Consider the following 55,986-nt stretch of genomic DNA (forward strand, 5'->3'; position numbering starts at 1 on the left):
CCAGTGCTAGCTTTTCGTACCGTCACTTATTGCACTGAAAACGAGGAGACCCCACTTGGCAACGTCGTCGACCGGGTGCGCATCGGCGCCGTGGTCGACTACCTCGACCTGCATTGGCGCGGCATGCACTGGCCGGCGTTCAACCTGGCCGACATCTTCATCGTCGGCAGCGCGGCGCTGCTCGTGCTGGCCTCGTTCGGGCCGCGGGCCGATTCGCGCGGGGACGATCGAGGTGACGCAACGTGAGTCGGCAAGCACCTCCAACGGATCCCGGAGCGAGAATGTCGAGAATGAGCTTTCCTCTTCCGAATCGTTTGTTGTCCCGCTGCCTCGCTGCGCTGCTGGCTGTGGGTGCGGCGTCGGCGGTGCATGCGCAGGTGACCGTCGATGGCGCCTGGGCGCGCGCCACCGTGCCGAACCAATCGGCCACCGGCGCCTTCATGCGGCTGACATCCCAGAAGGACGTCGTGCTGACGGGCGCCAGTTCGCCGGTCGCCGACATCGTCGAAGTGCACGAGATGTGGCTGGACAAGGACATCATGCGGATGCGGCCCGCCGATCGCGTGCCCTTGAAGGCCGGCCAGACCATCGAGCTGAAGTCGGGCGGGCTGCACGTCATGATGATGGACCTGAAGAAGCAGCTCAAGGCAGGCGAGCGCGTGCCCCTGGCGCTCTCGTTCACGGCGGCCGACGGTAGCGTGTCGAAGGTCGAGGTGAACGCGACGGCTGGCTTCGCGCCACCGGCACGATGAGCGAAGAACCGCCGCTTGCCCCGCACGGCAACGGCCGGAACGCCACGTTCTGGACGCCGCTGTTCCTGGCCTGGCTGCTGGCGCTGCTGGCCACGGCCGGCGCGCTATTTTTGGGCGAGGTGATGGGCAAGACACCGTGCGTGCTGTGCTGGTACCAGCGCATCGCGATGTTCCCGCTGGTGCTGGTGCTCGGCATGGGCCTGTTCGCGTCGGACGCGCGCAGCGTTCGCTACGCGCTGCCGCTGGCCGGCGTGGGATGGGGTGTCGCCGCCTACCATCTGCTGGTCTTCTGGGGCGTGGTGTCCGAGGGGCTGGTGCCGTGCGGCAAGGGATCGTCCTGCGCCGACGCCGACGTCCAGGTGGCCGGCGTGGTGCCGATTCCTTTGCTGTCGCTGGCGGCGTTCACGGGCATCCTGGTTGCGTTGTGGGTGGCAAGAAAAAGGGCAAGAACATGAGCAGGAAGTGGATCGTGCTGGGCACCGTCGCGGCGGTGGTTCTGGCTTTCGTGGCCGGTGTCGTGGTCTTCACGAACCGCTCGAACCAGGAAGTGAAGCAGGCGGCGCAGGCGAACAGCGATGCGTTGGTCAGGCCGCATTCGCCCGTCTTCGGCAATCCAGCGGCCAAGGTGACGATCGTCGAGTTCTTCGACCCGTCCTGCGAGACCTGCCGGACCTTCTATCCGATCGTCAAGCAGATGGTCAACGCGAGCTTCGGCCAGGTCAGGCTGGTGGTGCGCTATGCACCGCTGCACCACGGGTCCGACACGGCGGTCAAGATCCTCGAGGCGGCGCGGCAGCAGGGCAAGTACTGGGGTAGTCGTACTTTTCGTGCAGATTGGTGCGCTTTCGCCTGAAACCCAGTATCCATGCGGGTTCCCGGCGGGCGCCACCCTCGCAAGATGAGCGCCCGACTGCCTTGGCGGCGGCCGTGGCGGTACATTGACCGCCCCCCTGCCGCTGACCACCGCCATGCCCGCCTTCGCCCTGCGCTTCGTCGGCCAGGAGGCCTTGCCGCCTCGCCTTAGTGAGTTCGACCGGGAGCAGTTCTTCACGCTCACATCAGCGGAGGTGGCGGCCGTCCGGGAGCAGTTCCGCAGCGACCACCGCCTGCCCGCGGCGCTGATGCTTATGTTCATGCGCGTGGCCGGCCGACCGCTTGACGGTTTCAACGTGCTCCCCCGAAACCTCCTGCGACACACCGCCCAGGTCCTGGCCGTGTCGCCGCCGTCCATCGCCAGCCTGCGGTCGATCTACAAGCGCCGGCAGACGCTCTCCAAGCACCAGCTATGGGCCAAGACTTACTTGGGCCTGCGCGAGCTTGAAGTCGACGACGAAGCGGCGCTCACAGCGGCCCTGCTGGCCCAAGCTGCCGACGTGTCCCACGCCGATGACCTGGTCCAGTCGGCCAGCCACTGGCTGTTCACGCGGCGCATCCTGATCCCAGGAGCGCGCCGCCTGCAGGACTGGGCTCGTGTCGCATTTGCAGCGGTAGAGTCGCAGATCCTCGGCGCGGTCAATGCCGCCGTGCCGCCGGCAGCGGCCCAGAAAGTTGTCGCCGCCGCATACAGCGCTCGGCCAGGCACCGACACGACGCACCTGGAGTGGCTGAAGACCCCGTCGAAGCGTCACGGCCCCGGCACTCTTACCGAAACCATCGACAAGGTCCGCTACCTGAAGGAGCTCGGTGCCCAGGACTGGAACCTGAGCGCCGTATCGTTGGCCAAGCAGCAGGCCTACGCCCGTCAGGTCCAGGCCAGGCGCCCCGTGAAGACGCGGGAGATCAAGCCAACGCGCCAACTGATCGAGTTGGTCTGCTTTCTGCGGGTGACCCTGCTCGAACTCACCGATGTCGCCCTCTTGCAGACCAGCCGGCGCAGCCAGCAACTGTTCCGCGAGGCGGCGGACAAGGCCCAGTCAAACCGTATCCGGGGCACGACAGGCCTGATCCAGCAGGCAGCCAAGGCACGTTCCGTCCTGCACGACGAATCCAAGACCTGGCAGGCGCGAGTCCTGGAAGCAAGAGATCTGCTCGCCGAGCTCGGCGAAGCTGCCAGCGGCAGCTTTGTGTCCCTGGTTCGCAAGGCTCTGGCGGAAGACAGCCAGCGCGTGCACGCCTGCCTGGCGGCATTGACGGACCTGGACTTCGGTGGCCGCTCTGGCGATCCGGGCTTCGAACAGTGGAAGTCTTGGACGGATCTGCAGCGCCAAGGTGTGACCGAGCTGAAGGAGGGCGTCCCGCTGCCAGATGTCGGCGCAGCCTGGCACGGCCTGGTCCGCGATCTGGACCCTCGCTCAGGATTTCGGGCGTTCGAGGCCTGCACGATGATGTCGCTGCGCAAGAGCCTGCGCCGAGGCAGTGTCTGGTTGGCCCACTCGCTGAGTTTTCGGGAGCGAGACCAGATGCTCATCCCGCCGGCGGATTGGGCCTTGCAACGGGACGAGCAGGTTGCGTTGCTGGGCATGCCGAAGTCCGCAGCCGACTTCCTGGAGCCCTTGCTGGCCAACTTGATGGCCGGTATGTCTGCGGTGGCAGAGGCCCAGCGGCGCGGCAAGGTCGAGATCGGCGCCGACGGCATGCTCCACCTGCCGGCGATCACGGCACTGCCGGATCAAGCCGAGCCGGTCCGCACGCGTGAAACCATCTACAACCTCATCGGCAGCGTGCAGTTCCCGGACATGCTTCTGGAGGTGGATGCCGCCACCGGGTTCAGCGAAGCGCTGCTCGGCCACCGCGCGCAGTCCACCGACGAGCTCGTTGCCCTCTACGGCGCGTTGCTGGCACACGGCACCGATGCAGATGCCAAGGGCGTGGCGTCAATGATCCCCGGCCTGGAACCCACTCAAGTCACTGTGGCCATGCGCGCCCTGGAAGGCAGCGGCCGACTGCGCCGCGCCAACGAGCGCGTGGCCGAGTTCCAGTGCCGGATCCCAATCGCGTCACTCTGGGGCGACGGCGACAAGGCATCGGCCGACATGATGTCGCTGGACGCGTCGCGCCACCTCTGGAACGCCCGCGTTGATCCGCGCCGTCGCACATACGCCGCTGGCCTGTACACCCACGTGCGCGACCGTTGGGGCATCGTCTACGACCAGCCCATCGTGCTCAATGAACGACAGGCCGGCGTCGCCATCGAGGGCATCGAGCAGCACAACAGCGCCGCAGACAGGGTTCGGATCTCGCTACTGGCGGTCGACACCCACGGCTACACGAATCCGGCGATGGCCATCGCCAAGCTGCTGGGCTTTGACCTGTGCCCGCGGCTGCGGGATCTGGCCGAACGAAAGCTCTACCTGCCGCGTGGTTTCATCGTTCCGGATGGCTTGGAAGCGGTCACCGTCCGGCGCGTGTCTTTGGCCGCCATCGAACGCGGCTGGGACGAGTTACTGCGCCTGGCGGCGTCGATCCGCTCGGGACGTGTATCCGCCACGCTGGCGTTGCAACGATTCGGATCGGCCGCTCAGGGGGATCCACTGCACCGGGCTGCGGAACATCTGGGCCGACTGCTGCGAACCGTGTTCCTGTGCGACTACATCGCCATCGATGACTTCCGCCGCGAGATCCACACTCTGCTGAACCGTGGCGAGTCGGTGCATCAGCTTCAGCGCGCCGTGTACTCGGGCAAGGTGGCGCCGGAGCGCGGCCGGCGCCGCGACGAGATGAAGGCGATTTCCGGCTCGCACGCCCTGCTGACGAACATCGTGCTGGCCTGGAACACCGCAAGGATGCACGAGGTTGTCGAGAGGCTCAAGCGAGACGGGATCCCAGTCGAAGACGAATGGCTGCGCCGTATCGGCCCGGCGCACTTCTCGCATGTCAACTTCCGCGGCACGATGAGATTCGGCGTCGAGAAGTTCGCGGCGGCGCTGATCCAACGCGTGCCGGGCCAGGCAGCGCGCTTGGTTTCGTGACGAGGCAAGCATTCCTTGAACTGGCAAGATGCCAGCCGGCGAGTTGACAACCGTTGTTAAACCGACCAAGATCCCTCCATGAGCCGCCAGACTATGAGTTTCGCTTTGCCCGAGTCGATGCGCGAGTACATCGACAACCGGGTCGCCGCCGGCAACTACGGCAACACCAGCGAGTACATCCGCGACTTGGTCAGGCGTGACCAGGAAGAGCAGGCCAAGAAGCGGCTTCGCGACCTCATCGAGGAAGGGCTGGCGTCCGGGCCCGGCCATCGTCGCACCAAGGCGGACGAGAAGGAACTGCTGGCGATCGCTCGCGGCGAGATCGATTGAAGGCGGCGGTTCTGCGCCCGCAGGCGCTGCGCGACCAGCAGGGCGAAGTCCGCTACTACCGCAACGAGGGTGGCACCCGCGTTGCGGTGAAGGTGGCCAAGGCCACAAACGCCGCGCTTGACCAGATCGAACTCGACCCTGGCATCGGCTCACCGACGCTCGGAAGGCTTCTTGGCATTCCAGGGCTTCGGACCTGGCGGGTCGCAAAGTTCCCGCTGCTGTGGTGCTACTTCGAACGCGGGGACCACCTTGATGTGGTCCGGCTTCTGGGCGAGCGCCAGGACGTCGCCGCGATCTTGGGCGATGAGTTCGTTTCGAACTGACGGTACTCACGCCGCGGCGGGCACAGGGCCGGAGCTCAATGACCGGTCTCCGGCAGCCTGTTCGCCGAGTTGGCTGGCCGAAATCGACCCAAACCTGCCAGCCGGCTTGCTCCGAAGCAGCCGGACGGCGAGCCATCGCTTTTCATGTTTCGCTTCTACGAAGCGGCCGTTCGTAATCTCACACACTCGGCCAGAAGCAGACATCATGCTTCCTGATGTTTATGGCTCGCACCCATGCGATCGTCGGCGTCAGAGGCTCTTTCCCCGTAAGTGCTTTGCCCTCAACGACTGCATGGGCCGGATGACGTCGCGCAGCGTTTGCATGAACACCTCGGTGCTGGGCGCAAGCGTGCGACCCCTCACGCGAAACATGCCGACGGGAATCCCCGACGGCAGATCGATCGGGAGAACGCGGAAGGACGCGGGAAAGTTGCCGAATCGCAGGATCGAGCCGTACATCACGGTGAGGAATGAATGGGTCGCAACCAACTCACTGCGGACCAGCATAGACATCGTTGTGACCGCAGGGTCTGGCAGGCTCAGGCCCTGCAGGCGGAACTGTGCCTCGAGTTGCGCAGTGACGGCCCCGTTCGCCGATGGCAGCACCCAGGGGTGGAGCCCAGTCTCCTCCAGACTGACAGACCTTCTACTGGCTAAGGGATGCTGCGCGCCCGCGACGATGAAAAGGTGATCATCGAACAGCCGCTCGAACGTCAGGTCGCCGCCGCTTCCCTCAACGTGCTCGCGTCCTATCCCGAAATCAACGGATCGACCCGCGACTTCGCTTGCCAACTTGCCTGAATCCAGTTCGGCGACATGAAAGCGGAATCCAGGGCGGTTACTCCGAACCGCACCTATCGCGTGCGGCAAGAGTCCAGCGCACACCGCCGGCGTGCCGCCTAGACGCAGTTCGCCGCGGGCTGCATCGGCCAGGGACTGCAGTTCGTCCACAGCTTGACGGAGTTCTTCGAAAACACCCGTGGCGCGTCGCAGCAGGATCTCGCCCTGCGGCGTCACGCTGACGCCGCGGTTGTTGCGATCGAATAGCCGGACCCCGAACGTAGCCTCGAGCTCCCGAATGGACTTCGACAGGGCAGGCTGCGTCAGGCCGATCTCGCTCGCGGCCTTCAGGATGCTGCCCGATCGCGCCACTGCCTGCAGCAGCCGCAACTCACGCAACGTCACTCGCCTGAGCACCAACTCTAAAGTGTCCATCGATATAACAGAATGTTGATACCAAGATCGACAAATGCGATACCGGAAGCATAGCAAAGTGCGTAATGTATGGCTCTTGCAGGCAGACCACCGCAAAGGAAGCGTGATGAACAAGTTGCTCACCCTATTTGCCGTCCTGATGGCGCCCACCGTGGTAGGTAGCCAATCCCTCGCCGGCGCGAACGGAGTGCGGTCCGGCATTACGGCGGCAGCGCGCCATGTGTTTGACGACGCGACCATGCCGGGAAAGGAGTTCCGTGTTCTACACACCACCTACGCGCCCGGTGGTCAGAACCCGAAGCATTACCATCCCTCGCACGTCGTGTTTTACGTGCTCGAGGGATCGGGCGTGTGGCAGGAGGAAGGAAAGGATCCGGTGACGCTCAAACCAGGCGAAAGCCTGCACGTGCGCCCGGGGATGGTTCACGCGCATCGCAATGCCAGCACGACGGAGCAGTTGGTGTTTCTGGAGTTCGTCATCGTGGACAAGGGGCAGCGCAGCACCGTCCCGATGCGATAGGCGCAGGTACAAGCCGCGCGGCGCTCGCGCGCGGCCAGCGCCGGTCGGATGCGCGATCTCACCGCCGGAAAGCTGACGCCCAAGTTGAGCGACCGGATAGCCGACGTCCGCGGTCGGCAGTGGCCGACCCGTATGCGACATTGACGAAGTGAAGAGCGGTCGCTCAACCGCCTAATGTGCTCGAGGCGCGGTTCGTATCAGGTTCACCTCGACACCTTGTGAGCGTCCCGCCTGGAAGCGGCGTCGCTTCGTCTGCCGCGGCCACTGAACCGCCACGCCGTCATCAACGCTGCAGGCGATGCGCCTGCCGAAATGCCTCGGGCGTCGTGCCTACGAGCCGCCGAAAGAACTTGACGAAGTTGGTCGGCTCGTCGAAGCCGAGAAGCTCGCCGATCGCGACCGACGTCGCGGTGGTGTGCACGAGGAGGCGCTGGGCTTCGAGGGCGACGCGCCGGTCCACCTCCTCCTTGGCCGAATGGCCCAACACGTCCTGGCAGGCGCGCGCCAAAGTGCTCGTCGACACCCCCACGCTGCGGGCCAGCAGTGCCACGGATGGACGAGCGTGGACCCGTTCTTCCAGCGCGCGCCGCAGACGCCGGATCAGCGTGGCCTGCGCCGTCGGCGCCGACGGATGACCTGCCGCCGATCGACTGATGCCGAGCATCAGGCACAGGATCAACTCGCGCGCCATCGCGGCCGACAGCTCGTCCAAGATGGGCTGATCGAGTTCGCGACGGAGCATCGCGGACAGCGATCTCCAGGCGGCCAGACCGTCGGCGCCCATCCTGAAGTGGACCGGCCACTCCTCCAGGCGCAGCAGCGACATGGTCGCCTGCCGGGAGGTCGACGCGGTCGGCTGCACAACGGCCGGATCGAGCAGCAGCACATCGGCTTCGAAGCCGTTCGCCGGCTGCCACTGCTGCACCTGGCCGGGCCTTACGAAGACGACGTGACCGGCGCGCAGCGAGAAGCGCTCGAAGTCGACCAGATGCCCTCCACGCCCTCCGGTCGCCACGAGAACCATGAAGAACTCGACGCGCTCGGTCTGGAGCAACTGCGTCGCGGGCACGCGGCCGCGGAGTTCCGCCAGGCTCATCAACTCCGCGCCGATGGGGTCAAGCCGCTCGTTCTTGAAGCGAGTCTGGCGCAGTGCCTTGCGGGGTGGGGACACGAAAACTCCTTTCGGCGCGCCTACGGCGCGTCTGCGCGATTTCTACCATCACTTGCCCGACGCTGACCTTGGCGTCAAGGCTGGGTGCCGGCAAAGTCCGTGCTGCAAACCAACCCAGAACCCCGCCCCAATGCTCTCCTTTCCCTCCCGCCCACGGCGTGCCTTCGCGCTGACCCTTCTCTCGGTCGTCGCTGGCTGCGCGTCGAACAGCTACTCGTCCAAAGGAACCCCCATGTCCTCCGATCCCAAGGCGCAGGTTGTCGCGCTGCTCAAGTCCATCGAAACGGGCGAAGCGGCCCCAGTGGCCGTGGTCAACCCGGCCAAGTACATCCAGCACAACCTCGCCGTAGGCGACGGCCTGGCTGGCTTCGGCGCAGTCCTGCAGGCGCTGCCGAAGGGTTCGGCCAAGGTGAACACGGTGCGGGTGTTCCAGGACGGCGAGTTCGTCTTCGCGCACACCGAGTACAACTTTTTCGGCCCGAAGATCGGCTTCGACATCTTCCGCTTCGAGGGCGGCAAGATCGTCGAACACTGGGACAACCTGCAGGAGACGCCGGCCAAGCCCAACCCGAGCGGTCGCACGATGATCGACGGGCCGGCTGTGGCGGCAGACTTGGACAAGACCGCGGCCAACAAGAAGCTGGTGGCGGCGTTTGTCGACGACATCCTGGTTAACGGTCGCCTGGACCGACTGGCGGGCTACTACGACGGCGACAACTACCACCAGCACAACCCGCAGATCGCCGATGGACTGTCCGGCCTCGGAGCGGCGCTGCAGGCGATGGCCAAGGCGGGCGTGACGATGAAGTACCACAAGGTCCACAAGGTCCTGGGCGAAGGCAACTTCGTGCTCGTCGCCAGCGAGGGTGAGTTCGCCGGCAAGCCGAGCGCGTTCTACGACCTGTTCAGGGTGGCCAACGGCAAGATTGCCGAGCACTGGGACACGATCGAGACCATCCCGCCACGCGCGGAATGGAAGAACGCGAACGGCAAGTTCTGAGGCGCGGAGGACTGTGAGCCCCTGGAAGTTCGTGCTCTACGGCGCCCTGCCGGCCACGGTCGCGGTCCAGACGGCCCTGGCCGGCCAGGTCGTCGAAGTCGTCACGCTCAAGCTCAGGGCCGGCGTCGCTGCGGCCGAGTTCGCTCCGATCGACAAGGCAGTGGAGCGTGAACACGTCGCCAAGCAGCCGGGCTTCGTTTCGCGCGAGAGCGCGCATGGCGCGGACGGCGAGCGGCAGGTGATCGTCCACTGGCGATCGGCGTTTTTCGCCGACGCATCGATGGCGAGCTTCCAGAAGGCGCCCGCCGCCGCGCAGTACATGTTGAGGATCGAGGCCTCGACGATGAGCATGAAGCGCGACCAAGGGTAGCGTTCGGGATGGCCGGCAACGAGGCCACGCTCAAGACCGGCGCGGACCTCCGTGCTCCGGCAGCAGGCCCATCTCCTTCGTGGCCGCGGCCCAGCGCGCACTCGCTGCGCAAGAAGCTGCCCGCCGCGCCGACGTCCCGGTTGACGCGGTCTCCCGCATGTGTCCGCTTTGAGGTGAGTCAGCAATAGACCGCTCCTGGCCGATGGCTGGTCTCCGCGAGCGGCGGCTTCCTGGAGCCTCAATTGGGGCTGCGGCCTGCCTCCCGGGCAGTGAACTTGAGGCCCATCCCGAACGCCTTGGCGTGCTACAGCCTCCCCGCGCCTAGTCTGCCGAGACTCTCACCGCGGTGAGAGTTCGCTGGCAACCAGGTTCAATCGCAGCGCCACCAAGATAAACAACATTAGCTTGGCATGCTTGCCACGGGTCTAAACTGGCATCCATGGAAAACGCGCTGCCAGCGCCACCCAACATCCCCTCAGACCCAACCTGGCCGGATGAGGCTGCGCTGGCCGCATTCCGCGCCTGGCTTCAAGGGGTGCCGAGCCGCGCCGCCGTGGACCGCTATCTGCCCGATCGCCGGACTGCCGGCGCATCGGCGCGCTCGGTGATCGGGCGAGTGAAACGCCAGCTGGTGGCCTTCGCGACGAGCCGCGCGCTGACGGACCTGGCCTCTACTTTGTCGGCGGCCAGTCCATCCGACCGGATACTCGCCAAGGCCGCCGCTGCCGCCATCGAGACGTTGCGCGGGATGCCGCCTCCGCAGCCTCTCATCGGCGACGCCGTCGAGCGCTGGCTACCCGTGCGGCTCGTGAGTGCACTGCACGCGGTGGGCATTCGCACGCTGGCCGACCTGACCCTTCGTGTGCCCAGGCGCCGGCGGTGGTGGGCAAGCCTCGCGGGGCTCGGGCCGGCGGGTGCCCGCCACATCGAGGCATTCTTTGCCCAACATCCTGCGCTGACCGAACGCGCTCGAGCGCTGATCACAGTGAACCAGGCGCAGGAACTGATCCCCTGGGAGCGACTGGTCGTCCCCGACGACGTCGATGGCTCACGGGGTACCTTTCGAGCGCCGCGGGCCAGCTGTGCACTCGACGCCAGCAACGACTACCAGGCCGTAAACGCATGGCTGTCGCTGCACGAGTCGGCGGCAACCCAGCGGGCCTATCGCAAGGAGGCCGAACGTCTGATCCTGTGGGCGATCGTCGAGCGTCGGCGGGCTTTGTCGTCGCTGACCACCGAGGACGCCATTGCCTACCGCGCCTTCCTGCGTCATCCGGGCCCACGCGCGCGCTGGGTCGGCGCACCACAGCCGCGGTCGTCGCCCGCGTGGCGCCCCTTCGCGGGCGACCTCTCGGCGCGCTCGGCAGCCTATGCGCTGTCGGTACTCAACGCCCTGTACCGCTGGCTCATCGAGCAGCGCTACGTGCTGGCCAACCCATTCGCCGGCGTCAAGTTGCGAGGCGGCCGGCCGGTGCAGCTCGACAGGTCTCACGCCTTTACCGAGCACGAGTGGAAGCTCGTCCGGGTCGTCGCCGAAGGCTTGGAGTGGTCCTACGGCTGGAGCGAGCCGGCCGCGCAGCGGCTGCGCTTCATGCTGGATTTCGCCTACGCCACGGGCCTTCGAATCAGCGAGCTCGTGGGCGCGCGACTGGGCGCGATCGACTCGGACGCGCGCGGCGACACGTGGATCCGGGTCGTCGGCAAGGGCCACAAGGCCGGCAAGGTCGTGCTGCCGCCGCTGGCCCGTGCCGCCCTCGATCGCTACCTTGCTCAACGGGGGCTGCCCGTGACACCCTCGAAGTGGCGTCCATCGACCACGCTGGTTGGCAGCCTTGGAGAGGATGGAAACGGGATTTCCTCGTGGCGGCTGTGGCGAGTGCTGAAACGGTTCTTCGCCACGGCGGCTGAAATCGTGGAGGAAGGCTCCCCGGCCCTTGCCGAGAAGTTGCGGCAGGCCACGCCGCACTGGACGAGGCACACGCATGCCACGCACCTGCTCGAAGGCGGCGCCGAGCTGACCACGGTGCGCGACAACCTGCGGCACGCCTCGCTCGCCACGACCTCGATGTACCTGCACACCGACGATGCCCGACGGGCCAAGCAGGTGGCCGATCGGTTCGCGGCGCCGCGTTCGTAGCCTACAGTCGTCTCGCCTACACGCACACCGCACCACCCATGCAGCCAATCACCTGCGACGCCTGCCGTCAGCCCACGCTCACCCACGATGTCGTGAACTACGGGTCGATGGAGGGTGGCTACCGGCAGCTCTGCGGCCGATGCTTCAACGAGGCCGCCGCCAGCCGCCTCGGGCTACAGGGGTTCGAGCACGTGGTGTTCGAACCTGTCCGCATGATCGACGGGCGCGGCACCGAGCACGAGTTCCGGTTTCGCACCCGGCTGTTCGGGCCCGGCATGGCAATCGACGCGTTCGAACTGCGCGATGGCAGCCCGGCCGGCTATGAGTTTCAGGTGATCGGCGAGCCTGACGACGACCCTCTGGAGTTGCTGGGCAAGCTCATTGGCAAGATGCGCCGGGCCTTGGCTCTCACCCACATCGAGGACTCTGACCACGGACCGCAGGTAAACGATCGCCTGATCCTGCGTGGCATTGTCAGCAGCGATCCCGACGAGGACCACCGAGTGCCGATGCTCGTCATCGATGGTCGCGAGATTTCCTGGGACGAACTCGGCCACATGGTGGCGACCTTCGAGGGCTGGCAGTTCAAGCTGGAGTTCCGCGACCGGAGCGAAGAGGTCTGACCCGGCAGATCGCGAGAAACCGCAGGGCGCGGTCCGCATGGGGCTGCCAGCGACGAAGCGCACCAATCTGCACGAAAAGTACGGAGCGTCCGCAAATGCTGGAAACGTAAGTGCTTGTCGTGCAACGGGTTTTCAGAGCAAAGCGCACCAATCTGCACGAAAAGTACGACTACCCCTCATCGAATCTCGCGCTTGGGCCGGCGGTCGTTGCACGACTTCTGTCAACCGCGCACAATGATTCCATCTCTGATGCGGTAGATCCTATGCACAGCATGACCTTGGAACAACTGCGCGCCACCGCGGCCGCCGGCGGCGTCGTCGGCGTCACGCTCAAGGGCCAAGGCGGCGCCTTCATGCTGCGCATCGCTACCCGCAGCGGCCAGGACGCCGTCCTGGCCAAGGCCCGCAGCACCGAGCCGCGCCGCTTCGGTAACCCTGCCTCGGCCATGATCCTGCTGCGCGAAGTTGGCATCGCCGTAGCGCAGCTCGACGCCACCGACTGGGACCCCGACGAGAAGGACATGAGCCGCAGCCGCTCCAGCCAGGCCGAGGCGATGCGCACGGCCCACCAAGCCGCGGCGCACAACCGGTGGCTCGCCGCCGAGATCCAGGAATCGCTCGACGATCCGCGCCCGAGCGTCCCGCACGACGAGGTCATGGCGGCTATGGACGCCGAGATCGATACGATCGAGCTTCAGCGTGCCAGCTTCGCGCGAAGGAAAGGCGCATGAGCACGACGCCGCGCCAACCCGATCAGGTCATTGCGCAGGCGATGCTGGCCGCCGCCGCTGAAGCGCCGCCCCCAGCGATCACTTCCGAGGAAGTGGCGGCGCTCAAGCGCCTGCTCGCGCATGCCAGGCGCGACTCCGGGCAGAGCCGGGTCGTTGCGGACTTTCTGCTGGCCTGGTGGAACACAGGCAGCTGCGGTGCCTTCGACCTGACCTCGCTGTGGGCACTGGACACCGACATCGTGGCCGACATGACGACCGTGTTCGGCCTGATCGGCCGCGTTCACCGCTACCCCGACAGCCTGGGCTACGAGGCCGAGTTCAAGGCCATCGTGCAGGCCTGGCGGCCGGAGCTCAGGGACTGATGCCGGGGGCCGACTACCGCATCGCCTGGCGCCCCAAGGCTCTGGAAGACCTGCGCAGCATCGTCCGCTACATCGCCCAGGACAGTCCGACCCGTGCACGCACCTTCGGCAAGAAGCTGCGCGAGAAGGTCCAGCCGCTGGCCCAGCACCCGAGGCTCGGCCATGAGGGCCGTCCCGGGCTGCCAGCCGACGTTCGCGAACTCGTGCTGCACGCCAACTACATCGCCTTCTATCGGGTGATCGACACCTCTCGCACCGTCGAGATCCTTCGCGTCAAGCACGTGGCGCAGCAAACGCCGTGAATCGCAGGGGCGCGTGCGCACAGGCCACGGAACGGCTGACCATCTGAAATCGACGGCCGATTTCGGCGGGGGGTTGGACCGGGGTTTCGAGTTGCGCGCCCCCCGCGGTCAGCCGCACGATGGGGCGCCCTGCACCTGCTTCGCCATGAACCCCCGGACATCACCGTTGCGAACCGCGCTCGCCGGCCTGTGTGGTCCTTCTGGACAACGGGATCGGCCCAGCGCCGACGGCCTGCTCGCGGTCGCCGGGCTTCAACTGCAGGCCTACGATCCGCCGGCAAGCTTTGCGGACCCGCGGCTCGATGCGCTCTGTCGGGAGGCGGCGCGAAGAGGCCTGGTGATCACCGACGCCCAAGGCCGACTGGTCGGCGATCTGCGCGCCGTGTCCGTCAACGAAGTGATGCCGGCTTTCAGAGGCTGTTGACGGACCCGTCCGCGACCGCGTCCCGCGCCGTGATGCAGCGCCGGCGCCGAGTCACGCTGTGTTCGATGCTCCGCTCGAGTTGCTCAGGGGAGCCGCATTGGCCGCGGTGGCGCGGTCTCGCTCCAAAGTCTGGATGATCGTGCTGACCATCTTGTCGGCCTTCGAGGGCTTGGCGACGTAGGCGTTGAAGAGATGGCCGTGCTCCTCGGCCAGTCCGAATGCGCTCATGGCGATCAGCCTCGTGTCGCATTCCGGGTAGCGAGACCTGAGCCGCCGCGCAAGTTCGTAGCCATCCGCGCCGGGCATCTGGATGTCGACCAGCGCCACCTCGAATGCCTTCGAACCGAGCTCTTGGAGCGCCTCGTCCGTACCAGGCGCCTCCACACACTCCGCGCCCTTGGCACGCAGGAGATCCGCCACGGCGCTGCGAACGGAGTCCTCGTCGTCGACGACGAGCACGTGCAGGCCCGACAGGCTGGCCGAGCCGGAAAGCGGACGGTGTGGCTGCTGGTCCAGCACCTTCATCGGGATGTGCACGGTGGCCCTGGTGCCGCGCCCCTTCTCCGACTTGATCTCCGCAGTGCCGCCGAGTTGCGCGACCAGGGATCGCACGATCGACAGTCCTAGCCCCAGGCCGCGCGCTTCGCGGGTGCCGCGAAACCATGGGTCGAAGACGTTCGGCAGGACCTCTTCGGCGATGCCGCTGCCGGTGTCGCTCACCCACAGGGTCATCAAGTGGGGCCCGTCGCCTTCCACGTCCGCGTGGATCTCGATGTGCCCATGGCTCGTGTACTTGACCGCGTTGCTCACCAGGTTCCCGATGATCTGCTGCAGGCGCATGTCGTCGGCATGCAGCGAGATGGCCGGCACGGTGACACGCACGTCGACGCCCTTGCGGTTGGCCAACTCGCGGAGTTCGGTGATGGACGCAGCCACCACTTCGTCCAGCCGCACCGGGCGTTCTCGGATCTCGTAGCCGGCGGCCTGATTGGCCCGCACGAAGGCGGCCAGGTCGTTGGCCTGGTGCATGAGCTGATCGGCCGCCCGTGACAGGCGCTGGACCGGCTCCTGCAGTCCTTTGGACCTCTCGTCAGCGGTCTTGAGCGCGAGAAGGTCGGCCAGGGCGACGATGGTCTGCAGGGGCGTGCGGAACTCGTGCGAGACCTTGGCAATGAACAGGTCCCGTGTGGCCGCTGCTTCATTGCGGGCCGACTCGGCCGCCAGTTTGGCTTCGGTGAGTTCTAGCTCCGCGAGACGCGCGTGGTCGGCGCGCAGGCGATCGCGTTCGAGGAGGGCTCTCGCGAGCCGTTCGCCCGCTGCCTTCGACAACTGCGCGGACCGGTGCATCGTGAAGCCAAACCCGGCCACGATGGCGGCGAGTCCAATCGAACGCAGGCCGTCGAAGGCCAGATGGGCGATGACCAGCGATGCGACCTGCGGCACGATCATGTACAGGTAGGCGCGCCCAGCCAGCGGGGCATACAGGGCCGCCACGCCGGCCGATCCAGCCAGCAGCATCGGGTAGGCGATTTGGGCAACCTCCTTCAGGTGAGGGTAGATCGCCAACGCACCGTAGCCCCACATGAGTCCGGACAGGCCCGCGTTCAGTTCGACCTCGCGTTGCGCTGCCCGCGCCATTGCCTCGTCGAAGGGTTCGCGCAAGCGGTAGCGTTTGCTCATCGACCAGCGCCAGCCCGACGCTGCGAGCCCGAGTGCGCCGAAGACCCTTCCCGGCACGCTCAGCCCGGCCTCGAACGCCATGTACACGACCAGGGCGACCGCGGCCAACAGCAGCGGCACGTTGGCCACAGCCGAAACGACGGCGTTGGCAGTCATCGCGCGCGCAGTCTCACCGGCGTCGGGCGAGTAGTCCCCGCCAGCAGCCTTGCCCGCGACTTCGACCTGCGGTCCCTCCGCGGCCCTGCCCTGCTCGCTCATGTCATTGTTCGTCCTGAGATTGGTCCGTCTGCCCGCTCCAACGGTTCGTCGACTGGTTCTGTTGTCCATGCCCCAAGGGTGCTCGGCGTCTGCGCGCCGTCAAGCCCGCCTGCAAGAGGTACGCAGACCCTCTCAACCTGCATCCAACCGCACTGAGGTGAACGCAGAGTTTCCACGTTCCTTCTGCAATGCGGCCCGACGGATCGAAACAGGCCCTGCAAATCGTCTGTAGCGCGGCGCGACCACGGGCGCGCTGCAGCCAATCTTCCCGCCGGTCGGCGAACTCACCGATCGCCCCAACGAGCGAGTTGATGGGTACCCACCATTGGGGGCCCACGGCGCGGTGCACCAGCAGGAGGGCCTGACGGGTGGTGCTCCGTCGCGTGCCCTGCCGGACACCGGGCGCCCAAATCCGAACCAACGGCGCCGCCGCTCGACCCCTCTCCTGGCTTGCGTCTTTGGGGCTGGCGAAGTGGCCAAGGCAGGGATGCTTGGGGAAGCAACGTCCCGCGCCGTTGGTTCGGTTTTATGATCCTTTCCCATGGCAACCCAGAACCTTGACCTGTTCGACGACGCCGACCCGGCTGACCAGGTGCGGGCGTACCAGGAGGCCTTCGATCAATGGCTCGATCACCAGCGCACGGCAGCCTCGCGCAAGATCACATTGACGTCCTCCATCCGTGCGTACACGGTGCTGTGGCAGGCTTTCGCCGAGTGGTGCCTGAGTCAGTCACCCGTGATCGGCCTGGATGGCATCTCCGAAGCGGACCTCGGCGCGTTCATCAACAGCCGGCTCGAACCCGCCAACGCGTCTCGTGCAAAGCCCAGCCGGCTCAAGGAGGCCGGGAAGTTCACGCCGCGGCACGCATGGCGCTTACTGAAGCTCATCGACAGCGTGCTGGAAGTCCGCGCACATGCCACCGGGTCCGCCGCCCCGAACCGAGCAGCGTCCACCCTGCTGCAATCCCGTGAGGATTGGCTCTATGCCAACGCCAATCGGCGCGACGCACTGCCCGACTACCTGGCCCCTGCCGAGGCCCGCATCCTCGTCAACTACCTCTCCGCTGGTCTGCCCCGTTCGGGCCGGCGAGGCGTCGACATCACGTGGCAGGAACTGCGCAATCGCACTGCCGTCGCGCTGCACCTGGGCTCCGGGCTGACCCCCGCGGACGTCCGCATGCTTCGCCTGACATCCCCCGTGCTGCGCACGGGCGAAGAGAAAGGCGTGCCGGGCACCGTCCACGTGCCCGCCTACGGCGACAGCCCAGAACGTGAAGCACCGGTGATCAAGTGGGCAGGCCGCGTGCTGGCCTACTGGCTGCAGGTGCGCAAGGAACAGAAGCTCGCCGGCGACTTCCTGTTTCCAGCGACGCGTACTGGCAAGCCATGGGGCAAGGTGACCCACTACGACGCGGTGAAGGCGGTCCTCGAAGCCTCTGGCATCGACAAGAGCCTGGTCGAAGGCGGTGCCTACCGCCTGCGCCACACCTTCGCGCTGCGCCAGCTGCGCCGCGGCAAGTCACCGGACCTGGTGGCCAAGTGGCTCGGGGTGGTCGAGATGCGGGTGATGGACCGCTACCGGCGCGTCGACTACTCGAGCGAACGCCCCGACTGACAGCGGCTGGCACTGGATCCTGCCGCACGAGCCCATGCCCGCCGACCTGATGGCCATCGCCCACGTCCGCAGGCTGCTGCTGGAACTCGGCATGGAGGAAGCGCCGGAGCAGATCGTCCCGGCTGCGCTCGGCTATTCGGTTTGGGTGTCGCTGCCCATCGCAGAGCTGGCAGGCAGAACTCCGAAGGAACTGGTGGCCGACGCGGAGGGCAGCGCCGCGCTTCGCCGCTGGATCGTCGGTCGGCTCGGCCTAGGCAGCTAAGCGCCAGCGGGCACGGACTCGGTCTCCTGACCCGCGGCTTCCGGGATCGAAGCTGCCGTCTGCTCACCCGAAACTGGAGGGGGTTCATCGACGCGCTGATCGGCTGCAGCTTCGCCCGCGAGGGGCCCGTCCTGGTCGGGGTTGGTCGAGGGCGCCGGTCGTGGGGCCGGCGGCCGCGGCTTGGCAGCTTCCGCTGCCAGCCTCGCGTCACGTTCGTTCATGCGGCGACGCACGCCCATCCAGAGGTTGCGCGCCTTGGTCGAGATGCTCAGCACGACCCGCTTGTACAGGGACCGGCGCGTCTCGAGCTCGCGTTCACTGATGATCTCCTCGATGGCCAGCGTCTCCATCATCGGCATGATGATGTCGAGCTTGTGCATCAGGTCGAAGTAGCGCCGGCCGAACGAGGAAGTGATGCCGATTTCTTCCCGCAGAGGCACCGTGTCGTAGGACGCCAGCGTCTCGATGTTGTGGTGCTTGAGCAGCGCCTCGGCCTGGTCGATGGCTCTGTTGATCTCATCCGTCGCCGCGTCCAGCGCCTCGCGGATGTTCTGCTCGATGCGTTCCACCACCTCGTGATCGAGCTTGGCACGGCCGAGCTGGCTGATGAAGTACATCGACGCCTGGAAGCTGTAGAAGCAGCGCGCGAACATGCGTTTGGCATGCGGGCTGGAGAGGTGCGTGGTCCGCTTCAGCGAGGCGCCTTCGACCTTGCGAAAGTCCGCCCGGTACTCGTCCTTGTTCAGAATGCGCTCGTTCACCTGGCCGGTGTCGATGACGGCGAGTCGGGTTGAGGTCATGGCACGCTCCGTTGTCCAAGTGAGGTTGGGCGGGTACCGCAATCATCCCGACCGTCGCCGGCGCGCGCCACCGGAAAGGCGGGTCGAACCCCCCCTCCAAATCGGCCGTCGCCTCGCCGTTGACAGGGCACGGCGCCGGGCGCTAAGGTTCGCGCCTGTGCAGTAGCTGGCCCTGCACCCCAAATCAGGCAAGCCCTCCAGAGCGTCGAATCGACGCACCGCCCGGCCCCTCCGGGCACATCCGCATCCGCCGATCGGCCTTTCGAGGCGCGACCCGTTTCGTCGCGCGCCGAAAGGTCTCTCCCGATCGGTAGCTGGCACACCGATCCAGCGGCTCTTGCCGCCCAAGCCAGCCCTATATGCCGGTTCATGACCGGCCACTCACTCAACCCCCGCGGGGCAACAGCTGCCCCTGCGGGGATGGGCGTTGCCTCGCGCATCCATGGAGGCAGCAATGCTCAACATGAGTGTCGCCAACGCTTGCATCCGAGGTTCGCTGTTTGACCTCGACGAACCCCCATCTATCCCCGGCCGTGCCGATGCCGTCCATACCCTGCAACTGCACCAGTTGCCGCTGCAGACCCAGGACGCGCTGCAGCAGTTGATCGCGATCGAGGACGCTCCCGAGTGGAGCGAGTCCGCCGTGGTGCAACTGCACTGGGTGCTGCTGCAGGAGCTGAGAAAGCTCACCGATCCCGAGACGCCGCTGGAGGAGAAGATCGAGACGCTGGACTGGGCCCTGACGAGTCCGTCGAACGATCACCTCCCCTTCTCGTTCGCCTCGTGCGTCCGCGTCGTCGGCACCAGCCCCATGTCGCCGACGGCCTACTTCGGCCTGCTCGATGTCGAGGAGTTGCGCCACTGGCTGCTCGTCAACGCGAGGCGCTGGCTTCGCGAATCCATCGCGCGCTACCCGCAGTGGGCCCAGGAGCTGTTCTACAGCGACCCCCACTTCGCCGCGGCCCAGCTGGAGGCGAATCCCCAGTGGCTCAACGAGCAGATCCGCCGGCACGAGGCATCCACGTCGTCCGACGCCAGCCAGCGGGACCTGTTCGCGCTGGCATCGCACCTCGGTGACGAGGCGCAGGAGGCCGCATGCCCGCTCAACTGATCCGTCCCGAGGTGCTGCTGCTTATCGTCTTCGTGCTCTGGGGCATCGCCGGGAAGCTGGACGAGCCTCTCGAGGGCTTCGACCCGGAGCCCGTGCAGGCCGAGGCCGCCGCAACCGAGGGCGACCCGGCCGCGCAGTCGCTGCACCTGCTGTGTGTCGTGGAGGAGGCCGGGCCGGGCTCGGTGCGCCAGGCCCCCACGCCCGTGCTCACGGCGTACTCGCCGACCCCACATGGGTCCGAAGGCCGCCACGCCGCAACAAGCCGCCGTCTGACGTGCGTCGTCACAGACGAACAGGAGACCCCGTGAACCACCTCAACCTGTCCATCCGCGCGCTGCCCATGCAGCGTCTGCTGCCGGTGCGGTCGCTCGACGAGCTCGAGCATCTCGTGAAGGAAAGCGAAGTCCTCACCGGCGCGCCCGGCCGCACGTTTGTGGTCGCCGGCGCCGATCGGCCCGCCTACCAGGTGCATGCCGATGTCGCTGGATTCCAGATCGCCCGGCTCGACGGCGCCATGCCGCACGAAGTCCTGGCCACGGCACGCGAGCTGGCCAGCCACCCCATTGGAAGCGCCATGGTGTGCGGCCTGCTCTACACGGAGCCGTTGCCGCAGTAGCGCAACTCGAACGACCGGCCTTCGCAGGTCGGTCCATTCAAGGAGAACACCATCATGTCGATGAACCTTCCCTCCATCGGCTCCGCACAGACCCCCTACGGCCTGGCCAGCATCCATGTGGGCCGCTATCCCGTCGGCGGCGCCCTGTTCGTCGAGCTCTACACGGCCGACGACGAGATGCCGGAGCCGCTGGCCATGCTGAGCTGCAACCTGGCGGCTTCGGGTGTCAGGTTGGCCGACGACGAGTTCTGCGTGAAGTCGTGGTCCGAGAACGAGCCGCTGATCGAGCCCCTGCTCGCCACCGGCCTCTTCGAGGACACCGGCCGGCGCACGCCGACCGGCTACGCGGTCTCGCCGACCTGGCGCATCAAGAACCCGCAGTTCGTGCCACCGCGGCGCGGACGCTGAAGATCCTGGGCACCACCGTGGTCAGTCGTATCGCCTTCCCGGCGGCGCGGCTGAGCCTGGTGGCCCGCTCTCGCCAAAGCTCGCGACCGGCTGGAACGCCGTCCGCGGTGGCGGCGAGAGGTGCTGGCGGTTCTTTCCCGAGGGAGTGCACCCCTTCGGAAAGCATCGCTTCCCCAGCAGGCAGCTGACAGGCCTGGCGCTCTCCGGCGCGAAGTCAGCCCTTCAATCGCGGCCCCTGCCCTGCAGCGGCCACACACCGGACCAGATCTCGTCTTGTCCGGGCCATCCCCCGTCGGGCGGCACACCGATCGGCCTGCAAAGGCCATCTGCCGCCCTCCCGCCCACAAAGCGCATCCGAGCGTTGCCGGTTGCCTCGCAACACCGCGAGCAGCCTGGCAGCGCCTTGCCGCGTGGGTACCCCGTTCCCGAGGAGTTTTCATGAACCTCAGAGACCTTGTCCCCGCCGCCGCGGCCCTGGAGCCGCAAACGATCAGCCTCGATGTCCTGCGCGAGAAGTACTGCAAGGACAACGAGACGTCGATCGAGGACGTCAACGCGCGCGTCGCCAACGCGCTCGCGGACGTCGAGCCCGAACGTCGAGACCAGCACCGTGAAGCTTTCTTGTGGGCACTGCAGCAGGGCTTCCTGCCGGCCGGTCGCATCCAGTCCGCCGCAGGCACGCCCCTCGCGGCGACGCTCATCAACTGCTTCGTGCAGCCGGTGGGCGACTCCATCGCGCAAGTCGACGATGGCTATCCCGGCATCTACACCGCGCTGACCGAAGCCGCCGAAACCATGCGGCGCGGCGGCGGCGTGGGCTACGACTTCTCGCGCATCCGCCCGCGCGGCGCGTGGGTCGGCAGCACACGCAGCCACGCTTCGGGCCCGGTGAGCTACATGCAGATCTTCGACCGCTCCTGCGAAACCGTGGAAAGCGCCGGCGCGCGGCGCGGCGCCCAGATGGGCGTCCTGCGCTGCGATCACCCGGACATCGAGGAGTTCATCCACGCCAAGGACGACGGTGGCCTGAAGAACTTCAACCTCTCCATCGCCGTGACCGATGCGTTCATGCAGGCCGTCCTCGCCGATGGCGAGGTGGACCTGGTTCACCGAGCCGAGCCGGGCGCAGCACAAAAGGCCACTGGCGCGCGCCGGCGCGAAGGCAGCGAGCGCGCCTGGATCTACCGCACCGTGAAGGCCCGCGACCTGTGGGACCAGATCATGCGGTCCACCTACGACCACGCCGAACCCGGCGTGCTCTTCATCGACACGATCAACCGCGACAACAACCTGTCGTACTGCGAGACGATCGAGAGCTGCAATCCCTGCAGCGAGCAGTCGCTGCCGGCCTATGGCTGCTGCTGCCTGGGCTCCATCGACCTGACCCGATTCGTGCTCGATCCGTTCGAGCCGGCGGCGCGCTTCGACGACCAACGGTTCACGCAAGTGGCCGGCGTCGCGGTGCGCATGCTGGACAACGTGCTCGACACGACGGTGTGGCCGTTGGCGCAACAGCAGCGACAGGCGATCGACAAGCGCAGGGTGGGTCTGGGCTTCACCGGCCTGGGCGATGCCCTCGTGATGCTGGGCCTTGCCTACGGCACGCCCGAAGCGCGCTCGGAGGCCCGGCGCATGGCCGAGTTGATGCGCGACGCGGCCTATGCGGCGTCGGTGGAACTTGCGCGCGAGCGCGGGGCCTTCCCGGCGTTCGATGCCGAGCGCTACCTGTCGCGTGGCACTTTCGCCTCGCGTCTGCCTGCGCACCTGCGCGAGCAGATCCGGCAGCACGGCATCCGCAACTCGCACCTGCTGTCGATCGCGCCCACGGGCACGATCAGCCTGGCCTTCGCGGACAACGCCAGTAATGGCATCGAGCCCGCCTTCAGCTGGAGCTACCAGCGCAAGAAGCGCATGCCAGACGGCAGCACGAAGGAGTACGCCGTCGAGGATCATGCGTGGCGGCTGTATCGGCATCTGAAGGGCGAGCAGGCGACGCTGACACCGGCGTTCATCACCGCGCTGGAGCTCAGCGCGAACGACCACGTGGCCATGGTGGCCGCCGTGGCGCCGTGCATCGACACCGCCATCTCCAAGACGGTGAACGTTCCAGCGGACTATCCCTACGCGGACTTCAAGGACCTGTACCTGCAGGCCTGGCAGGCCGGTATCAAGGGACTGGCGACCTTCCGGCCCAACCCCGTGACCGGGGCGGTGCTGAGCGTCGAAAGCGCCTCCGCGGCCACGTTGCCCACATCGGACGGTGATGACCCACTGCGCCGGCAGTTCGACAGCCGGCCGCCGGGCGATCTCGAAGGGGTCACCTCGAAGGTCGAGTACTGCACGAGCGAAGGCAAGAAGTCGGTCTACCTGACCATCAACTTCATGCGCGTGGCGGGAACCGTCGACGGCCGCCAGGTCGTCATCGAACGGCCGGTCGAGTTCTTCATGCCGGCCGGGCAGCGCGACGAGGGCCAGCAATGGATCGCGTCGAACATGCGGATGCTCTCGATGGTCGGCCGCTCCGGCGGGTCGATCGAGAAGGCACTGCAGAACATGCGCGAGGTGGTCTGGGACAAGGGGCCCGTGCAATGTGGCGTCGTCTTGCGTGGCGATGGCCACACCGCGAGGCGCTGGCATGACTCCGAGGTCGCCGCGATCGGCTACTGGCTGCAGCAGATGCTGGCCAAGCGCGGGTTCCTGGATGCCGACGGCCACCAGGTGCCTGTGCTCGAGATGTCCGCAAGGCTGTCTCGCCAGCTCGAACTGCAGTTGGGCGGAGACGATGACTTGGTCCTTATCGACCGGCACGACACGCAGCCTGCGACAACGAGCTTCGTGACCCGCGGCCGCCAGTGCCCGGAGTGCGGGGCGCGCGCGCTGCGACGCGTGGATGGCTGCGAACGCTGCACCGAGTGCAACCACGTCGGCAACTGCGGCTGAATCTTCCATCGAGGACCTGGGACGTGCACGGAGTTCCGCCCTCGTGGCGGGGCTCCGGCCACCCGGCCTCAACACATTGGACAAGACCATGAACCATGACTTTGAAGCGCGCGTGAGCGACGTGAAGTCCCGCGCGCACGGGCATTGGACGGGCATCCTGCGGTCGCTGGGCGTCGACGAAGACATCCTCAAGGGCAAGAACCTGCCCTGTCCGATCGACGGCTGCGGCGGCACCGACCGCTTCCAGTACACCGACAAGTTCGGCGAAGGCAACTACCACTGCCGCTCGTGCGGTGCCGGGGGCGGACTGAAGCTCGCCCACGCGGTACGCGGCGGACGGTTCAGTGATCTGCTCGACGACATCGAGTCGCTCGTGGGATCGGTGCGGCCGGCGTCATCACCCGGCCTGGCCGGCCCGTCGCTGGAGCGCATGAAGCGGCTGTGCCACCAGACCTGGATCGAGGCCAAGCCGGTCACCATCGGCGACGAAGTCGACCGCTACCTGCGCGGCCGTTGCATCAACCAGGGCGCCTACCCCAGGACGCTGCGGTTTCATCCGGCGTTGGGCTACTACGAGAAGCAGCCCGGGCAGAAGCGCTCGAAGCTGATCGCCAGCTACGCCGCAATGGTCGCCTGTGTGCAGGGGCCGGACGGCCACGCCGTCACCCTGCACCGGACGTACCTCAAGGAGGGCCGCAAGGCACTCGGCGACCAGTCCAAGAAGCTGCTGTCCGCCGGCATCAACGGTGCGGCCGTGCGCCTCGACGAGGCCACGGAGGAACTGGCACTCACCGAAGGGATCGAGACCGCGCTGGCGGTGCGCCTGCGCACTGGCAAGCCGACCTGGGCGGCCATCAACTGCGGCAACCTCGAGAGGATCTGGATCCCCGAGCGGGTGCGGCGGGTGTGCATCTACGCGGACAACGACGCGGACGCCGAGTTCGCTGGCCAGGCCTCGGCCTACATCCTCGCCCAGCGACTCGTGCGCGAAGCGAAGAAGGCCGGCATCCATCGCACGGTCGAAGTCTTCGTGCCCCGCCAAGCGGGCACGGACTGGGCCGACATCTGGCTCGCCTCGCTTGCCAAGGACAAGCGCGCGGCGTAAGCTTTCAGGGGTGGCAGCAATGCCACCCCCTCTTTCCGTGTGCCCCGTGCGGGCACAGCGACAGAGGTTTCCCAAGTGGCAGCTGCCAGGCCACGCTGAACTCCAGCGAAGGTAGCCCTTCAATCCCAGTGCACGACGGTCGCCGTTCGTGCCGCATCGCCGCTCAGCCTCGCTGAGCCCTCACCCCCGCGGGGACGCGCTTCCCCGCTGCCGGGGTAGAGCCGTCCCCGTATTTCATTTGGAGATCTCCATGAAGTACGGACGTTCCCTCGTCGACCTCGCCACCGAACTCGAGCGGCAGCTCGCGACGAAACAGGACATGATCGTTCCGACCCCGCTGATGCACCACATCACCAGCGAGAACGGCACGTCGGTCCTCAACATCGAAACGCACGACGGCGTGCGCACCTTCAGGACCACCGAGAACTGCCGCCGGCAACTCGCCGACCGCCTGAAGATCCCGTTCGCCTACTTCGAGCGCATGCGCACCGACCAGCCCGCGCTGCTGGATCGCAACATCGACACGTGGCTCCACGCGCAGCCCGAGCAGCGCATGGTGCGCACGCTCGACGGCAACGCGCGGGCGTTCCTGTCGGACCGCTACCGCCGGCTGGACAACTACGACCTGCTGGCGCACGTCTACCCGATGCTGCGTGAACTGCCCGGCGCCCGCGTCGAATCCTGCGAGGTCACCGACAGCCGCATGTACCTGAAGGTCGTGACCTCCCGCGTCCAGTTCGAACTGGCGCCGGGCGACGTGGTGCACGCCGGCGTGGTGATCAGCAACTCCGAAACCGGCCAGGGCTCGCTCTCGGTGAGCCCACTGATCTTCCGGCTGCTGTGCCGCAATGGCCTCATCGCGGCCGACCAGTCCATGCGCAAGACCCACATCGGTCGCATGAGCGAGACCTCGCCCGACGAGGTCACCATCTTCAAGGACGACACGCTCGCCGCCGACGACGCCGCGTTCTTCCTGAAGGTCCGCGACACCGTGCAAGCGGCGGTGTCGCAGGCCACCTTCTCGCTGATCGCCGAGCGCATGCGCAAGACGATGGGCATCAAGCTGGTGGGCGACCCGGTCAAGAGCGTCGAGCGCCTGGCGGTGAAGTACCTGCTGCAGGAGCACGAGAAGGTCGGGGTGCTGCGCGCCCTCATCAAGGACGGCGACCTGACCGGCTTCGGCCTGGTCAATGCCGTCACCGGCTACGCGCAGGAACTCGACCTGTACGACCGCTCGACCGAGTTGGAGGCCATCGGCGGCCGCATGCTCGAGCAGGGCGCGAAGGAGTGGAGCGAACTGGCCGAAGCCGTCTGAGCTGAATCGAACGACCCTGGGCGGTCGTCATCACCCTGAAGGGGCGCCGCAACCGCGGCGCCCTTTTTTTCGCCTGCTTGCGACTTTCCCCCGTGCACAACCGCGCGCAGGGACATAAGCTTCCGAGTTCGGGGTAGGTTCGTCGGCATGCCGACCACCCACAGCATCGCTCCGTGTCCCGTGCTCGCCATAGGCGACGACCCCCGCGAAATCCAGTAGCATCCGACGGTTGCGGGGAGGGACAAGAACAAGGATCGGCGAATGCCAATTTATTTGGCCTTCGTTTGCACTTGGCGGCGATGAATGATGACTCCGCACGCAAGTTTCCCGCTCATCCCGTTGGGCTAGGTATGGCAGCCGAACACCCAGAAGAAGATCGGCACCGAGCCCTCGCTGCCTTCATCGAGACGATGCTGGACCGGCACGGAGTGCCCGAGCGCCAACGGTTTCGCGCCCTCGAAGCTGCCCTGGGCATGTCGTACACCCAGGTGCGCCGGCGCATGCTGGGCGAGGCCCCCTGGTCCATCGAGGAGATCAGGAAACTCGCCAGTCACTTCCACGAACCGCTGATCCCGATCATGTCGGCCCTGGCCGATGTACCCGGGATCCCGGCCACGCTGCCCTTCGCCGGCGCCGCCCTGCCCTGCACGATCTGGCCCGTCGGCGAGCCGCTTGCAGGACGCATCGGGCCGATGGTCGCGATGCACGACGAGACCACGGATCAATGGACCGTCGCGTCAGCGTCCGAGGTCGCCGACAGCCCCAGCTACGAACTCGCACGACTGCTGTTCGAGCGCTCGCCTCCCAGGCGGGTCGCCGTTCTCGATGACGACAGCGACTCGGCCCAGTCGATCGTCGACTTCCTCGGTGCCAAGGGGATGGACGCGCAGCCGTTCAACTGCGCCGGCGATTTGCTGGCCGCGATGGAGTCCGAGCCCTTCGAGGGCTTCGTCGTGGACTGGCTGCTGGGTGACACCACCGCCAAGGACCTGCTCTCGAAGATTCGCGCCCGCGTTCCGTCGGGGCCGGTGGTCATCCTCACCGGGCAGATCGCGACGGGCATTGCCACCGAGGAGGAACTCGCCATGGTCGGCGCCTCCTACCGTGCCTTGCTCTACGAGAAGCCCACACGCCCGCTGACGATCTTCAATGCCCTGCAGGTGGGGTTCACCCCCGAAGCGCCGGCCGCCTGAGGGCGCTGCAACTGGCATTCGTCAGACGCTGGGGACAAGCGGCCCGCACCGGCTTGCGGCGATTCCTGGCCCACCACTGAAGGACGATCCATTTGGCGAATTGCGCGCACTCACAAAATGATACTGACGCAATACGCACTAACTAATTTACTTCCAGCGCCGTCTAGTCTGTTCAGAAAGTACATGTAACGCTAATATGCGTTGACACCCTGCGCCAAGAATCGGTAATCTTTCGCTCAAGTCGCCGCGGCACCGCCGCCTCGACTTGACGCCGGGTCCGCATGCCGTCCCGCGTCGACCAGCCACAAGGCAGACCGGGACGTAACCATGGACCATGCAACTTCGCTCTCGCAGGTTCAGCGAGCGAACCTGAACCTTCTTCTGCTGATGCGCGATGCCGCGATGCGCGACATGGGCGACGCCGTCTGCAGCTTCGGGCTCGCGCGACAAGACTTCGCCGCCATCGTGAGCCGCGCGCCGGACGAGTTGCTCAGCTTCGTCTGCGGCATCGGCGACCAGGCGCTCTTCCTGCCTCGAAGCGACCTCTCCTCGCTGCTCGCACTCCCCCCTGCGATCGCCCCGGCCATCGCCTCGGCTCGTTCAGCCACCGCGCGGGCCACGCGAGTCGCCGACGCCTGAGTGCGTCACAGCGGTGACACGTGGGCAGCCCGTTTTCGTCGTACAGCCTGCGTGCGCTGGAGACGGCGCGCCAGTGCGTGATGCTGGGCGCGCGCCTGCGCACCATCGCCCACCTCACCGGTCTCACGCCGGGGTACATCGAACGAGCCGTCTATTGCGAGCGATATCCGGCGCCGATCGGCCGACCGCAGTATTCGGAGGACTTCTTCTTCAAGACCACCAGGCGCCTGCAGGCCGAGGCCTGCTTCCTCGCGACCCATTACCGCCGGCTGACCAGTGAAGGCTTCCTGCCGGCGGACGCGCTGATCGCCGCGTTCCGGCACCACCGCGCCACGCAGCCCGAGTCCATCCTTGGGTTCGACCAGGCCTTCTTCCTGATCTCCAGGCTCGACGGCATCTGGGCGGCGACGAAATGCGGGCTCTCGTTCGTCGAGTGCCTGAACTGCCGCAGCCCCTACCTCGCACCCCATGGGATGCCCCAGCGCGACAGTTGCCCGGTCTGTCGAACCGACTGGCGGCTGAAGTCGGGTGCTCGCGCTCGTGTCCGCAGGCCGCCCCCGCCTGGGCTGGCAGTTGCTCCATCGAAGCCGCACCGGCCCAGGCAGGACCCGCCATGGCAACTGGACCTGGACATCGCACATGTTCGCCTGCTGGACCGGCTGCACCAGTTGGGCGCTGGCGACAGGATCTGCGCGGTGCTGGCCGAAGAGCCGCGCGCGCGACTGTTCCGCGCTCCGCGTGGGCGGCGCACCGTCACGAGCGCCTTCATCACGCGACCTATGCCGCTGGCCTCCTGGTCCGCGAAGACCGAAGTCACCCACCGTGTGCAATACGCGGTCTTCGCGTTCCACTTCAGGCGGCTCGTTCGATTGGACGTCACGCCCACCGAAGCCATGTGCTCGGCCTTCGAGACCACGCGCCGCGCCTGCCGTGACTATCCGAAGCCCGTGACCTTCGACCGCTGCTTCGAAGTCGCCGCGCTGCTCGACGCCGTCTGGGGCGTGTCGGAGCAACAGCTCGAACTCCTGCAATGCGCATCCTGTGGCTCGCACTACCTGGTGAGCAAGGCCGAGCCGCACCCGATCGGCTGCCCCTTCTGCATGCTCATCCGGCGACACCGGACCCTGCTGCCTGCGATGGCCGCGTGACCTGAGGACCCGATCCGCGCGAGGCGCGGACCGACGGCGTGTTTCCGGGGGGAGTACGACCGGCCTTTCGAGTTGAAGCGCCCGCACCTTCCGCCACATGATCGTCGCCACTCATGACGTGGCGTGGACCATGGGCCTGCTCAATCTCTTTCAAAGCCGCCAGCGGCTTCGCGGCGACCCCTCACCGCGAACCGAACCCGGCGGTCTCGCCGCGCCGCTCGCAAGCGCGGGACATCCCTCCGTTGACCCCGGCATCGGCGCCTCGACAGTCGATGAGTTGATCGCGTCCGAAGCCGAGTTCCTCCAGCGCTTCAAGTACTGCTACGGATGCGACGCCGAGACCTTCGAACGCGACATCGTCGCGCCCATCCGGCGCTACGCCTCCTACGTCAACCTGCTGCCCGCGACAGCCGACAACTTCTTCTGCTCCGCAGGCGGGCTCTTTCGGCTTGGCCTGGAGGTGGCCTTCTACGCCCTGCAAGGCACCGACGCTCACATCGTCTCCGGCCGGGCCACCATCACCGTGCGCAAGGAACTCGAGCCGCGCTGGCGACAGGCGACTTTCCTTGCCGGCCTGTGCAGCGAATTGCACCGCACGCTCAGCCATGCCACGGTCACCGATGAGCAGGGCAACGAATGGCCCGCCTACCTGGTGCCCCTGACGGTTTGGCTCGAACGCCGCAAGGCGCGTCGCTTCTTCGTGCGCTGGATCGCCAATGCGCCGGATAGCCGCGGCCTGGGCCTGTTCGCACTCCCCTACATCGTGTCGCCGGAGGCGATGCAGCATCTCGCCGAAGCCAACCACGTCGTGGTGCCGCAAATGCTCGCCTCGATGACCGGCATTCCGCTGCTGCACGAGCAGAGCATCCTGATCGAACTCGTCAAGCGGTCGGCAGCACTCGTCATCGACCGCGACCTCGCGGCCAGTGCGCATCGATACGGCAGGCCGATCCTTGGCGCGCACATCGAGCGCTACCTGCTGGATGCGATGCGCCACCTCGTTGCGGCCCATCCAGCCTGGTCGCCCAACACCGAGCGCTCGCGCATCTGGCTCGGCGCTGAGGGGCTCTTCATCGTCTGGCCCAACGCTGCCGCCGAGATCCGCAAGGTGCTCGAAGACGACGAGCTTCGTGGCATTCCCAAGGCGCCGGAGACGATCGTCGAGATCCTCACCGCTGCCGGGGTGCTCATCGCACCGCCTGAAGGTCAGGCGTGCTGGAGCATCCTGCCCCCCGGGAGCACGGCGCCGCTCGAAGCGATCCGCCTGGCGTCGCCCGACATCCTCCTGACGGGGCAGACGAGGCCTGTCGATGCCCTGGCACAGCCGTTGATTGCGCGCGTGGCCACTGCCCCATCCCGCACCGCGGGCGCCACGAACGCCAACATCTCGGCTGTCCCGCCGCCAACGCCCCCCGCGTTGGCGACGCCACGGCCGGCGCCTGAGGACGTCGCCGGGCAGGCTGAACCACCCATGCCGCCACCGGACGCGCAAGGCGCACTCGACTTCGAGCCGTCGCCCGCGCCGCCGAGCGAAGCGGCCGCCCCGCCGGAGCCCATCCCGGCACAACCCGCGTCGGTCGCACCATCGCGGCGGTTCGCCCTGAAGGCACCGCTGCGCCTGGTCCCCCAGGTCCGCCAGGCGCTGCAGGACGCGATCGCGACGATGAACGCCGACGCGAGAACGGCGATCGCGGTCACCGTCGCTTCGGGCGTCTTCGTGCCGCTGTCGCACTTCAAGGCCAGCAGCATCGACGTGAGCGTTGCCCTGCGCGCCCTGGTCGACGTGGACATGCTCGTCGGCACCAAGGACCGTCGGCCCAGGACCTACCAGTACGACATCGGCGGCCAGGAGCAGGCGGGCGTGATCGTGAAGCCAGCTCACATCGAGGGCCTCAACCCGACCGACTTCCACACACCCACCTGAGGTGACGCCATGCTTGTCCGGCCCTATGAGATGCCGTGGCGGCCCGCCTACGAGGCCTGGGCTGCCGCGGCCTGGCTGCTCGGCCTTCTGTACTTCGTCTACATCACTGGCTCACGGGCGCTGTTCACACCGTTCGCTCTGACGCTCTCGGCCTTCGCGATGCTGATGATGATCGTGCGCGCCCGTCAGGCAACGCGGGTCCTGACGGTGCGGGCCTCGCTGTCCGGACGGGCGATGCAGGTCATCACCACACGACGCCTCGGCCAACTCACGCCCGATCCGGGCATGGTGTTTCTCGGCTTCGGCTTCGAGTGGCAGCCGCTGCACTCCCAGCGCCTCTACGAACTGGCCAAGATCGACTACAAGGAGTACACGCTGCCGCCCTCCCTGCTCTCGCTGCTGGGCTACACCGTCGATCCGCAGCCCGATGCGGAGATCGGTATGCCCTTCATCCACGGCGTCGAGCCCAAGGAACAGCCGCTGTACCGGCCGCTGCAGAACTTCGAAGGTGGCACCCTGCTGGTGGGCACCACCCAGGCGGGCAAGGGCGTCGCACTGGCCACTCTGCTGACCCAGGCCATCAAGCGCGGCGACGTCGTCGTGTTCATCGACCCCAAGAACAGCCGCCGCCTCAAGCGCGTCGTCCAGCGCGCGTGCGAGGACTACCGCCAGCCCGACACCTTCCTCGAGTTCCACCCGGCCTTCCCGGAAGTCGGTGTTCGCCTCGACTTCACCTTCAACTGGCAGAAGCCCACCGAGATCGCGAGCCGCCTTCAATCCATCATGCCGGCCGACAAGGACGGGACCTTCAGCGCCTTTGGGTGGGACGCCGTCAACGTCGTGGTTCAGGGGTTGGTCAGCCTGGAAGACCGGCCCAATCTGGTCAAGCTCATCAAGTACGTCGCTGGCGGCGTGGAGCCCGTGCTGGAGGCCTCCCTCACGCACTTCTTCGATCGCATCCTGCCGCGGGGCTGGCGCGACTCGGTCGAGATGCGAAAGCTGCTGCAGGAGGCGAGCCGCGGGCAGATCCGACGGCCCTCCGAGGTCACCAGCACCCAGCTGATCGCCTACGTCACCTACTACGAGCAGCAGGTCCCGCAGAACCAGCACGAGCGCGTGATCGACGACCAGATCCGCGTGTTCCGCCACAACCGCGAGCACTACCAGAAGATCACGGCCAGCCTGCTGCCCATCCTGTCCATGCTCACCTCGGGCGATCTCGGAAAGAGCCTGTCCCCGGATCCCTTCGACCTCGATGACACGCGGCCGATCATGAACTTCGAGAAGATCGAGCGCGGCCGCCATGTGCTGTACATGTGCCTAGATTCGCTGCCCGATCCGTCCGTGGCGTCCGCAATCGGCGCCCTGGCCCTGGCGGACATGGCCGCGCGGGCCGGCATGCGCTACAACCTGGACATCCAGGGCCGCATCACGCTGGTGGTCGACGAGGTCTCCAACGTCATCAACAAGCCCCTGATTGAGATCCTGAACAAGGGTGCCGAAGGCGGCATCCACTCGATCTGCGCGATGCAGACGCTGGCCGACCTGGCCAACCGCCTGGGCTCGGAGGATGCTGCCCGCATGGCGCTGGGCAACCTCAACAATCTCTTCGCCCTGCGCACGAAGGATCGGCCGACACAGGACTTCGTGGTCGAGACCTTCGGCAAGACCGGCATCCACACCATGCGCGTGGGCCGCAACCTCGGTGCCGACACGCACCTCGGTGACTGGAGCAGCGGTCGATCGGTCCAGATCACCGACGCGATGGAAGAGCGCATTCCCGCGGACATGCTGGGCAAGCTGCCCAACCTGCAGTACTTCGCCCAGGTGTCGGGCGGCCGGCTCATCAAAGGCCGCTTCCCGATCCTGAACCCCGACTTCGACCGCGCCGCTGCGCGCACCACAGGGGCGCAGCCATGATCCGCATCGTCTGGATCGCGGCCCTGGGCTGCGTGCTCGCACTGGTGCTCTACATCCCTTCGGCCGTGCCGCCGGATCGCCTGATGCAGACCGTCAGGGCCGAGCATGAACTCAACACGACGCTCTGGGGCAGTGCGGCCGCAGACCGGATCCTCGAGCGCATGCTGTCATTCCAGGCGAATGGCGTGAACGTCTCTTCTCCGCCACCCGAAACGGTGCAGGTAGCCGGCCCCGGAATCAACACTGCCATGGCCGCCGAATTCGGACAGATGAGCACGCGCCTGTTCGCATCGCCCTACTTCAAATCCGTCGACGCCCTCTTCACACTGGCCACGCTGCGCGCCGCAACACTGCTGCACGTGCTGCCGCTGCTGCTGGTGTTCATGGGCGTGTGCGCCATCGACGGCTTCGCGGTGCGCAGCGTTCGGGCCCGCGAGTTCGCGGACCACAGCGCCGAGCTCTATACCTTGAGCGCCACGACGGGGATCGCCTTGCTCTCGCTCGTGCTCGTCGCCCTGTTTCTGCCGTTCGCCGTGAGTCCGCTGTACACGATCGGCGCGCTCCTGCTCATGCTCTTCATGCTGAGCCGCGCGATCGCGAACTACCACCTGATTCGCTGAATCGCGCATAGCGATCCGAACACAGCGGCCCGCCCTCGTGCGGGCCGCTTCGTTTGCGCACATTGGGTGTCGAGAGACCGAATCGACGGTCGAAAAGTCGGGGGACTTGATGCCGCGTTTCGAGTTGAGCGACATCGATTTGCTTCCTACGCTGTCGACCAGAGGTTTCGCATGTCGTGGACCTCATCAGGGCCCTGCACATGCACACCGAAGTCGCTCATCAACGAGGTTCATCGATGCCGCACACCCTTGTCGCCGCACAGCCTCCGGCCATCGTGATGACGCGTGTGTGGATGCACGAGCACGACTGGTTGCACAGCGTCTACGCGAGTCACGCCAACCAGTCACCGACCTTCCGCTTCCCCGACCTGCTCTCCGCCTGCATCGAGCTGGTCCTTTCCAGCACCGAAAGTCTGGCCCGACTCCAGCTGTTTCTCGGGACCGAACTCGGAGCCCGCGATCCCAAGGCCCCGCGCCGCTCGTGCCACGTCTGGCGCCGCCAGTTCGATGAACTGCTTCGGGAGCACCGGGCGGCCTGGAACTCGCACCCGAATCCCAAGTTCGAGCTCGACGCGATCGCGACGGGCTGCGTTGCGGTTGTGCGTGCGGAGCACGACTCCGTTCGGCGGGTTCTGACCCAGGCGCGCCTCAACTGTGCGGCCCGCGCCGCGGCAGATGCGGATCAGCGGGGCTGAACCATGCGGCGCTCCCACACGCTTGAACTCGCGGTAGGCCTGATGGCCCTCCTCGTCCACGGCGTCGGGCATGCCTGCTGGGAGGACGCCGGGGCCCGCTACGGCGTCGCGCCGCAATTGCTCTACGCCGTGGCCCGGGCCGAATCGGACCTCAACCCGGCTGCAGTGAACCTGACGCACCGGGCGCGCACGAATAGCTACGACATCGGGCTCATGCAGATCAACAGCTCGCACCTGCCCACCCTGGCGCGCTTCGGCATCAGCGAGCGGGACCTCTACGAGCCCTGCACCAACATCATGGTCGGCGCCTGGCTGCTGGCCGAACAGTTCTCGCGCCTGGGCGTGAATTGGGACTCCGTCGGTGCCTACAACGCCGCCTGCACCCAGCTCAAGGACAACGCCTGCCGCGCAGCGCGATCGACGTACGCCTGGCGGGTGTACCGGCGCCTGCCGGGTCAAGTTGCCGGTCATCGCGCGCAGCCCCCTGCCCCACGGCGATCTGCCAGTGCGCCAGTCGCGGCGGCCGCCCAGGCGCCGCTCATTCTCTCTGCAAGGGTCAGTCCATGAACCTGCACCTCACCCGGATCGCGGTGGCGTGCGGCTTCGCCGTCGCGCTCGTGGCCGCCACCGCGTCGTGTACTTTCGCGCCACGCGCGAACGAGGCCCAGGCACAGGCGGCGACAGCGCCGGCGCGACCTGCGCCGCTTCGCATCGTGCAGCTGAGCTTCGGCCAGAACGCCTACTTCGCCGCGTGCGCGGAGCCGGCGTGCCCCACGCTCACGCCCAAGACCCTGCCCGGTCCCGCAGCACTGCCGGTTGCTGCCACGGCCACGGACCCGTCCAGCCACGGAGTCGCTGCCGCCGCGGCGGCCGAGCCATCGCCGCTGGCCCCACCCCGCGCGGCGGCGGCGCCGGCGAGCGCGCCACGGGCCGACCCGTCGGACACGCACATCCTGCTGACGTTCCCGTTCGGGTCCGCTGCCCTCACGGCGGAGTCGCGGCAAACGCTTCGCCGATCGCTGCGCCTGGCGCGCGAGTCCGACCGCATCGTCATCTCCGGTCGCACGGACAGCGTCGGTCCCGACGAGGTCAACCAGCAGCTCGCGCTGGCCCGTGCACTTGCGGTGCGCAACTTCATCCGCGACGCCGTGCCCGACCTGCCGAACGTGATTGCCATCGACGCAAAGGGCAGGTGCTGCTTCGTCGCGTCCAACGACGACGAGAGCGGCCGCAGCCGAAACCGGCGCGTCGAAGTCGTCTTCACGAGCATGGGAGTGATGTGATGGATCGACCCGTCGCACGACCCGCGCGCACCCCTCCCGCCGACCCTGCGCTCGCAGCCGTTGACCCGGCCGCGGACGCCTCGCCGGCCGCATCCCCGCAGCAAAGGCGCAAGCCCCGCCCTGGATGGAAGGCAACCATCGTCCGGAGCGAGAGCTTTGCCGAGTTGCGGCGCATCCAGAAATCCACGAGGGATCCGGTCATCGACCTCAGCTATCTCGCCGACGCGTGCGTCGAGCTGGCACTCGAGCTCGGCGCCGAGCGAATCGTGCAACGGGCCATTGCCTCTTTCGGCAGCGTCCGCCCGACTCCCTGAACTCACCACCTTCTCTTGGAGAACGCAATGCATGCAACCGCCGCACCGACCCTGGCCCTCCCTTCGCGCAAGGTGATGCTGGGCATCGGCCTGTTCCTCACCTTCATCACCGGCCTGATGGCCGTGGCCCCCAGCCATGCGCTGGACCTGGTGGCCTTCACCGGCATCGCCGGTCCGCTCGCGGCCGCGTTGGCGCAGCTGGCCGCCTTGGCGCCGGGCGTCAAGGCGCTCGTCGGCTTCGTCGGCTTCGTGGTCGCCTTCATCAGCCTGGCCGCCCTGCGCAACTTCGGGCCCGTTCTGTTCTACCTGGGCATGGCGATCTTCGGCGCGGTCGGGCTGACCATCGCCGGCGCAATCCTGGGTGCGGTCATCTGAGCCGGTCGGCAGCACGACGGAGAAAGGGGAAGCGCCATGCAGTCGGACACCTACATCCCTCGACGCCTGGACGACCAGTGGAAGCTCGGCTTCTGGGATGCCGACGTCGCCTTCCCCTTCGTCTTCTTTCTGTTCCTCGGCTGGATGTCCGGCACCAAGTGGGGCTTCGTGCTCTGCGCCGGCGCCGGCTTCTTCCTCAGCCGGTGGATCTCTCGCACCAAGGCCGACAAGCACCCGGCCTTCGCGATGCATTGGGCGTACTGGGCCTTGCCCACCAACCCCGCCACCGCCATGCGCGCGACCCCGCCGTCGCACATCCGACGCATGGTCGGCTGAACCCCGCAGGACCACGCCATGGACTTTGCCCAGCACCAGAACGACCTGCGCGCGCAACGCCGGGCCAATCGAGTCCTCAGCGCCATCGTGGGTGCACTGTCGCTCAGCGTGCTCCTGTGCCTCGTGGTGATCGTCAGCATCGTCGGCTCGGACCGGACGGTCATCGTGCCGCCCAACATCGACCGGACCTTCTGGGTCACCAAGGAGAAGGCCAGCCGCGAGTACCTCGAGGAGATGGCCAGCTACGTCGCCTGGCTGGTCCTGGACGTCACGCCGACGACAGTCGACTGGAAGAAGAACGTGCTGCTGAACTGGGTCGCGCCGGATCAGCACGCGGCCATGAAGACCAAGATGGACATCGAGGCCGAGCGGCTGCGCAGCAACAACGCCGCGACCTTCTTCCTGGTGCAGCAACTCGCTGCCGACGAGGCGAAGCAGTCCGTGGTCGTCACCGGCCGCCTTCGGCGTCAGATCAACGGCGCCGACGTCACCGATCCCGAAACGCGTTCGTACCTGGCGCAGTTCCAGTACGTCGGCGGGCGCGTCCACATCCAGTCGTTCAAGGAGATCCCGTATGCGCAAGCTGGCCAGCAAGTTCGCGTCGGCGCTGCTGATCCCAACGGCGCTCCTGCTCGCTAGCGCGTCGCCCGCGCTCGCGCTGCAGGTCGTCGAGGGCAGCGACGGGGTCTCCGTCGATGCCGTCCTGTCGATCAAGGAGGCCACCCGCATCCGCGTCGACGGCGCGCCGATCACGAACGTCTTCGGCAACATCTACTCGACCAACTGCGGCGCCGCGATCACGGCCGCCGGGCCGCCGCAACCCGGTGCGTCGCCGGCACCCGCGACGGGCATGGTGAATCCCGCTGGCGAGATCGTTCTCGAGTGCGACGTCGACAAGGGCGAGATCTACGTGCGCCCGGTGGGCGGCCCGGGCAAGCCGGTCAACCTCTTCGTCTCGACGCAGCACGCGACCTACACGCTGCTGCTGCGGCGGTCCGACACGCCAGCAGACACGATCGTCATCCGCGACAAGACAGCCCGACTGTCCCGCGCTGAGCCCGGCAGCTCAACGGCTTCCGCCCGCACGCCGCAGCACGTGCGCGCCCTGAAGGGCATGTTGGTGGCCATGGCGGCGGACCGGCCACCCACGGACATCCGGGTCGACGAGGTGAACCGTCCGATCCAGCTCTGGCAGGAGGCGAAGTTCGCCCTGGTGCGCCTGTACGAAGGACGCGGCCTGGTCGGCGAGCGCTATCTGCTCACCAACGTGTCGACCCAGGACATGGTCCTCGCCGAACAGGAGTTCGATCGCGAGCGCGGCGGCGTGCTGGCCGTCTCGATCGAGAACCACAACCTGCGCCCCGGCGAGAGCACGTCCGTCTACGTCATCCGCCAGGGGAACTGACCATGCCCAGCTTCGCCGACAACCTTCGCGAGCGCTGGGCGGGCGTTGCCGAGCGCATGTCGCCGCGCGCGCGCCAATGGACGATGGCCGCCCTGATCTCCGGTTGCGGGGTGGGCCTGCTGTGGGCGGTGTTCTCCGCGGGGTCGGGCGACAGCGCTCAGCGCGCCGCGGCCGCTGCGGCCAAGAGCGACGTCCGTCCAACCAACGTCGATCTGATGGCGCCGGGTTCGCAGGTGAAGGACTCCGAGGTCTGGATCGGCAAGGCCGGCAAGGAACTCGAGAGCTACAAGGCCGAACGCGACGAGCAGCGCAAGGTCAACCGCGACCTCAACGACAAGCAGCAGGAACTGCTTCGCCGTCTCGCGGAGATGGAGGAGCGGCTCAAGTCGCGTCCCCTGGATGCGGCACGCGCGGCTTCTGCGCCCGGGATGGCGGCTGGCCCCGCCAATCCGCCCCTTGCCAATCCGCCCGAGTCGACGCTGCCTCGCGCACCGGCCGCCCTGCCGCCTGCACCGCCGCCGCCCGTGGCTTACCAGCGTGGCGCGATGCCGCCCGGCCTGCCCAACAGCGCGTCACCCAGTGGCATCGACGTCGCGGCAGCGCCGGCGCAACCTCAGCTCACGCGGGTCACGCTGACCGCGCCAGTGCGCGCCAGCGACGCTGCCGAGGGCGGCGGCAAGAGGCGCGAGACACTCGACAGCTTCCTGCCCATCAGCTTCACCAAGGGCCAACTTCTCGGCGGCCTGGACGCTCCCACCGGCGGACAGGCCCAGAGCAATCCGCACCCGGTGCTGATCCGGCTGTCGGACAACTCGGTCCTGCCCAACCGCTACCGGGCCGAGTACCGCGAGTGCTTCGTCATCGCCGCGGGCTACGGCGACATCAGCTCGGAGCGCGCCTACCTGCGCACCGAACTCCTGTCCTGCGTTCGTCCCAACGGCGATCCGCTGGAAGTCAAGATCCAGGGCTCTGTCTTCGGCGAGGACGGCAAGGTCGGCATGCGCGGCCGCCTGGTCACCAAACAGGGCCAGATGCTGGCCAACGCGCTGCTCGCCGGCGTGGTCAGCGGGATCGGCCAGGGTTTCTCGCAGGCCAACACGACCTACAGCACCTCGCCGCTGGGGTCGGTCGCGACGGCCTCGGGCGGCGACGCCTACCGCGCCGGCATCGGCTCGGGTGTCGGCAAGGCCCTGGACCGGTTGGCGCAGTACTACATCAAGCTGGCCGAACAGACCTTTCCGATAATCGAAGTCGATGCCGGCCGGGAGATCGATGTCGTCCTGACCAAGGGCGTGCGCATCGAGGGCTCTGAGGCAAGCACGGCGTCCAACGCCCCCACCTCGCTGCCTGGCCGCACGGACCCCTCCGAGCGCTACCTGAAGGTGACCACCGATGAAGAATGAACGCCTCCTGGCCGGCGCCATCCTGGCGCTGGCCGTGCAGTCCGCCGTGGCCGGCCCGTCGGCCGACGAAGCCCGGCTGCTCGCCACCCTCAAGCGCGCGTACCCGGCGACCACCTTCACGTCGGTCGCGGCCAGCGAGGTCCCCGGGATCTACGAGGTGTGGATGGGGCCGAACGTGGCCTTCGTGTCGCCCAAGAGCCCTCGGTACTTCATCATGGGTCGACTGCTCGACGCGAAGACCGCCACCGACATCACCGGACCGAAACTCGCGCGGGCACAGGCCGCCCGCCCGGCCGTCGATACGGCCGACAGCACCGACCGGCCGATCGACATCGCGAAGCTGCCGCTGCAGGACGCCCTGAAGGTCGTGCACGGCAGCGGCGCGCGCACGCTCTACGCCTTCAGCGACCCCTCCTGCTCGTTCTGCCGGCGGCTCGAGCCGGAGCTGGCCAAGCTCCAGGACGTCACGGTCTACACCTTCCTGCTGCCCTTCCAGGGCCGGCAACTGCCGCAGGCGATCCTCTGCTCCACCGATCCAGCGAAGAGCTGGCAAGCGGTGATGCTCAACGCCGACACCAGCGGCCTGAACAGCCAAGCCGACTGCCCGACTGCGCTCGACCGCAACCTCCAACTGGCGCGACAGCTTGGCGTCAACGGCACGCCCACGATGTTCTACGCCGATGGCACGCGGACCACCGGCTACGTCCCCGGGACCGAGGTCGAACGCCGCATCGCCGCAGCGGCTGCCATTGGCTCACCCGTCGCGACCTCCAAGGCCATCACCCAGGAGAAGGCGCCATGAGCAGGTTCCTCATCGTGGTCGGCGGCGTGATCGTCCTCGCGGCCGTGCTCCCGGGCTGCGCGATCACCGGCCTGGACGGCGAGTCCAAGTACGCGTGCAAGGCGCCCGAGGGCGTCCGGTGCGACTCGGTGTCCGGCACCTACTACAACGCGCTGCAGAACAACCTGCCGGCGCAGCGCCGCTCCGCCGCGCCTCCCGTGGACACGTCTCCCCAGGCCGCGCCCGCCGGCAGCGCGCCGCGTGCCGCGCCGACGATGCTCAACGCCTCCACGCGCCCGGCCACGGGCGACGAAGGCGCCGCCTATGTGGCCGCGCCGCTGCGCGCCGCGCCGCGCGTTCTCCGGCTCTGGATCAAGGCCTGGGAGGACGCCGATCGCGATCTCGTCGGCGAGAGCCTCGTCTACGTCCAGGTCGACAACGGCCGCTGGCTGGTCGACCACGTGCAGCGCCAGCAGCGCGAACCCTTCGTACCGATCCGCGCGCCGCGGCCGCCGGCCGCCCCCAAGTCGGCCGGTGCGGCGGCTGGCCCCAACGGCCCGTCCACCACGCCGACCGAAGACGCGCCCTCGCTCACGCAAGCCCTGCGCGCGCTGCAGAACCGCGTGCCCGCCGCCGACCAATGACCTGAGAGGGCACCTCCATGCTCGAGTCCCTACGCCTCAACCTGTTCGGCGACGCGTCGCCGGCGGGGTCCAGCGACAAGTCCGGCCCTGGCCTGTTCTCGTTCGGGCACAAGGACGAATCGCCCGCCGACCAGTTCGCCAGCTGGCTGCCCTACATCTCCTACCTCGACGAGGAACAACTGTTCGTCAACAAGGACGGCATGGGCTTCCTGCTGGAGGTCATGCCGCAGAGCGGCGCCGACGACCGCATGGTCGACGTGCTGGTGTCGCTCTACTCGAACTGCCCGCCCGACACCGGCATCCAGTTCCACCTCTTCGCCTCGCCCCACGTCTGCCCGCCGCTGCGCCGGTACGCCAACCTGCGCATGGAAGACCGCGACCAGATCCAGAAGGCCCAGACGTTCGGCCGGCCAGCGCGCAACGACAACCTCTACCGCAAGCTGGCCCGGCGCCGCTACGCGCACCTGTCTCACGGCGCTCACCACAGCCTGACCCAGGGCTTCCACTACACGATCCGCGACTTCCGCCTGATGGTCAGCGTCTCGGTCAAGGCTGATCCCGCCAACCTGTCCGACCGCGAGCGCATCATCGGACTGCGCGACGGCATGGCGACCACGCTGCGCTCGGCGTCGTTGCCCAATCGCGTGTGCGACGCGGCCGACCTGATCAACTGGTGTTCGCTGTTCGTCAACCCGGATCGCATCGACGCGGCCACCGCGCCCGACCTGCACTACGACGACGGGCGCGAACTGCGCGACCAGATCGTCGATCACGACACGATCCAGGATGCGCGCTCCAACGGCCTTCACCTGTGGAAGGAAGGCGCAGGCGAAGGCCTGGACGTGCGCTTCTTCTCCATCAAGTCCTTCCCCGAGCGCTTCGGCCTGTGGCAGATGGGTGCCCTGGTCGGCGACCTGATGCAGCCGGCCCTGCAGTACAGCTCGCCCTTCCTGCTGACGATGGGGGTCTACATCCTGGACCCCAACTCGACCAAGACCGTGGTCACGGCCAACCACGTGCGGGCCACGCAGAACGCGGGCAGCAAGATGGCCGTGGTCATGCCCGACGTCGCCAAGAAAGCGCGCGACTGGTCGGCCGCCGCGGACGCGATCGACACCGGCGGCGCGCTGGTGAGCATGTACCACCAACTCGGCCTGTTCTGCCATCCGTCCAAGGTCGCGCAGACGCAGGAGACGGCCAAGTCCATCTGGCGTGCGCGCGGCTTCGAACTCAATGCCGACGTCTACAAACATCGCCAGGCGCTGCTGGCCAGCCTGCCGATGACGCTGTCGCCGGCCTTCCACGGCGACTTGCGCAAGATGAAGCGGGTCACCCGCAAGACGATGGCCAACGCCATCCACCTCGCACCGGTCCTGGCCGAATGGCGGGGCAGCAAGACGCCGACCCTGATGTTCGCCGGCCGCCGCGGCCAGTTGCTCACGCTCGACCTCTACGACAACGACGGCAACTACAACGCCGCCGTCATCGGCTCGCCCGGCTCGGGCAAGTCGGTCCTGCTCAACGAGCTGGCCTGGTCCTACCGGGCCATCGGCGCCAAGATCTGGATGCAGGACCTGGGGCGCTCCTTCGAGAAGCTCTGCCGCAAGGCGGAAGGCACCTTCATCGAGTTCCGGCCCGACGTCGAGATCTCGCTGAACCCGTTCCCGCTGGTCACCGACATCAACGAGGACATCGACATGCTGCTGCCGGCCATCGCCAAGATGGCCTCGATGAAGCAGCTCGACGAGGTCCAGATGAAGGCGATCTCGGCGATGTTGCTCAAGCTCTGGGCCAGGTACGGCCAGGACCTGGACATGACGATCCTGCGCGACGCCTTCGTCCCCGGGACGATCGAGGAACTGGGCATCAAGGAAGACCAGCGCGTGCGCGACCTGGCCGTGATGCTCAACCCCTACGCCAAGGGTGGCCAGTACGCGCGCTTCTTCAGCGGCCGCAACACGATCGACTTCTCCAACGACTTCGTGGTCATCGAGAGCGAGGAGCTCAAGCGCAAGCCCGACCTGCAGGCGGTGGTCAACATCATCCTGTTCCACGCGATCACCCGCGAGATGTACCTGACGCGCAACCGCAAGAAGGTCTGGTTCATCGACGAGCTCAAGCAGCAGCTGGGCGACTCGAGCGAGAACGACGTGGTGATGGCCGCGGCGATCGACGAGGCGGCGCGGCGCGCCCGCAAGTACGGCGGCAGCCTCGTGACGGCGACCCAGAACGGCGACGACTACTTCACCTCGGCACAGATGGAGTCCGCACTGAAGTGCTCGGACTGGACCTTCCTGCTGCGCCAGAAGCCCGAGTCGATCGAACTGCTCGCGCGCACGGGCCGCTTCTCGATGGACGAGCCGAAGAAGCGGCTGCTGAACTCGCTGCGCATGGAGCCGGGCGTGTTCTCCGAGTGCTACATCACCTCACCCATCGGCGAGGGTGTCGCTCGCATCATCCTCGACCCCTTCTCGCACCTGCTCTTCAGCAACAAGCTGGACGACAACGCACCGCTGGATGCGCTCCTGAGACAGGGCCTGTCCATCGACGACGCCATCACCGAGCTGCTCCGCCGCCGGGGCTATGCGGTATGAGCTCGTTCGCCACCCATGCGCTGATCTCGGTGTTCGTGACCGCCGGGGCACTGCTCGCCTATGACCGGCTGGTCGTGAAGCCCGCTCAGGTCATCGGCATCGTCGACATCGCCGAGGTCTATCGCGCCAAGGAGTCCGAGTTCGCTGCACTGCTCAGCGCCAGCAGGACCGACGACGATCGCCAGCGCGCTCTCGCGCAGGCGCAGGCCTTCGGCGATCGCCTCGACCGCGCCCTGCGCGAGATCCCCGTCGAGTGCCGCTGCCTGGTGGTGGTCAAGTCCGCCGTGGCAGGGGGCTGGTCCAACGCCATCGACCTCACCGCCGCCCTCAAGGCGAAGGTCGGCGCCAAGTCGTAGCCGCCGCCATGACGAGCCAACGTGTTGGTCTGGGCCCCTGGCTGCTGCATGGCAGCCGGCTGATGCTGCACGACCTGCGGCGGCACCGGGTGGTGCTCGTGCTCGTCGTCGGCGTCTGGGTGCTCGCGCTGATCCGCCTCTTCGCCCACCACGTCCCGGTCCTGCCGCTGCTGTTCAACTGGACACCCAGCCTGCCCTACAAGGTCGCGTTCGTCGACTACCGATCGGGCGCGATCGTCCGCGGTGACCTGGTGGTCTACGCATTCGAGGGGCCAGCTGGCCTGCAGGCCTATCCCGGGTTGCGCCACCAGGCGCTGTTCAAGCGTGTCGCGGGCGTCGCCGGCGATGTCGTGACGGTGCGGGGACGCGAGGTGTTCGTCAACGGCGTGCCGGTGGGCCTGGCCAAGACGCACACCTTCGACCGTCGCCCCCTCGAGCCCATCGACCCGACGGTCATCCCCGCCGGCCACCTGTACGTGCAGGGGACCAGCCCGGACAGCTTCGACTCCCGCTACAGCCTCGCCGGGCTCGTGCGCGTGCAGGACGTCAAGTCGCGCGTCATCCCACTGCTGTGAGGGCCGCATGCAGCGAACACTCATCCTATCGATGTTGTGCCTGGCGGGCACGGTGGCCGCCCAAGGCGAGCGCCTGGACCTCCAGGACGACGTGCCGCTCGACACCTACCTCGCCTTGCTGGCCCACGTGGCGCCGCCCGCGCGCGACGGCGCCGAGGCCTACATGGCGGCGTTTCGCAGCCGCTGCGGGCGCGCGCTGCGCACGATCGAGCTGCGCCGCGCCTTTGCGCAAGGCAACGGCGATCCGGTCCTGATGAACATGGTCCGCGCTTCCCACGAGCGCGACACCGCCGCCCTGCAGCGCCTGGGCGCCTCCATCGCCTGCCCGAGCAAGTGACATGCGCGCCCGCCTTTCTCCCTGGCTCATCGCAGCAGCGACCTCCTGGGCGCTGGGCGCACAGGCAGCGAACCTGGGGACCATCGGGCCGACCTATCCGGTGGCCGAGAAGAACCTGCTCGACGTGATCATGGCCCGGCTGCGCGCCAAGGAGGCGAGCGGCGAGTTGAAGCGCCATGAGCAGGAGGCACGGGATCGCGCCGCCTATGCGGTCAACAACCCGCGACCGGTCGACGGACTGCGCCGGGCCCAAGCCGCGCGCACCTTCTACTTCGATCCGACCTTCACCCTGCAGTCCAACGTCGTGGACAGCACGGGCGCGGTCCTGTTCCCGGCGGGAACTCGCAAGAACCCGCTCGAAGTCGTCTCGCTCTCCAAGCACCTGCTGTTCTTCGATGCGCGCGACCCGGGCCAGGTGACCAGGGCGCGCGAACTAATCGAGCACTACCAGGGCAAGGTCAAACCGATCCTCGTGGGCGGCAGCTACCTGGACCTGATGAAGCGCTGGAACAAGCCGGTGTTCTACGACCAGGAAGGTGCCCTCGTGCGCAAGTTCGGGATCGCGGCGGTCCCGGCGATCGTTTCGCAGGAGGGACAACGCCTTCGCATCGATGAGGTGCCCGTGCGATGAACATCGTTCACCGACTCTTCACGGCGCTGTGCCTGCTGGCTGCGTCCTCGCTGGCCACCGCGGCAGGCATGGCGACCTGCACGGGCAAGTTTCCCAATCCGCTGACCGACATCTGCTGGTCGTGCCTGCTGCCCATCACCATCGGCAGCGCCACGATCGCCAACTTCGGTGGACAGGAGGACAACGGCGACAACCCGGGCAATCCGGTCTGCAGTTGCGGCGTGAATCCGACGATCGGCCTGTCGATCGGGTTCTGGGAGCCAGCGCGCCACGTCGAAGCCACCCGCAAGCCGTTCTGCCTGCCGTCACTCGGCGGCCTGAACCTGGATCCCGGCATCGCCGCGCCGGAAGCCGCGAGGTTCACACGCCCGGAGGGCGACGGTGACGGAGGCTCCTTCTACCAGGCGCACTTCTACACCAACCCGGTCCTCTACTGGCTCGAGGTCGTGACCGACTTCCCCTGCCTGGAGCGTGGCAGCTTCGACCTCGCCTACCTCACCGAAGTCGATCCGCTGTGGAACGACGACGAGCTGACGCTGATCCTCAACCCGGACGCGGTGCTCTTCGCCAACCCCATCGCCATCGCCGCCTGCGCGGCCGACTGCGTCGCAGCCACCGTGGGCTTCGGGTTGAACACGCTCTTCTGGTGCGCGGGCTGTCAGGGCGGCCTCTACCCCATGGACGGCCACGTCCAGTACCACATGGGCGGCGTTCGCACCGCCGCGCTGCTGGCGCAGCGCCTCACCGCCAAGATGCACCGCGAACTCATCGCCTGGGGCTGGCACGGTTCGCGCGGGCTCTGCGGCCCCTACTTCGAGCCGATCATGGACAAGTCCTCCTACAAAACCAACCTCACCTACCCGATTCCGTCGACCGACAAGCTCGACGGCAAGTGCTGCCAGCCATTCGGTCGCACGACCGTGCTCTGGGGCGCTGGCAAGGAGTACCCGGTCCTGGGCGAGGACTTCGCCTTCATGCTCTTCCGCAAGAGGAACTGCTGTGTGGGCTACTGACCGTCTCGCGGCCCCCGTCGTTGCGTCGATCGCGGTCGCGCTGTTCGCGCTGCCTGCCGCCGTGGCTCAGGCCCAAGGCCAGTCTCCGTCCGGCAAGAGCCCCGTGACCGAGGCCGACATCGCTCGCGCCACCCGCAGCCAGCCCACGATCATCGACAAGGACATCGAGGCGGCGCGGCGCAAGCACCGCATGCCCAGCGATGACGAACTCGCGCGGGTGCCGGTTCCCGCGGCCCCACGCATCGACGCGCTGCCTCAGCCGCAGTCCCAAGGAAAGATCGACCTCGGCGCGATCGCCGGCGGCTTCGATGCCATGGGCGCTCCCGACCCCGCCAATTCGGGCATGGCCGTGGGCCCGACGCTGCTGGTCTTCGTGAGCTTCTCGATGCCCGACCCGGCCCTGGAGCGCCTGGTCGATCAGGCCGCGCGCAGCGGGGCCACCCTGCTGTTGCGCGGTCTCGTGGACGACTCGCTGCAGAAGACCGTGGCCCGCGTCCAGCGGGTCATCGGCCAGCGCAAGGTCGGATTCCAGATCGACCCGCAGGCGTTCGACCGATTCACGATCACCGCCACGCCGTCCTTCGTCCTCATCAAGGACCGGTCCGTTCCGACGCCCTGCGCAGCGGGCACCTGCTTCGCAGCGGACAGCTACGCGCTGGCCGCCGGCGACGTGAGCATCGACTACGCGCTGCGCTTCATCCAGAAGACGGCGCCGAAGTTCTCGCGCGAAGCGCAGGCCTTTCTCGCGAAGATGAAAGGGGGCTGAGCCGTGATGTTCAAGCGCCTGACCGTCTGGGTGATGACCCAGGCCCTGGTCCTCGTTCAGACCACCGCGATCGCACAGACCTCGCACGACCAAGGCGTGGCCGCGGGTCGTGCCGCCAACACCGCGATCCGGGGCATGGTGAACCAGCCGTCGGCGACGGGTGTCGTCCCCGGGTACACCACCACGCCACCGGAGGCCGCGCTGGCCGGCCGCCCGGTACTCGGCCCCGAGGTCAGCGCGAAGCTCGCCGCCTGCGCGGCGACGCCCAACGACCCCAGCTGCCAGGCGCTGCGCACCGCCATCACCTCTGCGAACACAGCCCGCCCCACGATCTCCCCCAGCGATCCGGCGGTCGCAGCCGCTTCGCGCATCGCCCGTAACCCCTCGCTCGATCTGGGCGGCCTGGCCTCGTACTACAGCGGCTGCACGACCACCGATGCCACCATCGCGACCCACACCGAGACCCGGGCCTGCGCCCGCTACGTGACCGCGGGCAGCTACAGCTGCTCGAACTCGCTCAACGTCGCCGTCGCCCGGTCGACCAGTTGCTCGCCCGGCGACTGGTTCGCGCAGGCAAGCGCAGGATCGACCGCCGTGGCCGCGCAGTGCCTGCCCGACCGGCCGGACTCGAGCCAACACTTCAGGGTCACCAGCTCGGGCACGCCGCTGGCGTTCTTCGATGTCGACATGACGACACCGGTCATCACGCCCCAGCGGGTCGCGGTGATCGGCACGACCTACAACTGGCCCAGCTTCACGCCCTCGGAGAGAGGCGTCTACGTCGCAGACAAGTCGTGCACCGGCAGCACCTGCAGCCTGACCGCCATGATCGCCGACGACCCCGTCGAGTCCTGCACCGGTGGTTGGGACTCGATGACCTGCACGACCATCCATCCGTTCATCGACGTCTATGCCGCCTGCCCTGCAGGAACCCAGAGCGGTGACAACCTGCTGGTCACCACCTGCTCGTACGGCGGTGACGGCATGGAGTGCACCAGCTCGCCGCTCAGCACCACCACCTGCTACAGCCCCAGCGGGTCGGCAAGCGACATCCAGGCGAGCGACATCACCGGCACCTTCTCGTCCGCCTACTGGCGCGCCAGCTCGACCCGCGCGGTGGTGGGCTGGGCGCCGAACCCGGCGTACGGGCCGATTCCGCAGATGCGGCTCTCGTACACCCGGCCGGCGACCACGTTCACGGCCGCCGACACCTGGAACAACCAATGTCCCAGCCTCGCCGGCGACAGCCGGTGCTCGGTGGCAAGCGCACCGGTGTGCGTCGACGGACCCGCCACCAAGGTCATCGACGGCGTCTCCATCACCCGGGACTGCTGGCAGTACCAGAGCACGATGAGCTGCGGCGGCACCTACACCGCCGACCAGTGCACACCGCTGATCGCCGCCGGCTGCACGCCGGTGTCGTCGACCTGTTCCCGCACCAACCCGGCAACGGGCGTCTGCGAGGTGTACCAGGACCAGTACAGCTGCACCGTGCCGAACGAGACGGTCACGCAAGCCACCAACTGCCCTGCCAACGTCTTCTGCCTGGGAACCAGCTGCTTCAACACGGCGTACACCAACGACGCCGACTTCGCGCGCACGATGTCGATGCTCGAGGCGGGACGCGAGGCCGGTGTCTACCTCGACAGCGACCGCATGCAGGTGTTCAAGGGCGAAGCCAACAGCTGCCGCGACCGCCTCCTCACCAACTGCTGCAACTCCGATGCGTCCGGCCGCGGCATGACGAACCAGAGCGTCTTCGGCGCCGGCTCCCGCCTCGTCTACGACATCCTGATGAACTCCGAGAACCGGCAGTTCGTCTACCAGGGACTCAGCGCGTTGCTGACGGGCGCGGGCTTCAGCGGCTCGTTCACCAGCTACGGCGTGACGATCGCCGTGAACGGCACGGCGCTGCCCGCCGGGTCCACCGTCCTGTACTCCTCCAGCACGGTCGCCGGCGAGGGCTTCGTCGTCGCATTCGACCCATGGACGCTGGTGATCGCCGCGATCATCTACATCGTTCTCTCGCTGACCTCCTGCAACGAGAACGAGGCGGTCCTTGCCCTCAAGGAGGGCGCCGGCCTGTGTCACAGCATCGGCAGCTACTGCTCGTCCTGCATCCGGATCCTCGGCTCCTGCGTCTCCTGCATCGAGCACACGACAGGCAAGTGCTGCTTCAACTCGATGCTCGCCCGCATCGTCAACGAGCAGGGCCGCGGCCAGATCAGCAAGGGGTGGGGCGATGCGCGCAACCCCGACTGCTCAGGTTTCAGCATCGCGCAGCTTCAATCGCTCGACTTCGCCCGCATGGACCTGAGCGAGTTCTACGCCTCGCTCGTCGCGAAGAGTCCCAACCTCTCGGCGATCCAGACCAACAACGGGGCCCGGGTGCCGAGCTGCTACTTCGGCCAGGGGAAGTGCTGATCATGAAGCTCAACCGCCTTGCACCGCTCATCGCCTTCGCCGCGGCGTCGGTGGCCACCGCCCAGTTGGCCGACGGCGGCCGCATGCCGGTCACTGACGTCCGCGTGCTGATGATCGCCGCCCTCGACTCGCCGACGGGGATCGCGCAGGGGGTCCTCACCAGCAAAGATGCCGAGAGCATCACCAAGCACTTCAAGGCGACCGGGCCGATCTTGATCGACGTCTCGACAGTCAAGCGCTACGCCCAGGCGGGATGCGCCCGTCTCAAGCTGTCCTTTGCCCAGGACGGCGTGCAGTTGCCCGGCCAGGCCACGCCCCGGCGCAACACCGTCGACTTCGGCATCAACTACTGCCGCGACGGCCAGCCACCCAAGTCACTCACGTGAGGAGCCGCCCGTGTCCACGACCCGTTGCCTCGCCGCGCTCGCAGCCCTTCTTGGTCTCCTCCTGGCAGCGTGGTCACACGCCCAGGCCGACGCCGCGGTAGCGGTCGCACCTGCGCAAAGTCCGGCCACCTCCAGGGCCCTCTTTTGGGATGACTTTCGGCGTGGCTGGCACTTCTACGAGGAGCCGGAACCCGAGGTCCTCCCGCCGGCGCCTGCGAAGCCCGCCGCGCCCAAGCCGGAGGCCAGGCGCCGGGACACGCGTGCGCCCGAGCTCATCGAGTTCGAACAGCTGCAGAAGCGCCTGGAGGAGTACCGCAACATCGCCATCATCCGGCCGAGCGAGGACAACGTCCGGCGCTACATGCAGCTCGAGGCGCAGGTGGTGCGCCAGGCCAGCTACTTCTCGGATGTGGCACAGCGGGTGGCCTGGGCGACGCCGGACCTGGACATGACGCTGCAGGGTCGGCCGGTGAACTCGCGCGCCATCGAAGTCTTCGATCGCGAGCAGGCCACCAGCCGCGTTCAGTCGCTGACCGACCTGGCGCGCACGCACGTCCTGTTCTTCTTCTTCCGCTCGGACTGCCCGTACTGCCACGCCTTCTCGCCGACGCTGGAGGCCTTCAGCGCCCGCTTCGGCATTCAGATCGTCCCGATCAGCGTGGACGGCAAGGGCCTGCCGAGTTTCCCCACGTTCCGGCGCGACAACGGCATTGCACGCACGCTGCAGGTCACCCAGGTGCCGGCCATCTACCTGGCCGAGCCCTACACCGGAAAGATCGTGCCGATCGGCTTCGGCGTGCTGTCCGAGTCGCAGCTCATCGAGCGCATCACGACCGTCACCGCCCCGGGCGCCGACGCCTACGCGCCGTCGATCACCCGGCGGGTCAACCTGCAGTAGGGAGGCGCCCAATGTCCGCACGAATCCTTGTCCGCAAGCTGGTCGCCGTCATCGTCGCGTCCGCCGTGGCACTTGCGGCCCCGCTGAGCTACGCCGGGGATCTCAACGCCGAGGTGAACACCATGTTCAACAACCTGGGCGCCATCGGCAACTACACCGCGCCCGGTGCGTTCAAGGGTCAGACGTTCAACACCTACACCGGCGGCAACCTCTACCTGCGCTCGCCCAACAAGACCTACCAACTCGCCGCGATTCAGTTCCCCACGGCCAAGGGCGGCTGCGGCGGCATCGATCTCTTCGGCGGCTCGTTCTCGCACATCTCCGCCAACGAGTTCCGCAACATGCTCCGGAACATCACCTCAGCTCTGCCCGGAATCGCGTTTCAGCTCGCGCTGGAGGCTGTCTCGCCGCTGCTCGGCGGGCTGACCAAGTGGGCCAAGGGCCTGGAGACCTGGATCAACAACGCGCGCATCAACTCCTGCGAAACCGCAACCGCGCTCGTGTCCTCCGCGGCCGAGGCGGTCGGCTACGACTCGCAGCGTGCCTGCGCAAAGCTGGCGATGCAGATGGGCATGGAGAGTGACATCGACGCCGCCATGCGCCGCTGCGCGTCGGACAGCCCCTCGATCCTCGGCTCTGCACGGACAAGTGCCGACGCGAACATCGCCGCACAAGCGCCCTTTGTCGGCAACTTCACCTGGCGTGCCCTCAAGTCGATCGACACGCTGGACGATCCCGCCCGCGAACTCGTGATGAGCATCGTGGGTGCGGTGATCTTTCCGGCGGAGACAGCCAACCGCGATCCCGAGTACATCGGCCCGAGCATCACGACCGTCGCCCAGCTGCTGTACGGCCAATCCGACGCCGCCGGCGGCAACATCAACCTCCAACTGCTCCGCTGCAACAACTACACCGACTGCGACACGGTGACGCGCGACAACACCTACGTGCACCAACCGCTGACCAAAAAGGTGTCCGACATCATGCAGCTGATCTCGGACAACATCCGCACCCGCACGGCGATCCCAAACAACTCCGCGGCCGTCGGCTTCGTGAACAGCACCAGCATCCCTGTGTGGCGCATGCTGTCGATCGGCAACACCATCCCAGGCTCGGGCCTCGCCGACATGATGATCGGCAACTACCGGGAGGTCATCGCTGCCGACTACGCGTTCACGTTTCTCAACCAGTTCGCGAACGTCGCGATCTCGGCCCTCACCAAGCAGCATCGTCTGAACGATGAACAGAGGAAGTTGGCACGACAACAGCGCGAAGACGTTCAGAAGTTCATGAGCCTGCTCCAGCAAGAGCAGGCCACCCTGTACCGCAAGGTCACCGCCGTCTCCACCGTAGCCACCGACATGGAACGCCTGGAGCGCAACCTCCGCTCGAGCATGTCACTGCACGCACTGGACATGCTCGGCTACTCCAGCCGCAGCACCAAGTAAGCCCTGCGCAGGCAACCGAGGCACAGTCATGTGGGAAGTCTTCGCGTACCACAACAGCGAAGCGCTGGCAGGCATCTTCAACGCCATCGCTGCGATCATGGCCTCGGGCACCTACATGAGTGCCATCGCCGCCGTGGCCTTCTGCGGCTTCGTCGTTGCGATGGTGGCCTACATGTTCCAGCCCGAGAAGCTGGTCGGCTGGCGCTGGCTCGTGTCCGTAGTGCTGATCTACGGCGTGCTCTTCGTCCCCCGCGTGACAGTCGCCGTGGTGGACAAGACCGGTGGCACCCCCAACCGCGTCATCGCGAACGTGCCGTTCGGCATGGCGGCGCTCGGTGGTCTGACCAGCACCATCGGCAACACGATCACCGAGCTCTTCGAGACGGCGTTCCAGACCTTGCCAGGACCCGCCTCCCTGCCCGGGGAACTGTCCTACCAGCAGAACGGCCTGATGTTCGGCAGCCGCCTGATTCAGGAGACGCGAAGCATTTCCATCCCGGATCCAGGGGTCCTGAACGACATCATCAACTTCGCCAACAACTGCACCGCCTACGACATCGCCGACGGCACGATCGCCGCTACCGCCTTCTCGACTTCGGACAACCTGTGGGCGGCGATGGCTGCCACCAATCCGGCGAGGTTCACCGTGATCACCGCTGGCGCGGGCGTGACCACGACGACCTGCGACGCTGCGTACGCATCCATCGCGGGCCGCCTGCCCGCACAGGTCAACGCGTTGACGGCGCGCCTCGGGCAGAAGCTGAACCCCGACCTCCCCGCAGCGGCCGCGCAGGCGGCCGTCCTAAATCAGATTCCCCAGGCCTACATCCGATCCCAGATCGCGGGCGCAGCTGCTACCGCAGCTGATCTGATCCGCCAGAACGCCATCGTTAACGCGATCAACGACGCTGGCGAGATGGGCTGCCAGCGCATCAACGACCCTGCCTGCATGATGCTGGCCACCGGGCGCGCGCAATCCGTCGCGGCGCAGAACGCGTCCTGGATCAACGGCGCCAAGATCTCGTCGCAGGCGCTTCCAGTGGTGCGCAACGTAGCGGAGGCGATGTGCTACGCAGTCTTCCCCCTCGTCGTGCTTCTGCTGTTCGTGTCGAGCGGGCGGACCACGATCATGATCCTTTCCGGCTATGCGATCGCATTGGTCTCGATCCAGCTCTGGCCGCCGCTGTTCGCGATCCTCAACTACATGGCGACGCTGTATGGCCAGATCGACCAGGCTGCGGCGGCCGAGATCGGCGGAGGCGTGAAGGCACTCTCGCTGCAGACAGCGTCTCCCATCTATTCGAACTCGATCTCCTCGCAGGCAGTCGTGTCGTACCTGATCATCGGCATCCCGATGCTCGCCTGGTCACTGGCCAACCGGATGGTCAACTTCGGCTCTGCCGTCATGGGTGGGCTGCAGGGCCTCCAGGCAGCTTCGATGTCCGGGAATGCGTCTGCGGCCGCGGCCACGGGCAATACCACCATGGGCAACGTCTCGATGGATCAGCGCACCATCAGCCCCTCAACCTCAAACCCATGGGTCAGTCGCCAGCAGGATCTCGACGGCAACTGGGTCACGACAACGGCCAGTGGCGCACAGGCCACCTCCTACCTGCGCAATGAGAGCGCTACATCGCGCGTTGTGTCGTCACGCGTCACACAGTCGTCCGTTCAAGAGGCATCGAGGTCGGCCGAGGCGGCGCGAAGTGAAGCTGTCTCCGCCTCGAATGACCTCTCCTCGGTTCTCGTGGACACGATGTCGCGCGGCTCTAGCCGCTTCCGCTCCACTACCCGCGGAGATGGCCAGGCAGTGAGCACGAGTACGGACATTGGCTCGGCTGCGGATAGGCTGCGCAGCATTACCGAGTCTGTGGCGCGGACCACTGGTTTGAGCGCTCAGCAGGTCGCGAACATCGCCTTCCAGCTCTCAGGTGGCGTCGGTGCGCCTGGCACTAGCCCACTGAGGGCGAACGCATCCGGCTCCGCCGGGAAGAGCTACACACGATCGCTGGATGAAACCGAGCAGAAGGTGGCGAACGAGCTGGGGGCCGATCAACTTCGTGAGTTCAGGTCCTTCGCAGAGCGAGCTACGCGAGATCAGTCGCTTGTGCGCGCGCTTGGAAACGACCAGCGAGAAGGCGACGAACTTGCATCTCGCATGTCGACCGCGGTAGGTCGTTTGGAATCCACACAGTCGAGCTACGCTGAGCGGAGCGCGATCGCCGAGAGGTTGTCCAAGGCACATGAGACCGGCGAGGTGCTTTCCATCGACTTGGCGCAGTTGCCAGCCAACTCTGACTTCATCCAACGCTACCAACGCCTGGCCAGCGAATACGGTTCTGACAGCCTCGCGCTCCAGGCGGCGATGGCCAGTGAGTTGGCATCGCGAGCGCTTCCCCCGACTCGAACAGCATCCGGTTCGGCGTTGCCAACGACCTTCGACGACGTGAGGTCTATCGCGTCGACCAACAAGGATGACGCGATCTTCTCGCGCGATCGCGTCGTCGGCACCGATGCGGCCAATGACCGCGCCATCGGCAAGAGGCTCAGCGGCGCGCCTCTGGTCGCACCACAGCCATCTGGAGCACTTGCCCAAGTGCAGAGCGATTTGCAACGGCGTCGGACCGAAGATGAATCACGCGAGACTGCCGCAGCCACCTTTGACGACCGAAACGACATCGTCCGCAACCCCGACGGCACAGTTTCAACCAAGAGGTCTCAGCAACTTGGAAATCTTCGCCAACTACGTGACGACGCAGCAACGCTTGCAGAAAATGCTCGGGAGCTACTTGATGTCGGCCCTGATGCAGCTCTGCGAGAAGCAAACGAGGCCCGCGCGCGACAGGAGGCATCGGAGCGGTCGAGAGCAATTCAGGCGACTCCCGAGATTCCTCGAATGACCCCTAAGAGCGGGAAGCGAAATTGAGGTTGGTGCAACGTGCAACTACTCAATAGCGCCCATGCGCGCCTGGTGTTGGATGATTCTCAACATCCAGCACATCGCCGGGATATCGATGAACACCGAGTTGGTCCGTGAAAGGGTTTCGCACGTCGACCTTTGGTGATTCAACGACCACGTCCGCACGCCGCGCAAGCAAGACCAGCAGCCCTGCAATGCCGCCGAACATCAGCCAGAAAAAGCCGATGACGAACGCGCCTCGATCGCTGACAGTAGCCGCAGCCAGCGCTCCGACTACGCCAAACGTCCACGCCGCCATCTTGAACCGTGCCATGACACCGCGCCCTGGATGAAACAATCTGCGACAGCGTGCGACCTGTCGACCAGATGACTTCATATACTAGCTTCGGCATGTGGTCAAGGGAGCGTCTATGAGTCCCACGCGTACCCTCCTGCTCTGCGGATCGCTGGCGCTCTTTGCCAACGTCATCCCTACCCAGCAAGCGCTGGCGGTCGCCCTGCGGCCGAACAAGACGACCGATGACTCGGTGTGCGACCTCACGCACCACACCAACCTGTACTTGGGATCGAAGACGCTGGTTCCATCCGTCGCGCAAACCAAGGACAAGGTCGACGCGTACTTTCGCCTTGCCGGGGAGTTTGTCGCTGGCAAGTGCAAGAACGGGCAAATGTTGATGGTC

At 66.9% G+C, this 55,986-nt stretch carries 60 protein-coding genes (1 of these 60 only partly in view); 55 read left to right on the forward strand and 5 right to left on the reverse strand.

Annotated features, from left to right (window positions below):
* From Q0599_RS00070 to Q0599_RS00100, 7 genes are all read left to right on the forward strand, one after another.
* Positions 1-246: signal peptidase II (locus Q0599_RS00070; protein ID WP_298823921.1), on the forward strand; the 246-nt coding region annotated here is incomplete at its 5' end.
* Between the two features lie 71 nt (positions 247-317).
* A complete protein-coding gene (locus tag Q0599_RS00075; protein ID WP_298823924.1) occupies positions 318-752 on the forward strand; it encodes a copper chaperone PCu(A)C in 435 nt (144 codons plus the stop codon).
* Positions 749-1,207, forward strand: a complete 459-nt coding sequence (locus Q0599_RS00080) for a disulfide bond formation protein B (RefSeq protein WP_298823928.1) — start codon at positions 749-751, stop codon at positions 1,205-1,207. Before Q0599_RS00075 ends, Q0599_RS00080 begins: the two co-directional genes overlap by 4 nt.
* Positions 1,204-1,605 (forward strand): thioredoxin domain-containing protein, encoded by a 402-nt coding sequence (locus Q0599_RS00085; RefSeq protein ID WP_298823931.1) that lies wholly within the window; start codon positions 1,204-1,206, stop codon positions 1,603-1,605. Before Q0599_RS00080 ends, Q0599_RS00085 begins: the two co-directional genes overlap by 4 nt.
* 115 nt (positions 1,606-1,720) lie before the next feature.
* Positions 1,721-4,660: a Tn3 family transposase gene (locus tag Q0599_RS00090; protein ID WP_054022254.1), complete on the forward strand. Its 2,940-nt coding sequence runs from the start codon at positions 1,721-1,723 to the stop codon at positions 4,658-4,660.
* A gap of 78 nt (positions 4,661-4,738) precedes the next feature.
* Positions 4,739-4,990, forward strand: coding sequence for a type II toxin-antitoxin system ParD family antitoxin (locus tag Q0599_RS00095; protein ID WP_054022253.1), 252 nt, complete (start codon positions 4,739-4,741; stop codon positions 4,988-4,990).
* Positions 4,987-5,313: a type II toxin-antitoxin system RelE/ParE family toxin gene (locus tag Q0599_RS00100; RefSeq protein ID WP_054022252.1), complete on the forward strand. Its 327-nt coding sequence runs from the start codon at positions 4,987-4,989 to the stop codon at positions 5,311-5,313. The genes Q0599_RS00095 and Q0599_RS00100 overlap by 4 nt, the downstream gene beginning before the upstream one ends.
* 249 nt (positions 5,314-5,562) lie before the next feature.
* Here Q0599_RS00100 and Q0599_RS00105 read toward each other — a convergent pair whose 3' ends face one another.
* Positions 5,563-6,483, reverse strand: coding sequence for a LysR substrate-binding domain-containing protein (locus Q0599_RS00105; protein ID WP_298823951.1), 921 nt, complete (start codon positions 6,481-6,483; stop codon positions 5,563-5,565).
* Between the two features lie 151 nt (positions 6,484-6,634).
* Between Q0599_RS00105 and Q0599_RS00110 the strand changes: the two genes are divergently transcribed.
* Positions 6,635-7,048, forward strand: a complete 414-nt coding sequence (locus Q0599_RS00110) for a dimethylsulfonioproprionate lyase family protein (protein ID WP_056183915.1) — start codon at positions 6,635-6,637, stop codon at positions 7,046-7,048.
* A gap of 283 nt (positions 7,049-7,331) precedes the next feature.
* Here the strand turns inward: Q0599_RS00110 and Q0599_RS00115 are convergent, their stop codons facing one another.
* Positions 7,332-8,219: a helix-turn-helix transcriptional regulator gene (locus Q0599_RS00115; protein ID WP_056183913.1), complete on the reverse strand. Its 888-nt coding sequence runs from the start codon at positions 8,217-8,219 to the stop codon at positions 7,332-7,334.
* A gap of 232 nt (positions 8,220-8,451) precedes the next feature.
* Between Q0599_RS00115 and Q0599_RS00120 the strand changes: the two genes are divergently transcribed.
* The 8 genes from Q0599_RS00120 to Q0599_RS00155 all read left to right on the forward strand — a co-directional run bounded on the left by Q0599_RS00120 (position 8,452) and on the right by Q0599_RS00155 (position 14,168).
* Positions 8,452-9,219, forward strand: a complete 768-nt coding sequence (locus tag Q0599_RS00120) for a nuclear transport factor 2 family protein (RefSeq protein ID WP_056183911.1) — start codon at positions 8,452-8,454, stop codon at positions 9,217-9,219.
* Positions 9,220-9,250: 31 nt separating this feature from the next.
* Positions 9,251-9,589, forward strand: coding sequence for a hypothetical protein (locus tag Q0599_RS00125; protein ID WP_298823976.1), 339 nt, complete (start codon positions 9,251-9,253; stop codon positions 9,587-9,589).
* A gap of 439 nt (positions 9,590-10,028) precedes the next feature.
* Positions 10,029-11,726, forward strand: coding sequence for a site-specific integrase (locus Q0599_RS00130; RefSeq protein WP_298823982.1), 1,698 nt, complete (start codon positions 10,029-10,031; stop codon positions 11,724-11,726).
* Between the two features lie 38 nt (positions 11,727-11,764).
* Positions 11,765-12,349: a hypothetical protein gene (locus Q0599_RS00135; protein WP_054022245.1), complete on the forward strand. Its 585-nt coding sequence runs from the start codon at positions 11,765-11,767 to the stop codon at positions 12,347-12,349.
* A gap of 110 nt (positions 12,350-12,459) precedes the next feature.
* Entirely contained in the window at positions 12,460-13,080 is a 621-nt protein-coding gene (locus Q0599_RS00140; protein ID WP_298823990.1) for a hypothetical protein, read from the forward strand.
* A 41-nt stretch (positions 13,081-13,121) separates the two neighbouring features.
* Positions 13,122-13,442: a hypothetical protein gene (locus Q0599_RS00145; RefSeq protein WP_298824366.1), complete on the forward strand. Its 321-nt coding sequence runs from the start codon at positions 13,122-13,124 to the stop codon at positions 13,440-13,442.
* Positions 13,442-13,744, forward strand: coding sequence for a type II toxin-antitoxin system RelE/ParE family toxin (locus tag Q0599_RS00150; RefSeq protein WP_298823993.1), 303 nt, complete (start codon positions 13,442-13,444; stop codon positions 13,742-13,744). The genes Q0599_RS00145 and Q0599_RS00150 overlap by 1 nt, the downstream gene beginning before the upstream one ends.
* Positions 13,745-13,910: 166 nt before the next feature.
* Complete coding sequence (locus Q0599_RS00155; RefSeq protein WP_298823995.1) at positions 13,911-14,168, forward strand: hypothetical protein; 258 nt, start codon at positions 13,911-13,913, stop codon at positions 14,166-14,168.
* A 51-nt stretch (positions 14,169-14,219) separates the two neighbouring features.
* Here Q0599_RS00155 and Q0599_RS00160 read toward each other — a convergent pair whose 3' ends face one another.
* Positions 14,220-16,106 carry a hybrid sensor histidine kinase/response regulator gene (locus tag Q0599_RS00160; protein ID WP_298823997.1) on the reverse strand — a complete coding sequence of 629 codons (1,887 nt, stop codon included), beginning with the start codon at positions 16,104-16,106 and terminating at the stop codon, positions 14,220-14,222.
* Between the two features lie 541 nt (positions 16,107-16,647).
* Here Q0599_RS00160 and Q0599_RS00165 point away from each other — a divergent pair.
* Both Q0599_RS00165 and Q0599_RS00170 read left to right on the forward strand, forming a co-directional pair.
* Positions 16,648-17,721 carry a site-specific integrase gene (locus Q0599_RS00165; RefSeq protein ID WP_298823999.1) on the forward strand — a complete coding sequence of 358 codons (1,074 nt, stop codon included), beginning with the start codon at positions 16,648-16,650 and terminating at the stop codon, positions 17,719-17,721.
* A gap of 34 nt (positions 17,722-17,755) precedes the next feature.
* Positions 17,756-17,983 carry a hypothetical protein gene (locus Q0599_RS00170; RefSeq protein WP_298824001.1) on the forward strand — a complete coding sequence of 76 codons (228 nt, stop codon included), beginning with the start codon at positions 17,756-17,758 and terminating at the stop codon, positions 17,981-17,983.
* Here the strand turns inward: Q0599_RS00170 and Q0599_RS00175 are convergent.
* Positions 17,980-18,783 carry a DUF1845 domain-containing protein gene (locus tag Q0599_RS00175; protein WP_298824003.1) on the reverse strand — a complete coding sequence of 268 codons (804 nt, stop codon included), beginning with the start codon at positions 18,781-18,783 and terminating at the stop codon, positions 17,980-17,982. The two genes, Q0599_RS00170 and Q0599_RS00175, sit on opposite strands and share 4 nt — an antisense overlap.
* Before the next feature lie 463 nt (positions 18,784-19,246).
* On the opposite strand from Q0599_RS00175, the gene Q0599_RS00180 reads away from it, so the two are divergent.
* From Q0599_RS00180 to Q0599_RS00355, 36 genes are all read left to right on the forward strand, one after another.
* On the forward strand, positions 19,247-19,894 hold the full coding sequence (locus Q0599_RS00180) for a hypothetical protein (protein ID WP_298824006.1): 648 nt from the start codon (positions 19,247-19,249) through the stop codon (positions 19,892-19,894).
* On the forward strand, positions 19,879-20,202 hold the full coding sequence (locus Q0599_RS00185; RefSeq protein ID WP_298824009.1) for a hypothetical protein: 324 nt from the start codon (positions 19,879-19,881) through the stop codon (positions 20,200-20,202). The genes Q0599_RS00180 and Q0599_RS00185 overlap by 16 nt, the downstream gene beginning before the upstream one ends.
* A complete protein-coding gene (locus tag Q0599_RS00190; RefSeq protein WP_298824011.1) occupies positions 20,199-20,510 on the forward strand; it encodes a hypothetical protein in 312 nt (103 codons plus the stop codon). The genes Q0599_RS00185 and Q0599_RS00190 overlap by 4 nt, the downstream gene beginning before the upstream one ends.
* 54 nt (positions 20,511-20,564) lie before the next feature.
* Entirely contained in the window at positions 20,565-20,918 is a 354-nt protein-coding gene (locus Q0599_RS00195; RefSeq protein ID WP_298824013.1) for a hypothetical protein, read from the forward strand.
* 438 nt (positions 20,919-21,356) lie between these two features.
* Positions 21,357-23,858, forward strand: coding sequence for an adenosylcobalamin-dependent ribonucleoside-diphosphate reductase (locus tag Q0599_RS00200; RefSeq protein ID WP_298824016.1), 2,502 nt, complete (start codon positions 21,357-21,359; stop codon positions 23,856-23,858).
* 88 nt (positions 23,859-23,946) lie between these two features.
* A complete protein-coding gene (locus tag Q0599_RS00205) occupies positions 23,947-24,963 on the forward strand; it encodes a toprim domain-containing protein (protein ID WP_298824019.1) in 1,017 nt (338 codons plus the stop codon).
* 250 nt (positions 24,964-25,213) lie between these two features.
* Entirely contained in the window at positions 25,214-26,278 is a 1,065-nt protein-coding gene (locus Q0599_RS00210) for a DUF932 domain-containing protein (protein ID WP_298824022.1), read from the forward strand.
* A 284-nt stretch (positions 26,279-26,562) separates the two neighbouring features.
* On the forward strand, positions 26,563-27,471 hold the full coding sequence (locus tag Q0599_RS00215; RefSeq protein ID WP_298824025.1) for a helix-turn-helix domain-containing protein: 909 nt from the start codon (positions 26,563-26,565) through the stop codon (positions 27,469-27,471).
* Between the two features lie 327 nt (positions 27,472-27,798).
* Complete coding sequence (locus Q0599_RS00220; protein WP_298824026.1) at positions 27,799-28,110, forward strand: hypothetical protein; 312 nt, start codon at positions 27,799-27,801, stop codon at positions 28,108-28,110.
* 77 nt (positions 28,111-28,187) lie between these two features.
* The gene (locus Q0599_RS00225) at positions 28,188-29,258 is read left to right on the forward strand and encodes a hypothetical protein (protein WP_367180880.1); all 1,071 of its coding nucleotides are present in this window, start codon (positions 28,188-28,190) and stop codon (positions 29,256-29,258) included.
* A gap of 97 nt (positions 29,259-29,355) precedes the next feature.
* Positions 29,356-31,182: a MobH family relaxase gene (gene mobH, locus Q0599_RS00230; RefSeq protein WP_298824031.1), complete on the forward strand. Its 1,827-nt coding sequence runs from the start codon at positions 29,356-29,358 to the stop codon at positions 31,180-31,182.
* 9 nt (positions 31,183-31,191) lie between these two features.
* Positions 31,192-33,102 carry a conjugative transfer system coupling protein TraD gene (traD, locus tag Q0599_RS00235; RefSeq protein WP_298824032.1) on the forward strand — a complete coding sequence of 637 codons (1,911 nt, stop codon included), beginning with the start codon at positions 31,192-31,194 and terminating at the stop codon, positions 33,100-33,102.
* The gene (locus Q0599_RS00240) at positions 33,099-33,722 is read left to right on the forward strand and encodes a DUF4400 domain-containing protein (protein ID WP_298824034.1); all 624 of its coding nucleotides are present in this window, start codon (positions 33,099-33,101) and stop codon (positions 33,720-33,722) included. The genes traD and Q0599_RS00240 overlap by 4 nt, the downstream gene beginning before the upstream one ends.
* 236 nt (positions 33,723-33,958) lie before the next feature.
* Positions 33,959-34,417 (forward strand): hypothetical protein, encoded by a 459-nt coding sequence (locus tag Q0599_RS00245; protein ID WP_298824037.1) that lies wholly within the window; start codon positions 33,959-33,961, stop codon positions 34,415-34,417.
* 42 nt (positions 34,418-34,459) lie between these two features.
* Positions 34,460-34,984 (forward strand): lytic transglycosylase domain-containing protein, encoded by a 525-nt coding sequence (locus Q0599_RS00250; RefSeq protein WP_298824039.1) that lies wholly within the window; start codon positions 34,460-34,462, stop codon positions 34,982-34,984.
* On the forward strand, positions 34,981-35,700 hold the full coding sequence (locus Q0599_RS00255; protein WP_298824043.1) for an OmpA family protein: 720 nt from the start codon (positions 34,981-34,983) through the stop codon (positions 35,698-35,700). Before Q0599_RS00250 ends, Q0599_RS00255 begins: the two co-directional genes overlap by 4 nt.
* A complete protein-coding gene (locus tag Q0599_RS00260; protein ID WP_298824046.1) occupies positions 35,700-36,014 on the forward strand; it encodes a hypothetical protein in 315 nt (104 codons plus the stop codon). The genes Q0599_RS00255 and Q0599_RS00260 overlap by 1 nt, the downstream gene beginning before the upstream one ends.
* Positions 36,015-36,041: 27 nt before the next feature.
* Positions 36,042-36,389 (forward strand): hypothetical protein, encoded by a 348-nt coding sequence (locus Q0599_RS00265; RefSeq protein ID WP_298824049.1) that lies wholly within the window; start codon positions 36,042-36,044, stop codon positions 36,387-36,389.
* 36 nt (positions 36,390-36,425) lie between these two features.
* Positions 36,426-36,725, forward strand: a complete 300-nt coding sequence (gene traL, locus Q0599_RS00270) for a type IV conjugative transfer system protein TraL (RefSeq protein ID WP_298824052.1) — start codon at positions 36,426-36,428, stop codon at positions 36,723-36,725.
* A gap of 18 nt (positions 36,726-36,743) precedes the next feature.
* Positions 36,744-37,364 (forward strand): type IV conjugative transfer system protein TraE, encoded by a 621-nt coding sequence (gene traE / locus Q0599_RS00275; RefSeq protein WP_298824054.1) that lies wholly within the window; start codon positions 36,744-36,746, stop codon positions 37,362-37,364.
* Positions 37,300-38,130, forward strand: a complete 831-nt coding sequence (locus tag Q0599_RS00280; protein ID WP_298824056.1) for a type-F conjugative transfer system secretin TraK — start codon at positions 37,300-37,302, stop codon at positions 38,128-38,130. Before traE ends, Q0599_RS00280 begins: the two co-directional genes overlap by 65 nt.
* A 2-nt stretch (positions 38,131-38,132) precedes the next feature.
* Entirely contained in the window at positions 38,133-39,533 is a 1,401-nt protein-coding gene (locus Q0599_RS00285) for a TrbI/VirB10 family protein (protein ID WP_298824058.1), read from the forward strand.
* On the forward strand, positions 39,523-40,335 hold the full coding sequence (locus Q0599_RS00290) for a DsbC family protein (RefSeq protein WP_298824060.1): 813 nt from the start codon (positions 39,523-39,525) through the stop codon (positions 40,333-40,335). Before Q0599_RS00285 ends, Q0599_RS00290 begins: the two co-directional genes overlap by 11 nt.
* Complete coding sequence (locus tag Q0599_RS00295; RefSeq protein WP_298824063.1) at positions 40,332-40,958, forward strand: TraV family lipoprotein; 627 nt, start codon at positions 40,332-40,334, stop codon at positions 40,956-40,958. Before Q0599_RS00290 ends, Q0599_RS00295 begins: the two co-directional genes overlap by 4 nt.
* Positions 40,959-40,975: 17 nt before the next feature.
* Positions 40,976-43,552, forward strand: a complete 2,577-nt coding sequence (gene traC, locus Q0599_RS00300) for a type IV secretion system protein TraC (protein WP_298824066.1) — start codon at positions 40,976-40,978, stop codon at positions 43,550-43,552.
* Positions 43,549-43,908: a hypothetical protein gene (locus tag Q0599_RS00305; RefSeq protein ID WP_298824069.1), complete on the forward strand. Its 360-nt coding sequence runs from the start codon at positions 43,549-43,551 to the stop codon at positions 43,906-43,908. The genes traC and Q0599_RS00305 overlap by 4 nt, the downstream gene beginning before the upstream one ends.
* 8 nt (positions 43,909-43,916) lie before the next feature.
* Positions 43,917-44,483: a conjugative transfer signal peptidase TraF gene (gene traF / locus Q0599_RS00310; protein ID WP_298824072.1), complete on the forward strand. Its 567-nt coding sequence runs from the start codon at positions 43,917-43,919 to the stop codon at positions 44,481-44,483.
* Between the two features lie 7 nt (positions 44,484-44,490).
* Positions 44,491-44,820, forward strand: a complete 330-nt coding sequence (locus Q0599_RS00315) for a hypothetical protein (protein WP_298824076.1) — start codon at positions 44,491-44,493, stop codon at positions 44,818-44,820.
* Position 44,821: 1 nt separating this feature from the next.
* Entirely contained in the window at positions 44,822-45,451 is a 630-nt protein-coding gene (gene traW, locus Q0599_RS00320; RefSeq protein ID WP_298824078.1) for a type-F conjugative transfer system protein TraW, read from the forward strand.
* Entirely contained in the window at positions 45,448-46,464 is a 1,017-nt protein-coding gene (gene traU / locus Q0599_RS00325) for a conjugal transfer pilus assembly protein TraU (RefSeq protein WP_298824081.1), read from the forward strand. The genes traW and traU overlap by 4 nt, the downstream gene beginning before the upstream one ends.
* A gap of 103 nt (positions 46,465-46,567) precedes the next feature.
* A complete protein-coding gene (gene trbC, locus Q0599_RS00330; protein WP_298824083.1) occupies positions 46,568-47,230 on the forward strand; it encodes a type-F conjugative transfer system pilin assembly protein TrbC in 663 nt (220 codons plus the stop codon).
* 6 nt (positions 47,231-47,236) lie between these two features.
* Positions 47,237-49,654, forward strand: coding sequence for a type-F conjugative transfer system mating-pair stabilization protein TraN (traN, locus tag Q0599_RS00335; RefSeq protein ID WP_298824369.1), 2,418 nt, complete (start codon positions 47,237-47,239; stop codon positions 49,652-49,654).
* Between the two features lie 2 nt (positions 49,655-49,656).
* Positions 49,657-50,040, forward strand: a complete 384-nt coding sequence (locus Q0599_RS00340; protein ID WP_298824086.1) for a hypothetical protein — start codon at positions 49,657-49,659, stop codon at positions 50,038-50,040.
* A 10-nt stretch (positions 50,041-50,050) separates the two neighbouring features.
* Positions 50,051-50,938, forward strand: a complete 888-nt coding sequence (gene traF / locus Q0599_RS00345) for a conjugal transfer protein TraF (RefSeq protein WP_298824090.1) — start codon at positions 50,051-50,053, stop codon at positions 50,936-50,938.
* Positions 50,939-50,949: 11 nt separating this feature from the next.
* Positions 50,950-52,386 carry a conjugal transfer protein TraH gene (locus Q0599_RS00350; protein ID WP_298824092.1) on the forward strand — a complete coding sequence of 479 codons (1,437 nt, stop codon included), beginning with the start codon at positions 50,950-50,952 and terminating at the stop codon, positions 52,384-52,386.
* 28 nt (positions 52,387-52,414) lie between these two features.
* Positions 52,415-55,312, forward strand: a complete 2,898-nt coding sequence (locus Q0599_RS00355) for a conjugal transfer protein TraG N-terminal domain-containing protein (protein WP_298824095.1) — start codon at positions 52,415-52,417, stop codon at positions 55,310-55,312.
* A 22-nt stretch (positions 55,313-55,334) separates the two neighbouring features.
* Here Q0599_RS00355 and Q0599_RS00360 read toward each other — a convergent pair whose 3' ends face one another.
* Positions 55,335-55,619 (reverse strand): hypothetical protein, encoded by a 285-nt coding sequence (locus Q0599_RS00360; RefSeq protein WP_298824097.1) that lies wholly within the window; start codon positions 55,617-55,619, stop codon positions 55,335-55,337.
* Between the two features lie 97 nt (positions 55,620-55,716).
* Between Q0599_RS00360 and Q0599_RS00365 the strand changes: the two genes are divergently transcribed.
* Positions 55,717-55,986 carry the 5' portion of a hypothetical protein gene (locus tag Q0599_RS00365; protein WP_298824099.1) on the forward strand. 345 nt of this gene lie beyond the right edge of the window, so 270 of the gene's 615 nt are visible here — the first part of the coding sequence; its start codon is at positions 55,717-55,719; the stop codon falls past the right edge of the window.

The organism is uncultured Piscinibacter sp., from assembly GCF_937952055.1.
Lineage (GTDB): Bacteria > Pseudomonadota > Gammaproteobacteria > Burkholderiales > Burkholderiaceae_C > Piscinibacter.

Excerpts from the sequence above, each read along its gene's own strand:
- Q0599_RS00080 (WP_298823928.1), top strand. The coding sequence starts at position 749 with ATGAGCGAAGAACCGCCGCTTGCCCCGCACGGCAACGGCCGGAACGCC.
- Q0599_RS00085 (WP_298823931.1), top strand. The coding sequence starts at position 1,204 with ATGAGCAGGAAGTGGATCGTGCTGGGCACCGTCGCGGCGGTGGTTCTG.
- Q0599_RS00090 (WP_054022254.1), top strand. The coding sequence starts at position 1,721 with ATGCCCGCCTTCGCCCTGCGCTTCGTCGGCCAGGAGGCCTTGCCGCCT.
- Q0599_RS00095 (WP_054022253.1), top strand. The coding sequence starts at position 4,739 with ATGAGCCGCCAGACTATGAGTTTCGCTTTGCCCGAGTCGATGCGCGAG.
- Q0599_RS00110 (WP_056183915.1), top strand. The coding sequence starts at position 6,635 with ATGAACAAGTTGCTCACCCTATTTGCCGTCCTGATGGCGCCCACCGTG.
- Q0599_RS00120 (WP_056183911.1), top strand. The coding sequence starts at position 8,452 with ATGTCCTCCGATCCCAAGGCGCAGGTTGTCGCGCTGCTCAAGTCCATC.
- Q0599_RS00130 (WP_298823982.1), top strand. The coding sequence starts at position 10,029 with ATGGAAAACGCGCTGCCAGCGCCACCCAACATCCCCTCAGACCCAACC.
- Q0599_RS00135 (WP_054022245.1), top strand. The coding sequence starts at position 11,765 with ATGCAGCCAATCACCTGCGACGCCTGCCGTCAGCCCACGCTCACCCAC.
- Q0599_RS00145 (WP_298824366.1), top strand. The coding sequence starts at position 13,122 with ATGCTGGCCGCCGCCGCTGAAGCGCCGCCCCCAGCGATCACTTCCGAG.
- Q0599_RS00150 (WP_298823993.1), top strand. The coding sequence starts at position 13,442 with ATGCCGGGGGCCGACTACCGCATCGCCTGGCGCCCCAAGGCTCTGGAA.
- Q0599_RS00160 (WP_298823997.1), bottom strand. The coding sequence starts at position 16,106 with ATGAGCGAGCAGGGCAGGGCCGCGGAGGGACCGCAGGTCGAAGTCGCG.
- Q0599_RS00165 (WP_298823999.1), top strand. The coding sequence starts at position 16,648 with ATGGCAACCCAGAACCTTGACCTGTTCGACGACGCCGACCCGGCTGAC.
- Q0599_RS00170 (WP_298824001.1), top strand. The coding sequence starts at position 17,756 with ATGCCCGCCGACCTGATGGCCATCGCCCACGTCCGCAGGCTGCTGCTG.
- Q0599_RS00175 (WP_298824003.1), bottom strand. The coding sequence starts at position 18,783 with ATGACCTCAACCCGACTCGCCGTCATCGACACCGGCCAGGTGAACGAG.
- Q0599_RS00180 (WP_298824006.1), top strand. The coding sequence starts at position 19,247 with ATGAGTGTCGCCAACGCTTGCATCCGAGGTTCGCTGTTTGACCTCGAC.
- Q0599_RS00185 (WP_298824009.1), top strand. The coding sequence starts at position 19,879 with ATGCCCGCTCAACTGATCCGTCCCGAGGTGCTGCTGCTTATCGTCTTC.
- Q0599_RS00195 (WP_298824013.1), top strand. The coding sequence starts at position 20,565 with ATGTCGATGAACCTTCCCTCCATCGGCTCCGCACAGACCCCCTACGGC.
- Q0599_RS00200 (WP_298824016.1), top strand. The coding sequence starts at position 21,357 with ATGAACCTCAGAGACCTTGTCCCCGCCGCCGCGGCCCTGGAGCCGCAA.
- Q0599_RS00205 (WP_298824019.1), top strand. The coding sequence starts at position 23,947 with ATGAACCATGACTTTGAAGCGCGCGTGAGCGACGTGAAGTCCCGCGCG.
- Q0599_RS00210 (WP_298824022.1), top strand. The coding sequence starts at position 25,214 with ATGAAGTACGGACGTTCCCTCGTCGACCTCGCCACCGAACTCGAGCGG.
- Q0599_RS00220 (WP_298824026.1), top strand. The coding sequence starts at position 27,799 with ATGGACCATGCAACTTCGCTCTCGCAGGTTCAGCGAGCGAACCTGAAC.
- mobH (WP_298824031.1), top strand. The coding sequence starts at position 29,356 with ATGATCGTCGCCACTCATGACGTGGCGTGGACCATGGGCCTGCTCAAT.
- traD (WP_298824032.1), top strand. The coding sequence starts at position 31,192 with ATGCTTGTCCGGCCCTATGAGATGCCGTGGCGGCCCGCCTACGAGGCC.
- Q0599_RS00240 (WP_298824034.1), top strand. The coding sequence starts at position 33,099 with ATGATCCGCATCGTCTGGATCGCGGCCCTGGGCTGCGTGCTCGCACTG.
- Q0599_RS00245 (WP_298824037.1), top strand. The coding sequence starts at position 33,959 with ATGCCGCACACCCTTGTCGCCGCACAGCCTCCGGCCATCGTGATGACG.
- Q0599_RS00250 (WP_298824039.1), top strand. The coding sequence starts at position 34,460 with ATGGCCCTCCTCGTCCACGGCGTCGGGCATGCCTGCTGGGAGGACGCC.
- Q0599_RS00255 (WP_298824043.1), top strand. The coding sequence starts at position 34,981 with ATGAACCTGCACCTCACCCGGATCGCGGTGGCGTGCGGCTTCGCCGTC.
- Q0599_RS00260 (WP_298824046.1), top strand. The coding sequence starts at position 35,700 with ATGGATCGACCCGTCGCACGACCCGCGCGCACCCCTCCCGCCGACCCT.
- Q0599_RS00265 (WP_298824049.1), top strand. The coding sequence starts at position 36,042 with ATGCATGCAACCGCCGCACCGACCCTGGCCCTCCCTTCGCGCAAGGTG.
- traL (WP_298824052.1), top strand. The coding sequence starts at position 36,426 with ATGCAGTCGGACACCTACATCCCTCGACGCCTGGACGACCAGTGGAAG.
- traE (WP_298824054.1), top strand. The coding sequence starts at position 36,744 with ATGGACTTTGCCCAGCACCAGAACGACCTGCGCGCGCAACGCCGGGCC.
- Q0599_RS00280 (WP_298824056.1), top strand. The coding sequence starts at position 37,300 with ATGCGCAAGCTGGCCAGCAAGTTCGCGTCGGCGCTGCTGATCCCAACG.
- Q0599_RS00285 (WP_298824058.1), top strand. The coding sequence starts at position 38,133 with ATGCCCAGCTTCGCCGACAACCTTCGCGAGCGCTGGGCGGGCGTTGCC.
- Q0599_RS00290 (WP_298824060.1), top strand. The coding sequence starts at position 39,523 with ATGAAGAATGAACGCCTCCTGGCCGGCGCCATCCTGGCGCTGGCCGTG.
- Q0599_RS00295 (WP_298824063.1), top strand. The coding sequence starts at position 40,332 with ATGAGCAGGTTCCTCATCGTGGTCGGCGGCGTGATCGTCCTCGCGGCC.
- traC (WP_298824066.1), top strand. The coding sequence starts at position 40,976 with ATGCTCGAGTCCCTACGCCTCAACCTGTTCGGCGACGCGTCGCCGGCG.
- Q0599_RS00305 (WP_298824069.1), top strand. The coding sequence starts at position 43,549 with ATGAGCTCGTTCGCCACCCATGCGCTGATCTCGGTGTTCGTGACCGCC.
- traF (WP_298824072.1), top strand. The coding sequence starts at position 43,917 with ATGACGAGCCAACGTGTTGGTCTGGGCCCCTGGCTGCTGCATGGCAGC.
- Q0599_RS00315 (WP_298824076.1), top strand. The coding sequence starts at position 44,491 with ATGCAGCGAACACTCATCCTATCGATGTTGTGCCTGGCGGGCACGGTG.
- traW (WP_298824078.1), top strand. The coding sequence starts at position 44,822 with ATGCGCGCCCGCCTTTCTCCCTGGCTCATCGCAGCAGCGACCTCCTGG.
- traU (WP_298824081.1), top strand. The coding sequence starts at position 45,448 with ATGAACATCGTTCACCGACTCTTCACGGCGCTGTGCCTGCTGGCTGCG.
- traN (WP_298824369.1), top strand. The coding sequence starts at position 47,237 with ATGTTCAAGCGCCTGACCGTCTGGGTGATGACCCAGGCCCTGGTCCTC.
- Q0599_RS00340 (WP_298824086.1), top strand. The coding sequence starts at position 49,657 with ATGAAGCTCAACCGCCTTGCACCGCTCATCGCCTTCGCCGCGGCGTCG.
- Q0599_RS00350 (WP_298824092.1), top strand. The coding sequence starts at position 50,950 with ATGTCCGCACGAATCCTTGTCCGCAAGCTGGTCGCCGTCATCGTCGCG.
- Q0599_RS00355 (WP_298824095.1), top strand. The coding sequence starts at position 52,415 with ATGTGGGAAGTCTTCGCGTACCACAACAGCGAAGCGCTGGCAGGCATC.
- Q0599_RS00360 (WP_298824097.1), bottom strand. The coding sequence starts at position 55,619 with ATGGCACGGTTCAAGATGGCGGCGTGGACGTTTGGCGTAGTCGGAGCG.